The 57671-nt window shown below is 58.3% G+C and carries 49 protein-coding genes and 1 riboswitch (2 of these 50 running past the window's edge); of the genes, 27 read left to right on the top strand and 22 right to left on the bottom strand.

The genetic code is table 11. The features are described from left to right. The 13 genes from HFD92_RS08955 to HFD92_RS08895 form a co-directional block, all read left to right on the top strand. Positions 1 to 795, top strand: the 3' portion of a protein-coding gene (locus HFD92_RS08955) for an MdtA/MuxA family multidrug efflux RND transporter periplasmic adaptor subunit (RefSeq protein WP_058956690.1). 438 nt of this gene lie to the left of the window's left edge; only the last 795 of its 1233 coding nucleotides appear in the window; its start codon lies beyond the left edge, outside the window; the stop codon is at positions 793 to 795. Then, entirely contained in the window at positions 795 to 3917 is a 3123-nt protein-coding gene (locus tag HFD92_RS08950) for an MdtB/MuxB family multidrug efflux RND transporter permease subunit (RefSeq protein ID WP_167428792.1), read from the top strand. Before HFD92_RS08955 ends, HFD92_RS08950 begins: the two co-directional genes overlap by 1 nt. Then, positions 3914 to 6988, top strand: a complete 3075-nt coding sequence (gene mdtC / locus HFD92_RS08945; protein ID WP_046102203.1) for a multidrug efflux RND transporter permease subunit MdtC — start codon at positions 3914 to 3916, stop codon at positions 6986 to 6988. The genes HFD92_RS08950 and mdtC overlap by 4 nt, the downstream gene beginning before the upstream one ends. Before the next feature lie 52 nt (positions 6989 to 7040). Next, positions 7041 to 8447 (top strand): multidrug transporter subunit MdtD, encoded by a 1407-nt coding sequence (mdtD, locus tag HFD92_RS08940; RefSeq protein ID WP_167428791.1) that lies wholly within the window; start codon positions 7041 to 7043, stop codon positions 8445 to 8447. Beyond that, entirely contained in the window at positions 8444 to 9829 is a 1386-nt protein-coding gene (baeS, locus tag HFD92_RS08935; protein ID WP_111209087.1) for a two-component system sensor histidine kinase BaeS, read from the top strand. The genes mdtD and baeS overlap by 4 nt, the downstream gene beginning before the upstream one ends. Positions 9830 to 9835: 6 nt before the next feature. Next, positions 9836 to 10543: a two-component system response regulator BaeR gene (gene baeR, locus HFD92_RS08930; protein ID WP_009089220.1), complete on the top strand. Its 708-nt coding sequence runs from the start codon at positions 9836 to 9838 to the stop codon at positions 10541 to 10543. 123 nt (positions 10544 to 10666) lie between these two features. Then, positions 10667 to 12046, top strand: a complete 1380-nt coding sequence (gene yegQ / locus HFD92_RS08925) for a tRNA 5-hydroxyuridine modification protein YegQ (protein ID WP_167428790.1) — start codon at positions 10667 to 10669, stop codon at positions 12044 to 12046. Positions 12047 to 12268: 222 nt separating this feature from the next. Further along, on the top strand, positions 12269 to 13168 hold the full coding sequence (gene yegS / locus HFD92_RS08920; RefSeq protein WP_046102207.1) for a lipid kinase YegS: 900 nt from the start codon (positions 12269 to 12271) through the stop codon (positions 13166 to 13168). Between the two features lie 201 nt (positions 13169 to 13369). Continuing rightward, positions 13370 to 14584, top strand: coding sequence for a D-mannonate dehydratase ManD (manD, locus tag HFD92_RS08915; protein WP_154927630.1), 1215 nt, complete (start codon positions 13370 to 13372; stop codon positions 14582 to 14584). Between the two features lie 10 nt (positions 14585 to 14594). Further along, the gene (locus HFD92_RS08910; RefSeq protein ID WP_167428789.1) at positions 14595 to 15605 is read left to right on the top strand and encodes a Zn-dependent oxidoreductase; all 1011 of its coding nucleotides are present in this window, start codon (positions 14595 to 14597) and stop codon (positions 15603 to 15605) included. An 80-nt stretch (positions 15606 to 15685) separates the two neighbouring features. Next, positions 15686 to 16969: an MFS transporter gene (locus HFD92_RS08905; RefSeq protein ID WP_058956697.1), complete on the top strand. Its 1284-nt coding sequence runs from the start codon at positions 15686 to 15688 to the stop codon at positions 16967 to 16969. A gap of 65 nt (positions 16970 to 17034) precedes the next feature. Then, positions 17035 to 18501, top strand: coding sequence for a mannitol dehydrogenase family protein (locus HFD92_RS08900; protein WP_167428788.1), 1467 nt, complete (start codon positions 17035 to 17037; stop codon positions 18499 to 18501). 100 nt (positions 18502 to 18601) lie between these two features. Continuing rightward, on the top strand, positions 18602 to 19288 hold the full coding sequence (locus HFD92_RS08895) for a GntR family transcriptional regulator (RefSeq protein ID WP_167428787.1): 687 nt from the start codon (positions 18602 to 18604) through the stop codon (positions 19286 to 19288). A gap of 58 nt (positions 19289 to 19346) precedes the next feature. Here HFD92_RS08895 and thiD read toward each other — a convergent pair whose 3' ends face one another. From thiD to HFD92_RS08875, 4 genes are all read right to left on the bottom strand, one after another. After that, positions 19347 to 20147, bottom strand: coding sequence for a bifunctional hydroxymethylpyrimidine kinase/phosphomethylpyrimidine kinase (thiD, locus tag HFD92_RS08890; protein ID WP_058956698.1), 801 nt, complete (start codon positions 20145 to 20147; stop codon positions 19347 to 19349). Next, positions 20134 to 20931 (bottom strand): hydroxyethylthiazole kinase, encoded by a 798-nt coding sequence (thiM, locus tag HFD92_RS08885; RefSeq protein ID WP_167428786.1) that lies wholly within the window; start codon positions 20929 to 20931, stop codon positions 20134 to 20136. The genes thiD and thiM overlap by 14 nt, the downstream gene beginning before the upstream one ends. Before the next feature lie 34 nt (positions 20932 to 20965). After that, positions 20966 to 21062: riboswitch (TPP riboswitch) on the bottom strand. 225 nt (positions 21063 to 21287) lie between these two features. After that, positions 21288 to 21617, bottom strand: coding sequence for a DUF1493 family protein (locus tag HFD92_RS08880; protein ID WP_167428785.1), 330 nt, complete (start codon positions 21615 to 21617; stop codon positions 21288 to 21290). Beyond that, positions 21611 to 22069, bottom strand: coding sequence for an STM2901 family protein (locus tag HFD92_RS08875; RefSeq protein ID WP_140922984.1), 459 nt, complete (start codon positions 22067 to 22069; stop codon positions 21611 to 21613). Before HFD92_RS08875 ends, HFD92_RS08880 begins: the two co-directional genes overlap by 7 nt. A 580-nt stretch (positions 22070 to 22649) precedes the next feature. On the opposite strand from HFD92_RS08875, the gene HFD92_RS08870 reads away from it, so the two are divergent. Beyond that, complete coding sequence (locus tag HFD92_RS08870) at positions 22650 to 22847, top strand: hypothetical protein (RefSeq protein WP_072052741.1); 198 nt, start codon at positions 22650 to 22652, stop codon at positions 22845 to 22847. 99 nt (positions 22848 to 22946) lie between these two features. Then, positions 22947 to 23906: an AEC family transporter gene (locus HFD92_RS08865; protein ID WP_058956702.1), complete on the top strand. Its 960-nt coding sequence runs from the start codon at positions 22947 to 22949 to the stop codon at positions 23904 to 23906. A 63-nt stretch (positions 23907 to 23969) separates the two neighbouring features. Here the strand turns inward: HFD92_RS08865 and ahpF are convergent, their stop codons facing one another. Then, positions 23970 to 25538: an alkyl hydroperoxide reductase subunit F gene (gene ahpF, locus HFD92_RS08860; protein WP_009089198.1), complete on the bottom strand. Its 1569-nt coding sequence runs from the start codon at positions 25536 to 25538 to the stop codon at positions 23970 to 23972. Between the two features lie 71 nt (positions 25539 to 25609). Then, positions 25610 to 26173, bottom strand: a complete 564-nt coding sequence (gene ahpC, locus HFD92_RS08855) for an alkyl hydroperoxide reductase subunit C (protein WP_010617942.1) — start codon at positions 26171 to 26173, stop codon at positions 25610 to 25612. Positions 26174 to 26407: 234 nt separating this feature from the next. On the opposite strand from ahpC, the gene HFD92_RS08850 reads away from it, so the two are divergent. Next, positions 26408 to 26863, top strand: coding sequence for a GNAT family N-acetyltransferase (locus tag HFD92_RS08850; RefSeq protein ID WP_167428784.1), 456 nt, complete (start codon positions 26408 to 26410; stop codon positions 26861 to 26863). Here HFD92_RS08850 and apbC read toward each other — a convergent pair. Further along, entirely contained in the window at positions 26860 to 27972 is a 1113-nt protein-coding gene (apbC, locus tag HFD92_RS08845) for an iron-sulfur cluster carrier protein ApbC (RefSeq protein ID WP_058956704.1), read from the bottom strand. The two genes, HFD92_RS08850 and apbC, sit on opposite strands and share 4 nt — an antisense overlap. A 175-nt stretch (positions 27973 to 28147) precedes the next feature. On the opposite strand from apbC, the gene metG reads away from it, so the two are divergent. From metG to sanA, 6 genes are all read left to right on the top strand, one after another. Further along, positions 28148 to 30181, top strand: coding sequence for a methionine--tRNA ligase (gene metG / locus HFD92_RS08840; protein WP_167428783.1), 2034 nt, complete (start codon positions 28148 to 28150; stop codon positions 30179 to 30181). 206 nt (positions 30182 to 30387) lie between these two features. After that, on the top strand, positions 30388 to 30780 hold the full coding sequence (locus HFD92_RS08835; protein ID WP_009089187.1) for a CidA/LrgA family protein: 393 nt from the start codon (positions 30388 to 30390) through the stop codon (positions 30778 to 30780). Continuing rightward, positions 30773 to 31465: a CidB/LrgB family autolysis modulator gene (locus HFD92_RS08830; RefSeq protein WP_009089186.1), complete on the top strand. Its 693-nt coding sequence runs from the start codon at positions 30773 to 30775 to the stop codon at positions 31463 to 31465. Before HFD92_RS08835 ends, HFD92_RS08830 begins: the two co-directional genes overlap by 8 nt. Positions 31466 to 31585: 120 nt before the next feature. Then, entirely contained in the window at positions 31586 to 32476 is an 891-nt protein-coding gene (cdd, locus tag HFD92_RS08825) for a cytidine deaminase (protein WP_167428782.1), read from the top strand. A gap of 268 nt (positions 32477 to 32744) precedes the next feature. Beyond that, positions 32745 to 34442, top strand: a complete 1698-nt coding sequence (locus tag HFD92_RS08820) for an NAD-dependent malic enzyme (protein ID WP_009089183.1) — start codon at positions 32745 to 32747, stop codon at positions 34440 to 34442. Positions 34443 to 34577: 135 nt separating this feature from the next. Then, positions 34578 to 35297: an outer membrane permeability protein SanA gene (gene sanA, locus HFD92_RS08815; RefSeq protein ID WP_009089181.1), complete on the top strand. Its 720-nt coding sequence runs from the start codon at positions 34578 to 34580 to the stop codon at positions 35295 to 35297. 508 nt (positions 35298 to 35805) lie between these two features. Here sanA and mglC read toward each other — a convergent pair. The 7 genes from mglC to HFD92_RS08780 form a co-directional block, all read right to left on the bottom strand. Next, a complete protein-coding gene (mglC, locus tag HFD92_RS08810) occupies positions 35806 to 36816 on the bottom strand; it encodes a galactose/methyl galactoside ABC transporter permease MglC (protein ID WP_009089178.1) in 1011 nt (336 codons plus the stop codon). A 19-nt stretch (positions 36817 to 36835) separates the two neighbouring features. Continuing rightward, positions 36836 to 38356 carry a galactose/methyl galactoside ABC transporter ATP-binding protein MglA gene (gene mglA, locus HFD92_RS08805; protein ID WP_046102225.1) on the bottom strand — a complete coding sequence of 507 codons (1521 nt, stop codon included), beginning with the start codon at positions 38354 to 38356 and terminating at the stop codon, positions 36836 to 36838. 68 nt (positions 38357 to 38424) lie between these two features. Next, positions 38425 to 39420, bottom strand: coding sequence for a galactose/glucose ABC transporter substrate-binding protein MglB (gene mglB, locus HFD92_RS08800; RefSeq protein WP_009089175.1), 996 nt, complete (start codon positions 39418 to 39420; stop codon positions 38425 to 38427). A gap of 307 nt (positions 39421 to 39727) precedes the next feature. Next, the gene (gene galS, locus HFD92_RS08795) at positions 39728 to 40768 is read right to left on the bottom strand and encodes an HTH-type transcriptional regulator GalS (RefSeq protein ID WP_009089173.1); all 1041 of its coding nucleotides are present in this window, start codon (positions 40766 to 40768) and stop codon (positions 39728 to 39730) included. Between the two features lie 147 nt (positions 40769 to 40915). Further along, entirely contained in the window at positions 40916 to 42076 is a 1161-nt protein-coding gene (gene yeiB, locus HFD92_RS08790) for a DUF418 domain-containing protein YeiB (RefSeq protein WP_167428781.1), read from the bottom strand. 50 nt (positions 42077 to 42126) lie between these two features. Next, positions 42127 to 42792 carry a GTP cyclohydrolase I FolE gene (folE, locus tag HFD92_RS08785; RefSeq protein ID WP_009089168.1) on the bottom strand — a complete coding sequence of 222 codons (666 nt, stop codon included), beginning with the start codon at positions 42790 to 42792 and terminating at the stop codon, positions 42127 to 42129. A 124-nt stretch (positions 42793 to 42916) separates the two neighbouring features. Beyond that, entirely contained in the window at positions 42917 to 44044 is a 1128-nt protein-coding gene (locus tag HFD92_RS08780; RefSeq protein ID WP_167428780.1) for a YbfB/YjiJ family MFS transporter, read from the bottom strand. A gap of 117 nt (positions 44045 to 44161) precedes the next feature. Here HFD92_RS08780 and HFD92_RS08775 point away from each other — a divergent pair, with 117 nt between their 5' ends. The 3 genes from HFD92_RS08775 to fghA all read left to right on the top strand — a co-directional run bounded on the left by HFD92_RS08775 (position 44162) and on the right by fghA (position 47144). Further along, on the top strand, positions 44162 to 45073 hold the full coding sequence (locus tag HFD92_RS08775; RefSeq protein WP_033736177.1) for a LysR family transcriptional regulator: 912 nt from the start codon (positions 44162 to 44164) through the stop codon (positions 45071 to 45073). Between the two features lie 91 nt (positions 45074 to 45164). Continuing rightward, entirely contained in the window at positions 45165 to 46289 is a 1125-nt protein-coding gene (locus HFD92_RS08770) for an S-(hydroxymethyl)glutathione dehydrogenase/class III alcohol dehydrogenase (RefSeq protein ID WP_009089162.1), read from the top strand. A gap of 12 nt (positions 46290 to 46301) precedes the next feature. Beyond that, a complete protein-coding gene (fghA, locus tag HFD92_RS08765; RefSeq protein WP_046102229.1) occupies positions 46302 to 47144 on the top strand; it encodes an S-formylglutathione hydrolase in 843 nt (280 codons plus the stop codon). A 71-nt stretch (positions 47145 to 47215) separates the two neighbouring features. Here the strand turns inward: fghA and HFD92_RS08760 are convergent, their stop codons facing one another. The 5 genes from HFD92_RS08760 to HFD92_RS08740 form a co-directional block, all read right to left on the bottom strand. Then, a complete protein-coding gene (locus HFD92_RS08760) occupies positions 47216 to 48004 on the bottom strand; it encodes an ABC transporter ATP-binding protein (RefSeq protein WP_046102230.1) in 789 nt (262 codons plus the stop codon). Further along, on the bottom strand, positions 48004 to 49080 hold the full coding sequence (locus HFD92_RS08755; RefSeq protein WP_140029052.1) for an iron ABC transporter permease: 1077 nt from the start codon (positions 49078 to 49080) through the stop codon (positions 48004 to 48006). The genes HFD92_RS08760 and HFD92_RS08755 overlap by 1 nt, the downstream gene beginning before the upstream one ends. Positions 49081 to 49386: 306 nt before the next feature. Next, positions 49387 to 50853, bottom strand: a complete 1467-nt coding sequence (locus HFD92_RS08750) for an amino acid permease (protein ID WP_167428779.1) — start codon at positions 50851 to 50853, stop codon at positions 49387 to 49389. Between the two features lie 116 nt (positions 50854 to 50969). Beyond that, on the bottom strand, positions 50970 to 51836 hold the full coding sequence (gene yieE / locus HFD92_RS08745; protein ID WP_009089154.1) for a DNA-binding transcriptional regulator YeiE: 867 nt from the start codon (positions 51834 to 51836) through the stop codon (positions 50970 to 50972). An 18-nt stretch (positions 51837 to 51854) separates the two neighbouring features. Then, a complete protein-coding gene (locus tag HFD92_RS08740) occupies positions 51855 to 52220 on the bottom strand; it encodes a YkvA family protein (RefSeq protein ID WP_167428778.1) in 366 nt (121 codons plus the stop codon). Between the two features lie 106 nt (positions 52221 to 52326). Here HFD92_RS08740 and HFD92_RS08735 point away from each other — a divergent pair, with 106 nt between their 5' ends. Together HFD92_RS08735 and nfo are read left to right on the top strand one after the other, a co-directional pair. After that, a complete protein-coding gene (locus HFD92_RS08735) occupies positions 52327 to 53379 on the top strand; it encodes a YeiH family protein (protein ID WP_167428777.1) in 1053 nt (350 codons plus the stop codon). A gap of 51 nt (positions 53380 to 53430) precedes the next feature. Further along, on the top strand, positions 53431 to 54276 hold the full coding sequence (gene nfo, locus HFD92_RS08730) for a deoxyribonuclease IV (RefSeq protein WP_140029056.1): 846 nt from the start codon (positions 53431 to 53433) through the stop codon (positions 54274 to 54276). Between the two features lie 112 nt (positions 54277 to 54388). On the opposite strand, the gene fruA is transcribed toward nfo, so the two are convergent. The 3 genes in view from fruA to fruB are tightly spaced (at most 16 nt apart) and all read right to left on the bottom strand, a layout consistent with a single transcriptional unit that may run on beyond the window. Continuing rightward, positions 54389 to 56107, bottom strand: coding sequence for a PTS fructose transporter subunit IIBC (fruA, locus tag HFD92_RS08725; RefSeq protein WP_046102236.1), 1719 nt, complete (start codon positions 56105 to 56107; stop codon positions 54389 to 54391). A 16-nt stretch (positions 56108 to 56123) separates the two neighbouring features. Next, positions 56124 to 57062 carry a 1-phosphofructokinase gene (gene fruK, locus HFD92_RS08720; protein WP_009089145.1) on the bottom strand — a complete coding sequence of 313 codons (939 nt, stop codon included), beginning with the start codon at positions 57060 to 57062 and terminating at the stop codon, positions 56124 to 56126. Beyond that, a protein-coding gene (gene fruB / locus HFD92_RS08715; RefSeq protein ID WP_167428776.1) for a fused PTS fructose transporter subunit IIA/HPr protein crosses the window boundary here: on the bottom strand, positions 57059 to 57671 show its 3' portion. It continues 518 nt past the right edge of the window; 613 of the gene's 1131 nt are visible here — the last part of the coding sequence; its start codon lies off the right edge, out of view — the gene reads right to left on this strand; the stop codon is at positions 57059 to 57061. The genes fruK and fruB overlap by 4 nt, the downstream gene beginning before the upstream one ends.

Genomic DNA, 57671 nt, shown 5'->3' with positions numbered 1-57671 from the left:
GCACGCTATGAAAAGCTGGCGAAAACATCGCTGGTGTCGCAACAGGATCTGGATACCCAGCGCTCACTGGTCAGCGAAACGCTCGGCACGCTGAAAGCCGATGAGGGCAGTGTCGCCAGTGCGCAGCTTAACCTCACCTACAGTCGGATCACCGCACCCATTGCCGGCCGGGTGGGTCTGAAACAGGTGGATGTCGGCAACTACGTGACCAGCGGCGACACCAACGGCATTGTGATCATCACCCAGACGCAGCCGATCGATGTGGTCTTTACCCTGGCAGAAAACAGCATCACGCCGATTCTGAAAGCGCAGAAAAGCGGTGAGCCACTGCTGGTGGAAGCCTGGGATCGCAGTAACCAGAATCTGATTGCCAGCGGTAAGCTGCTGAGCCTGGACAACCAGATTGATGTCACCACCGGCACCATCAAAATCAAAGCGCGTTTTGACAATCAGGATGACACGCTTTTCCCCAACCAGTTCGTCAATGTGCGTCTCAAGGTCAACACCCTGCAGGATGCGATTGTGATCCCGCCTGCCGCGCTGCAGATGGGCAACGAGGGCCACTTTGTCTGGGTGGTCAACAGCGACAACAAGGTCAGTAAGAAAAGCGTGATGGCCGGGCTGCAGGACAGCCAGAAGGTGGTGGTCAGCGCCGGTCTGGAAGCGGGTGAGCGTGTCGTCACCGACGGTCTGGATCGCCTGACTGAAGGTGCGAAAGTCGAGGTCGTGACCGCCCAGAGCAGTGCACCGGGCAGCAGCCGGGCCACCCTGCCGTCAAAAGGAGAGCGTGAGTAATGCAGGTCATGCCTCCCGATCACAGTGGCGGGCCGTCACGGCAGTTTATTCTGCGTCCGGTCGCCACCACGCTGTTGATGATTGCGATTTTACTGGCCGGGGTGCTGGGTTATCGCTTCCTGCCGGTGTCGGCCCTGCCAGAAGTAGACTATCCGACCATCCAGGTGGTCACGCTCTATCCGGGCGCCAGCCCGGATGTGGTCACCTCTTCCATTACCGCCCCGCTGGAGCGCCAGTTTGGCCAGATGTCCGGCCTGAAACAGATGGCGTCGCAAAGCGCGGGGGGCGCCTCGGTTGTGACCCTGCAGTTCCAGCTGTCGCTGCCGCTGGATGTGGCTGAGCAGGAGGTGCAGGCCGCCATTAACTCCGCCACCAACCTGCTGCCCAACGATCTGCCCAATCCACCGGTCTACAGCAAAGTGAACCCGGCCGATCCGCCGATCATGACGCTGGCGGTCACCACCAGCAGCATGCCGCTGACGCAGGTTCAGGACATGGTGGAAACGCGGGTGGCGCAGAAGATTTCTCAGGTCAGCGGCGTCGGCCTCGTCACCCTGTCGGGCGGTCAGCGTCCGGCCGTGCGGGTAAAAATGAATGCCCAGGCGCTGGCGGCGCTGGGTCTGACCAGCGAAAGCGTGCGCACCGCGATCAGCAATGCCAACGTCAACTCCGCCAAAGGGAGCCTGGATGGCCCGACCCGCTCGGTCACCCTGTCAGCCAATGACCAGATGAAATCTGCCGAGGATTACCGCCAGCTGATTATCAGCTACAAAAATGGCGCACCGGTGCGGCTTGGCGACGTAGCGACCATCGAACAGGGCGCGGAAAACAGCTGGCTGGGTGCGTGGGCCAACCGCGATGCGGCGATTGTGCTCAACGTTCAGCGTCAGCCCGGAGCCAATATCATCGCCACCGCCGACAGCATTCGCGCCATGCTGCCTGCGCTGACGGCGACGCTGCCAAAATCGGTGGAGGTGAAACTGCTCACCGACCGCACCACCAATATCCGCGCGTCGGTCAGTGACACACAGCATGAGCTGATGCTGGCGATGGCGCTGGTGGTGATGATTATCTACCTCTTTCTGCGCAATGTGCCGGCCACCCTGATCCCGGCAGTCGCCGTGCCGCTGTCGCTGATCGGCACCTTTGCCGCGATGTATTTCCTCGGTTTTTCGATCAACAACCTCACGCTGATGGCGCTGACCATCGCCACCGGCTTTGTGGTCGACGATGCCATCGTGGTGATTGAGAACATCTCACGCTATATCGAGAAAGGAGAAAAGCCGCTCACCGCTGCGCTGAAAGGGGCTGGCGAGATCGGCTTCACCATCATCTCCCTCACCTTCTCGCTGATTGCGGTGCTTATCCCGCTGCTGTTTATGGGGGATGTGATTGGCCGCCTGTTCCGCGAATTTGCCGTGACGCTGGCGGTGGCGATTCTGATTTCTGCCGTGGTCTCGCTGACGCTGACGCCGATGATGTGCGCCAGAATGCTCAGCGCAGAGTCGCTGCGCAAACAGAACCGTTTCTCCCGGGCCAGTGAAGCGATGTTTGACCGCATCGTGGCCGTTTACGGTCGCGGCCTGAGCCGGGTGCTGAATCACCCCTGGCTGACGCTGTCGGTGGCGCTGGGAACGCTGGTACTGACCCTGGTGCTCTGGATGATCATCCCCAAAGGCTTCTTCCCGCAGCAGGACAACAGCATTATTCAGGGTACGCTGCAGGCTCCCCAGTCCGTTTCCTACGCCAGCATGGCGCAGCGAACCCGCGACGTCGCCTCGGTCATCATGAAAGATCCGGCGGTGCAGAGCCTGACCTCCTTTGTCGGCGTGGATGGCACCAACGCCTCGCTGAACAGCGCGCGGCTGCAGATCAACCTGAAACCGCTGGATGAGCGTGACGACCGCATTCCTGAAATCGAGCAGCGCCTGCAACAGCAGGTCAGTCAGCTGCCGGGCGTCCAGCTGTGGCTGCAGGCGGTGCAGGATCTCACTATCGATACGCAGGCGAGCCGCACCCCCTATCAGTTCACGCTGCAGTCGGGTTCCCTGTCGTCGCTCAGCACCTGGGTGCCCGCCCTGCTGACCCAGCTCAGAACCCTGCCGCAGCTGCGCGATGTCAGCAGCGACTGGCAGGATCAGGGGCTGGAAGCCTACGTCAATGTCGATCGCGACAGCGCCAGCCGCCTCGGCATCAGCATGGCGGATGTCGATAATGCGCTCTATAACGCCTTCGGCCAGCGGCTGATCTCCACCATCTACACCCAGGCCAATCAGTATCGCGTGGTGCTGGAGCAGGACAATCACGCCACGCCGGGTCTGCAGAGCCTGGACGCGATTCGCCTGAACAGCACCGACGGCGGCAGCGTGCCGCTGAGCGCCATCGCCCGCATCGAACAGCGCCATGCGCCCCTCAGCATCAGCCATCTCGACCAGTTTCCTTCGGCGACCTTCTCCTTCAACGTCGCTGACGGCTACTCGCTGGAAGATGCGGTGAAAGCGGTGTCGCAGGCTGAAGCGGAGCTGGGGATGCCGGCGGAGATGATGACCCAGTTCCAGGGCAGCACCCTGGCGTTCGAAGCGGCGCTGAGCAGCACCGTCTGGCTGATTGTGGCGGCGATTGTCGCGATGTATATCGTGCTGGGCGTGCTCTATGAGAGCTTTATCCACCCCATCACCATCCTCTCCACCTTGCCCACGGCCGGTGTCGGCGCGCTGCTGGCACTGATGCTCAGCGGTAACGAGCTGGATATTGTGGCGATCATCGGCATCATCCTGCTGATCGGTATTGTGAAAAAGAATGCCATCATGATGATCGACTTTGCGCTGGCGGCCGAACGTGAACAGGGGATGAAACCCTATGACGCCATCTATCAGGCCTCACTGCTGCGCTTCCGTCCGATTCTGATGACCACGCTGGCGGCCCTGCTGGGTGCGCTGCCGCTGATGCTCAGCACCGGCGTCGGCGCGGAACTGCGTCATCCGCTGGGGATTGCGATGGTCGGCGGCCTGATTCTGAGTCAGGTGCTGACGCTGTTCACCACGCCGGTGATCTACCTGCTGTTTGATCGCCTGGCGCACGCCACCCGCCGCCGCTTCGGCCGCACGGAGGCCGCAGAGTGAAGTTCTTTGCCCTGTTTATTCACCGGCCCGTCGCTACCACCCTGCTGACGCTGGCCATCGCGCTGGCCGGAATTCTGGGGTTCCGGCTGCTGCCGGTTGCCCCGCTGCCGCAGGTCGATTTTCCGGTGATCGTCATCTCCGGCTCGCTGCCGGGGGCCTCACCCGAGATTATGGCGTCGTCGGTCGCCACGCCGCTGGAGCGGTCGCTGGGACGTATCGCGGGCGTCAGTGAAATGACCTCGATGAGCTCGCTGGGCAGTACCCGTATCATTCTGGTGTTCGATTTCGACCGCGACATCAACGGTGCCGCGCGCGACGTGCAGGCTGCGCTGAACGCGGCGCAAAGCCTGCTGCCGACCGGCATGCCCTCACGTCCGACTTACCGCAAAGTGAACCCCTCTGATGCGCCGATTATGATCATGACGCTGACCTCGGATACCTACAATCCGGGCCAGCTCTACGATTATGCCTCGACGCAGCTGGCGCAGAAGCTGTCGCAGATTCAGGGGGTCGGCGACGTTACCGTGGGGGGCAGTTCGCTGCCCGCCGTGCGCGTGGCGCTGAATCCGCAGGCGCTGTTTAATCAGGGTGTCTCGCTGGATGCGGTGCGTACCGCCATTTCCGACGCCAACCAGCGCCGCCCGCAGGGCGCAGTGGATGATTCACAGCAGCGCTGGCAGTTGCGCACCAATGACGCGCTGCAGACCGCCCGCGAGTATCAGCCGCTGATCGTGCATTATAAAAACGGCGCGGCGGTGAAGCTGTCTGATGTGGCGACCGTGGAAGATTCGGTTCAGGACGTACGCAACGCCGGGATGTCACGCGGTAAACCGGCCGTGCTGTTACTGATCCGCAAAACCCCTGACGCGAACGTCATTGAGACGGTTGACCGCATCCGTGCTGAGATGCCGCTGCTGCATGAGGTGATCCCGGCCGCCATCGACCTGCAGATTGCCCAGGATCGCTCCCCTACCATCCGCGCCTCGCTGCATGAAGTGGAGCAGTCGCTGTTAATCGCCGTCGGGCTGGTGATTCTGGTGGTGTTCGTGTTCCTGCGCTCCGGGCGCGCCACGCTGATCCCCGCCATCGCCGTGCCGGTCTCGCTGATTGGCACCTTCGCGGCCATGTACCTGTGCGGCTTCAGCCTCAACAACCTGTCGCTGATGGCGCTGACCATAGCCACCGGCTTTGTGGTGGACGATGCGATCGTGGTGCTGGAGAACATCGCCCGCCATGTGGAAGCGGGTATGAAACCGCTGGCCGCCGCGCTGAAGGGCGTGCGCGAAGTGGGCTTTACCGTGCTGTCGATGAGCCTGTCGCTGATTGCGGTTTTCCTGCCGCTGCTGATGATCGGCGGGCTGATTGGCCGTTTCTTCTCTGAATTTGCCATTACCCTGTCGGTGGCGATCGCCATCTCGCTGGTTATTTCGATCACCCTGACGCCGATGATGTGCGCGTATCTGCTGAAGCCTCACGCGCCACGCAGCCAGCCGCGCCGGCGCGGTGCAGGTCGGCTGCTGATGGCGATTCAGCAGGGCTATGGCCGATCGTTAAGCGTGGTGCTGAATCATGCGCGCTGGGTGCTGCTGCTCTTTTTCGCCACGATTGCCCTGACCGGCTGGCTGTTTGTCTCTATCCCGAAAACCTTTATGCCGGAACAGGATACCGGGCGACTCGCCGGGTTTATCTCCGCGGACCAGAGCATCTCGTTTCAGGCGATGCGCAGTAAGCTGCAGGATTTCATGGAGATCGTCGGAGCCGACCCGGCGGTAGACAGCGTGGTGGGCTTTACCGGTGGCATGCGCACCAACAGCGGCTCCATGTTTATCTCCCTGAAACCGCTCTCTGAGCGGAAAGAGAACGCGCAGGCGGTTATCGCCCGGCTGCGCGACAAGCTGGCGAAAGAGCCGGGTGCCAGCCTCTATCTGAATGCGGTGCAGGATCTGCGCGTCGGCGGCCGGGAGTCGAACGCCGGATACCAGTATTCGCTGCTGTCGGACGATCTCAATGCGCTGCGCACCTGGGAGCCGAAAATCCGTCAGGCGTTCTCTGCCCTGCCGCAGCTGGCGGATGTGAACTCCGATCAGCAGGATAAAGGCAGCGAGATGGCGCTGACCTACGATCGAGAAAGCATGGCCCGTCTGGGCATCGATGTCTCCGAAGCCAATGCGCTGTTAAATAACGCCTTTGGTCAGCGGCAGATCTCCACCATCTACCAGCCGCTTAACCAGTACAAAGTGGTGATGGAGGTGGATCCGCGCTATACCCAGGATATCAGTGCCCTGTCACAGATGTTTGTGATAAACAGCGAAGGCAAAGCGATTCCGCTGTCGTGGTTCGCCCACTGGCAGCCCGCCAATGCCCCACTGTCGGTGAACCATGAAGGGCTGTCGGCTGCCTCGACCATCTCGTTCAATCTGCCGGAAGGGGTTTCGCTGTCACAGGCCTCTGACGCGATTGAGCGCACCATGACCGCGCTGGGCGTGCCTTCCAGCGTACGCGGCAGCTTTGCCGGCACGGCGCAGGTGTTTCAGCAGTCGCAAAGCAGCCAGCTGTGGCTGATGCTGGCGGCGATTGCCGCGGTCTATATCGTGCTGGGGATCCTCTATGAGAGCTATGTGCATCCGCTGACGATCCTTTCCACACTGCCTTCGGCGGGCGTGGGCGCGCTGCTGGCGCTGGAACTGTTTGATACCCCCTTCAGCCTGATTGCCCTGATTGGTATCCTGCTGCTGATCGGTATCGTGAAAAAGAACGCCATCATGATGGTCGATTTTGCGCTGGAAGCTGAGCGCAACGGCCAGCTCAGCGCACGGGATGCCATTTTCCAGGCGTGTCTGCTGCGCTTCCGGCCGATCATGATGACCACACTGGCGGCGCTGTTTGGCGCGCTGCCGCTGGTGTTATCCAGTGGCGACGGGGCGGAACTGCGTCAGCCGCTGGGGATTACCATTGCAGGGGGTCTGGTGATGAGTCAGTTACTGACGCTCTACACCACGCCGGTGATCTACCTGATGATGGATAAGCTGCGGCGCAGAAAGCGGTCGCGGTCAGCCGCACCGCAGACGTAACGCCTGAGACTGCGGCAGGCCACCGGGCAGATCGGCTGAATCGGGGGAAGGGATGAGTACGCAAAGCACGAACGTCCGCTGGCAGCTGTGGATTGCCGCCATCGGCTTTTTTATGCAGACGCTGGACACCACCATCGTGAATACAGCTATTCCGGCGATGGCGCACGATCTGGGCGTCAGTCCGCTGCACATGCATGCGGTGATCGTCTATTACGTCCTCACCGTGGCGGTGATGCTGCCGGTCAGCGGCTGGCTGGCGGATCGCTTTGGCGTGCGCAACATCTTCTTCAGCGCGATCCTGCTGTTCAGCCTGGGATCGCTGCTGTGTGCCCTCTCCGGCACGCTGGATCAGCTGGTGCTGGCGCGGGTGGTTCAGGGGATTGGTGGTGCCATGATGGTGCCGGTGGGGCGACTGACGGTGATGAAAATCGTTCCGCGTGAGCAGTATATGTCCGCCATGACCTTTGTCACCCTGCCCGGCCAGATTGGCCCGCTGCTGGGCCCGGCGCTGGGCGGGGTGCTGGTCGAATACGCCAGCTGGCACTGGATCTTCCTGATTAATATCCCGGTCGGCATCGCCGGCGCGATTGCCACCCTGATGCTGATGCCCAACTACAGCATGCAGACCCGCCGCTTCGATTTTGCCGGTTTTTTTCTGCTGGCCGCCGGTATGGCGACCCTGACGCTGGCGCTGGACGGTCAGCGCAGCAGCGGCGGCTCCGCCCTGCTGCTGGGTGCGATGATCCTTGCGGGCCTGTTCTCGCTGCTGTTCTACCTGATGCACGCGCGCGGCAATGATAACGCGCTGTTCAGCCTGAAGCTGTTTGATAACCGCCTCTACGCTATCGGCCTGCTGGGCAGTTTTACCGGCCGTATCGGCAGCGGCATGCTGCCCTTTATGACGCCCATCTTCCTGCAGCTCGGCATGGGCTACAGCCCGTTCCACGCCGGTCTGATGATGATTCCGATGGTGCTGGGCAACATGGGGATGAAGCGTATTGTGGTGCGCATCGTTAATCGCTATGGCTACCGCAACGTGCTGGTGATGTCGACCGTGGCGCTGGCGCTGGTGGTGCTGCTGTTTCCGCTGGTGGCGATCCTGGGCTGGGTCTGGCTGCTGCCGCTGGTGCTGTTTCTTCAGGGCATGGTCAATGCCATTCGCTTCTCCTCGATGAACACGCTGACGCTGAAAGAGCTGCCGGACACGCTGGCGTCGAGCGGAAACAGCCTGCTGTCAATGATTATGCAGCTGTCGATGAGTATTGGTGTCACCGTCGCCGGGCTGCTGCTGGGCGCCTTTGCTCAGGAGGGCGCAGCCAACAGCGCAGCAGATCATCAGATGTTTATTTACACCTACCTGTGCATGTCACTGATTATTATCCTGCCCGCGCTGATCTTCTGGCGCGTTCCGCCGCAGGTGAGCAGCAACGTCGATTTGCGACGCCGGAGAAAACAATGAGAGTTAACCTGCGCCTGGGTATCGGGGCCAAACTGTTTATGGCGATTTTCGCCACCTGCATGCTGGTACTGATTACCATGCACTGGGGAGTCCGCCTCAGCTTTGAGCATGGCTTCGTCGACTATATCAAGCGCGGCAATCAGCAGCGCCTGAGCCTGCTCGGCGATGCGCTGGCCGATCAGTATGAGCAGCACGGCAACTGGGATTTCCTGCGCCACAACGACCGTCTGGTGTTCACCATGCTGCGTTCGCTGGAGCAGAATCCGGGCAACAGTCAGCTGCCGCCGCATGGCTGGCGCACCCAGTTCTGGATCCTCGACCAGCAGTACAGGGTGCTGGTCGGGCCGCCCACGCCGGTGCCACCCGAGGGCACGCGACGCAATATCACCACCAGCAACGGTAAGGTGGTCGGCTGGGTTATCGGCTCACCGCCGGAGCGGCTGACGCGCAGCACAGACATTAACTTCGATCAGCAGCAGCGCCGCACCAGCTGGATTATCGTTGGCCTCTCGACGCTGCTGGCGGCGCTGGCCACCTGGCTGATGGCGCGCGGGCTGCTGGCCCCGGTCAAACGGCTGGTCGACGGCACCCATCATCTGGCCGCGGGCAACTTTGCCACCCGCGTCGAAGTCAGCAGCCGGGACGAACTGGGCCAGCTGGCCGGTGACTTTAACCTTCTCGCCAGCTCGCTGGAGAAAAACGAAAGCATGCGCCGCGCCTTTATGGCGGATATCTCCCATGAGTTACGCACGCCGCTGGCCATTCTGCGCGGTGAACTGGAAGCGATGCAGGATGGCGTGCGCAAACTGACGCCGGAAGCGATCGCTTCGCTGCAGAGTGAAGTGGTGGTGCTGACCAAGCTGGTGGATGACCTGCATCAGCTGTCGCTGTCGGATGAGGGCGCCCTGGCCTACCGCAAACAGGCGACCGACCTGGTGCAGCTGCTGGAAGTCACGGCGGGCAGCTTTGCCGAACGCTACCGCGCGCATGGCCTGACGTTAAAGCTGAACCTGCCCGATGATGCTCCCTTCTTCGGCGATCCCGATCGCCTGATACAGCTCTTCACCAACCTGCTGGAGAACAGCCTGCGCTACACCGACAGCGGTGGCCGGGTTGAGGTGACGCTGAAGTATCAGGCTCCGCACTGGCGGGTAGAGTTTGATGACAGCGCGCCGGGCGTGGATCGGGAACATCAGGCGCAGATTTTTGAACGTTTCTTCCGCACCGAAGGCTCCCGTAATCGTGCCAGCGGCGGATCGGGACTCGGCCTCGCCATCTGTAAGAACATTGCCGACGCGCACGGTGGCGATATCTCTGCGTCGCACTCTGATTTAGGTGGACTGAAAATCGCGCTACACTTGCGCTATGTTCCCCTTGCGTAGACGCTTATGAGCCTGGAAAACCACGACCCGCTGATTCTGGTGGTCGAAGATGAGCCCAAACTGGCGCAGCTGATGATCGACTATCTGCACGCCTCCAATTACCGCACCCATCACATCGCCGACGGCAACGGCGTGCTGGATTATGTGCGCCAGACCCCACCCGACCTGATGCTGCTGGACCTGATGCTGCCGGGCACCGATGGTTTAACGCTGTGCCGGGAAATCCGCCGTCATTCGGAACTGCCGATTATTATGGTCACCGCCCGCACCGAGGAGATCGATCGGCTGCTGGGGCTGGAGCTGGGTGCCGATGACTATATCTGCAAACCCTTCAGCCCGCGGGAAGTTGTCGCGCGGGTTAAGACCATTCTGCGCCGGGTAAAACGTTCGGCGGAAGAGCCGCAGAGCAGTTCACTGCTCAGAGTCGATGAGAGCCGCTTTTCGGCCAGCTGGCGTGATAAGCCGCTCGATTTAACCCCGGCCGAGTTTCGTCTGCTGAAAACCCTGTCGCTGGAACCGGGCAAGGTCTTTTCGCGCGAGCAACTGCTCAACCATCTCTATGATGATTACCGCGTGGTAACCGATCGCACCATCGACAGCCATATCAAGAATCTGCGGCGCAAGCTGGAGAATCTCGACAGCGAGCAACCCTTTATCCGGGCCGTCTACGGCATGGGCTATCGCTGGGAAGCGGATGCCTGTCATTTGATCTAGTTTGATCCCGATCAATTTACTTCCCTTTTCTCACTGCCTACAATTCCGCACCTTTTGCAGGGCTTCACGGCCCTGCCGCTGCCGCCTCTGGCGGCATACTGACCTGACATCAGTGAGAATCCCATGAAACCTGAACTACTCTCCCCCGCCGGGACGCTGAAAAACATGCGTTACGCCTTCGCCTATGGTGCCGATGCCGTTTATGCCGGTCAGCCGCGCTACAGCCTGCGGGTGCGTAATAATGAATTTACCCACGAAAATCTCGCGCTGGGCATCAACGAAGCGCACGCGCTGGGCAAAAAATTCTACGTGGTGGTCAACATCGCGCCGCACAACGCCAAGCTGAAAACCTTTATTCGTGACTTAACGCCGGTGGTGGCGATGCAGCCTGATGCGCTGATTATGTCCGATCCGGGTCTGATTATGCTGGTGCGTGAGGCCTTCCCGGCGATGCCGATCCACCTCTCGGTGCAGGCCAATGCGGTCAACTGGGCCACGGTGAAGTTCTGGCAGCAGATGGGGCTGAGCCGGGTGATTCTGTCGCGCGAGCTGTCGCTGGAGGAGATCGCCGAAATCCGTCAGCAGGTGCCAGAGATGGAGCTGGAAGTCTTTGTTCATGGTGCGCTCTGTATGGCCTATTCCGGCCGCTGCCTGCTCTCCGGCTATATGAATAAACGCGATCCGAACCAGGGCACCTGCACCAACGCCTGCCGCTGGGAATACAAAGTGGCGGAAGGCCAGCAGGATGAGGTGGGCAACATTGTCGGCATCCACCAGCCGGTGACGGTGCAGGAGGTGACGCCAGCGCTGGGCATCGGTCAGCCGACCGACAAGGTGTTCCTGCTGGAAGAGAAGATGAAACCTGGCGAAGTGATGAGCGCGTTCGAAGATGAGCACGGCACCTATATCATGAACTCGCGGGATCTGCGTGCGGTGGCACATGTGGAGCGGCTCAGCGAGATGGGCGTCCATTCGCTGAAGATTGAGGGGCGCACCAAGTCCTACTACTACTGCGCGCGCACCGCCCAGGTGTATCGCCGCGCGATTGACGATGCCGCCGCGGGAAAACCCTTTGATGCGTCTCTGCTGCTTACCCTTGAGGGTCTGGCACATCGCGGCTATACCGAAGGCTTTCTGCGTCGTCACACTCACGACAGCTATCAGAACTATGAGCAGGGCTTTTCCGTCTCCGATCGTCAGCAGTTTGTGGGCGAGTTTACCGGCGAACGCCGGGGCGAATGGGCCGAAGTGGCGGTAAAAAATAAGTTCATGCTGCACGACAGCGTGGAGATCATGACCCCCGACGGCAACCTGCAGTGCCAGCTCGATGCGCTGCAGGACAGCCGTGGCGAACCCACCGACATAGCACCCGGCGACGGTCATCGCGTCTGGCTGCGGGTGCCTGAGGCGGTGGATCTGCGCTTTGCGCTGCTGCTGCGTAACTTCGATCACGGCGAAGATACCAGGGCCCCTCACAATCGTTTACCAACGGAAACAAATTGATGAAATCAGAACAGGATCACAGACCCCTGCGCCGGGCTGCTTTATAGTCCCGCCTGCTGCTAACGAGTAACAACAAACGGCAGATTTACCAGGAACCACCTCATTTACCCGCCCGGCTCCCCCGTGCGGGTTTTCTTTTTTCATGCTTTCGCCAATAATCTGGTGCTGGAAGCTGTGTTATACCTTCCCCCTCCTACTCTGTAGATCATCAAGGAACGCACAATGGACAATAAACCGCTTACGCTGCTCATCCTGAATGGGAAAGGCGCCGGTAATGACGATCTGCGCGATGCTATCACGACCCTGCGGGAAGAAGGCTTTGAGATTGCGGTGCGCGTCACCTTTGAGAAAGGCGACGGCGATCGCTATGTCAAAGAGGCGATTACGCTGCGGGCTGCTACCGTGGTTGCCGGTGGCGGCGATGGCACCATCAACGAAGTTGCGACGGCGCTGGCGGCTTCGGAAGCGGAACATCGCCCGGTGCTGGGCATTCTGCCGCTGGGCACCGCCAACGACTTTGCCACCAGCGTCGGTATCCCGGAAGAGATGGAGCCGGCACTGCGGCTGGCGATTCAGGGCAAAGCGAGTGCCATCGATCTGGCCCGGGTCAACCAGAGTCACTACTTCATTAACATGGCGACTGGCGGCTTCGGCACCCGGATCACCACAGAAACCCCGGAAAAGCTGAAATCGGCGCTGGGGGGTGTCTCCTACTTTATTCACGGCCTGATGCGCATGGACACGCTGAAACCCGACACCTGTGAGATCAGCGGTCCCGATTTTGCCTGGCAGGGTGATGCGCTGGTGATCGGCATCGGAAACGGGCGTCAGGCAGGCGGCGGACAGCGACTGTGTCCCTCTGCCCTGATTGACGACGGGCGGCTTGATGTCAGCATCGTCACCGCGCAGGAGCTGCTGCCGACCCTGTTCCATTCCCTGACCGGCGATGATGACAATCCCGGCATCGTCACCACGCAGCTGGAATCACTGACGATCCGCTCGCCTCATGAGATGACCTTTAACCTGGATGGTGAACCGCTCTCCGGACGCGAATTTGTGATTGAGGTAATGGCAGGCGCGCTGAGCTGCCGTCTGCCTCCGCAGTGTGCCTTACTCTCCTGATGCTGAGGGGGCAGCGCCCCCTTTTTGTTTTTCCCTCCCCTCCTGATGTTACCTTTATTAACATACACCCCTGTTTTCACACGTTTTTTCTGGCGATAAAAACAGCATGTGACTGGCTTCACAACTCTGTCCTTTTAACTTGTATGGTAGTATTAATGCGCGTACGTTTTCATCATCGAAGGCTGACTCAAGGCAAACAGGATGAAGATTGTAAAAGCAGAAGTATTTGTAACCTGCGCAGGCAGAAACTTTGTCACCGTCAAAATCACCACCGATCAGGGTCTGACCGGCATTGGTGATGCAACCCTCAATGGCCGGGAACTGCCGGTCGCCTCCTACCTGAAAGATCACGTCTGCCCGCAGCTGATCGGCCGCGATGCGCATCAGATCGAAGACATCTGGCAATACTTCTACAAAGGGGCCTACTGGCGTCGTGGCCCGGTCACCATGTCTGCGATCTCGGCGGTCGATATGGCGCTGTGGGATATCAAAGGCAAAGCGGCCAACATGCCGGTTTATCAGCTGCTGGGCGGCGCCTCCCGCACGGGCGTGATGGTCTATTGCCACACCACCGGTCACTCCATCGATGAAGTGATGGATGACTACGCGAAGCACAAAGAGCTGGGCTTTAAGGCGATTCGCGCCCAGTGCGGCGTTCCGGGCATGAAGACCACCTACGGCATGGCGAAAGGGAAAGGTCTGGCCTATGAACCGGCGACCAAAGGTAACTGGCCGGAAGAGCAGCTCTGGTCAACGGAAAAATACCTCGATTTCACCCCGAAACTGTTCGCCGCGATCCGCGATAAGTTCGGTTTTGATGAGCATCTGCTGCATGACATGCATCATCGTCTGACGCCGATTGAAGCGGCGCGCTTTGGCAAAAGCGTGGAAGATTATCGTCTGTTCTGGATGGAAGATCCGACGCCGGCTGAGAATCAGGAATGCTTCCGCCTGATTCGCCAGCACACCGTCACACCGATTGCGGTGGGCGAAGTGTTCAACAGCATCTGGGATTGTAAGCAGCTGATTGAAGAGCAGCTGATCGACTATATCCGCACGACCATTACCCACGCGGGCGGCATTACCGGCATGCGGCGCATCGCTGATTTTGCGTCGCTCTATCAGGTGCGCACCGGCTCACACGGCCCCTCTGACCTCTCCCCGATCTGCATGGCCGCAGCGCTGCACTTCGACCTCTGGGTGCCCAATTTCGGCGTGCAGGAGTATATGGGCTTCTCTGAGCAGATGATGGAGCTGTTTGACGCCAGCTGGAGCTTTGACCAGGGCTATATGCATCCTGGCGACAAGCCGGGCCTCGGCATCGACTTCAACGAAAAACTGGCGGCGAAATATCCCTATGAACCCGCCTATCTGCCGGTCGCCCGTCTTGAAGATGGCACCCTCTGGAACTGGTAAGGAGACCGTTATGAAAAGCGTTGTAATTGAAGAACCGGGCAGGCTGGTCGTCGCTGAACGTCCCCTGCCACAGCCTGCGCCAGGGGAAGTCCGGGTGAAGGTGGCCTATGCCAGCATCTGCGGCTCTGATGTGCATATCTGGCATGGCCATAATCCCTTTGCGAAATATCCACGGGTGATTGGTCACGAATTTTTCGGCGTGATCGATGCGGTCGGTGACGGTGTCGATACTGGCCGACTGGGTGAACGTGTTGCCGTCGACCCGGTCGTAAGCTGCGGCAGCTGCTATCCCTGCTCGGTGGGCCGCCCCAACGTCTGCACCACGCTACAGGTGACGGGCGTGCATCGTGATGGCGGCTTCAGTGACTATGCGCTGACACCAGCAAAAAATGCCTGGCGTCTGCCGGATACCATTCCCGATCAGCTCGCCAGTCTGGTCGAGCCGTTTACCATTGCGGCCAATATCACGGCCTTTCTCAGGCCGCAGCCGGACGACGTGGCACTGATTTATGGTGCTGGCCCGATGGGGCTGACCGCGATTCAGGTGCTGAAAGGCGTCTATAAGGTGAAAAAGGTGATGGTGGTGGATCGGCTGCCGGAACGTCTGGCGCTGGCTGAACAGAGCGGGGCCGACCAGCTGTTCGACAACAGCGAAATCCCGCTGGCAGCGCAGCTGGAGGGCGTGCAGCCCACGCTGATTATTGATGCGGCCTGCCATCCCGCCATTCTGGCGGAAGCCGTCGCGCTCGCCTCACCGGCGGCGCGTATCGGCCTGCTCGGCTTCTCCGGTGAACCCTGCAGCCTGACTCAGCAGAGCCTGACCAGTAAAGAGCTGTCGCTTTTTACCTCACGTCTGAACAGCAACCGCTTTCCGCAGGTGATCGACTGGATAGAAAAAGGGTTAATCCAGCCAGAAAAACTGGTTACACACACTTTCCCCCTGCAGGAGATTGAGCGCGCGATGACCCTGTTCGAAAAAGATCCGCGCACCTGCTGCAAAGTGATCCTGCAGATGGGGTAGTCACTCGCTGAACACCAGGTGTCCTGAGCCAGCGGTCGCGCTGGCTCAATTAAAAAGAGAAAACAGATCACGGAGTTTTTATGTTCAAGAATCTGCGCTGGACCCTCGTTTTATTGTTGTTCCTTGTTTACATGATCAATTACCTCGATCGTGTCGCGCTCTCTCTCACTGTACCGCTGGTTGAAAAAGATCTGGCGATCAATGCAGAGCAGTTCGGCATGATTTTCGGCAGCTTTTTCTTTGGCTACGCCCTGTTCAACTTTGTCGGCGGCCTCGCCACCGACCGCTTTGGCCCTAAGATCGTGCTGGCCGTAGCGGTGGCCGCGTGGTCCATCTTCTGCGGTATGACCGCGCTGGCCACCGGCTTCTGGTCGCTGCTGATCCTGCGCGTGCTGTTCGGCATGGCAGAAGGCCCCATCTGCTCCTCGGCTAACAAAGCGATTAACGGCTGGTTCCCGAAAAAACAGGCCGCAACGGCCATGGGCTTACTGAGTGCCGGGTCGCCGCTGGGCGGTGCCGTCGCCGGTCCGATTATTGGCTATCTGGCCCTGGCTTACGGCTGGCGTCCGGCGTTTGTGATTGTCTGCTGCATCGGGCTGGTCTGGATGACATTCTGGCTCTTCTTCGCGGCGGACAATCCGGCGAAGAGCAAGCGCGTCACTGAAGAAGAGCGGCTACTGATCGAACGCCTCAAGGCGACCAGCCCGAACGATGAGGTTGACCTGTCAGAAACGGCTCATCCGTTTGGTTACTACCTGCGCCAGCCGATTATCCTGGTCACGGCGTTTGCCTTCTTCTGCTACAACTACATCCTGTTCTTCTTCCTGAGCTGGTTCCCGGCCTATCTGGTGCAGGCACACGGCCTGGATATTAAATCGATGAGTATCACCACCATGATCCCGTGGATCGTCGGTTTCGTCGGCCTGGCGCTGGGCGGCTGGATCTCCGATAAAATCTTTAACATCACCGGCAAGCTGTTGTTGTCACGCAAAATTGTGCTGGTGGTCTCACTGCTGGCCGCGGCAATTTGCGTGGCGCTGGCGGGTACGATAAAAGAGGTCGTGCCTGCCGTGATTATGATGTCGGTATCGATTTTCTTTCTCTACATCACCGGCGCGATCTACTGGGCCATCATTCAGGATGTGGTACATAAGAGTCGCATCGGCAGCATCAGCGGCTTCATACATCTGACAGGCAGCCTCTCCGGCATCATCGGGCCGATTGTCACCGGCTTTATTGTTCAGCACACCGGCAAATTCGACAGCGCCTTCGTGCTGGCCGGTTGTGTCGCCGCGCTGGGCGCCTTCCTGGTCTTGTTTGTGATTCGCAGTCCGAAAACCCAGGACAAACCGGTTTCGGTCTGAGTGTTGTTCCGCTAACAGAACGCTGACTGGGGCGCTGAGCGCCCCGCTTTTCAAAAGGACGGATTATGTTACAGATTGATCGCCTGCCTGCTGAGGTTAAACGCCCTACCTATGACCGCAGCAAACTGAAGACCCGCATGGTACACATCGGTTTTGGTGCCTTTCACCGCGCGCATCAGGCGATGTGCAGCGACAGGCTGGCCGAAGAACAGGGCAGCGACTGGGGCTACTGCGAGGTTAACCTCATCAACAGCAACGGATTGATTACGGCGCTGCGTCAGCAGGATCTGCTCTACACCCTTACTGAGCTGGCGGATGACTCTCAGCAGACTCGCGTGATCGGCATCATCACCAGCGCCCTGAAAGGCGACAAAGACGGTATCGAAGCTGTGATCAACGCCATGAGCCAGCCGGATATCGCCATCGTCTCCATGACCGTGACCGAAAAGGGTTACTGCCATCTGCCCGCCAGCGGCAATTTAAACAGCGATCATCCTGATATCGTCCATGACCTGCAGAATCCGCAAGCCCCCCGCACGGTGCCCGGTGTCATTCTGGCGGCGATCCGCCGTCGCCGCGAGCTGGGATTACCGCCCTTCACCGTGATGTCCTGTGACAACATGCCGGAGAATGGGCATGTGACCCGCAATGTAGTGACCCAGCTGGCGGAGCGTCAGGATCCTGCGCTGGCAGAGTACATTCAGCAGCACATCACCTTCCCCTCCACCATGGTGGACCGCATCGTTCCGGCCATGACCGACACCGCACTGGCCGCGCTGCACAAGCGTCTGGGATGTGAAGATCCGGTCGCGATTGAAGCAGAACCCTTCTTTCAGTGGGTGATAGAAGATAACTTCGTTAATGGTCGCCCGGCGTGGGAGAAAGCGGGTGCGGAACTGGTCAGTGATGTACTGCCCTATGAAGAGATGAAACTGCGCATGCTGAATGGCAGTCACTCTTTCCTGGCCTACCTCGGCTTTCTGGCGGGGTATGAGTACATCAGCGACTGTGTGGCCGATCCCCATTTCCGCGCCGCCGCCCGTTCACTGATGATTGATGAACAGGCCCCGACGCTGCGCACCCAGGGCGTGGATCTGAATGCCTATGCCGATTCGCTGATCGCCCGCTATGAAAACCGTGCGATTAAACATCGCACAGGGCAGATCGCCACTGACGGCACACAAAAACTGCCGCAGCGCCTGCTCGACAGTCTGCGCTGGCACCTGCAGCGTGGCAGCCGCTGCGACCTGCTGCTGCTCGGCGTCGCGGGCTGGATGCGCTATGTGGGCGGCGTTGATGAACAGGGCCAGCCGATTGAGATCCGTGATCCGATGCAGAAAAAACTGGCGGAGTGCGTTGCCGCCAGCGAAGAGGGTGAAGCGCGCGTGCGGGCGCTGCTCGCCCTCCGCGAAGTGTTTGGCGATGATTTGCTGCAGAACGACGACGTGGTCGCCCGACTGACGGCCTGGTATCAGCAACTGACCAGCCAGGGCGCGCGTGCCACTGTGCATCAGTGCCTGAATCGCGGCTGAAGGCGGGACAATAAAGCGCTGGCGCAGACGCAGCGTGCTGATTAGACTGACACTTTGCCAACGCGCTGGCGTCTGCCAGCCGTAATAGGGATATTGCTGCATGTCGAGCGCCTATACCATTACCACCAGCGAACCGGTCAATCAGCAGATTTACCGTTATCTGCGCAAAGATATTGTCACCTGCGCGATTCAGCCAGGTTCGCTGCTCTCTGAAAAAGAGGTCTCCGCACGCTTCAGCGTTTCACGTCAGCCGGTGCGCGAAGCGTTTATCAAGCTGGCGGAAGCCGGACTGGTACAGGTATTGCCGCAGCGCGGCACGTTCGTGCGTAAAATCTCCGCTAAGCGGGTCGCGGATGGCCGCTTTATCCGTGAGGCGGTGGAAGTGTCGGTGGTTCGTCGTGCCGCGCTGGAGATTGGTGACTCGGCACTGATGACGCTGGAGCACAATCTGCAACTGCAGCGGATGGCGGCGGAGCGGCATGACAGCCAGGCGTTCCTCACGCTTGACGATGAGTTTCATCGTCTGATCGCGGAAAGCATTGACTGCAAGCTGGCCTGGGAAACGGTCGAGAATATCAAAGCGACGATGGATCGGGTGCGCTTCCTGACGCTGAGTGAAGTCTCACCGCCGGAAAAGGTCATTGAGCAGCATGAAGAGATTTATGCCGCCCTGAAACATCATGATGCCGATGCCGCCGAAGCGGCCATGCGTCATCACCTGCAGGAGATGATCTTCTCCATCACCCCGATTGCTGAGCGCAACAGCGCCTGGTTTGAAGCCCCCTGAATCCCTCCCGCGGGGTGCCCGCCTCGCCTGATTATCCGGGCGAGACGGGCAGTCTCTCTTACCACCATTGATGAAAATGGTGAACCGGCCCGATGCCCTTGCCGACCTCCAGCGAATCCGCCTGCATCAGCGCCTGCTGCAGCCAGTTTTTCGCTTCCTCAATCGTCGTCGCCCATCCGTCATGACGCGGACGCAATGCGGCCAGTGCCGCCGACAGCGTGCAGCCGGTGCCATGCGTATGACGGGTCTTCACGCGCGGTGTGCTGAACCGCTGCTCTGCCGATGGCGTAATCAGCCAGTCAGGACTCTCCGCCGCCGTAAGATGCCCTCCTTTCATCAGTACGGCCTGACAGCCCAGCGCCAGCAACGCCCGCCCCTGTTCGCGCATCTCCGTCTCATCGGTGGCAATGGCGCAACCCAGCAGGGCCGCCGCCTCTGGCAGGTTCGGAGTGATCAGCGAAACCTGCGGCAGCAACCGCTCACGAACGCTGGCGACGGCGTCCGGTGAGAGCAGCGCATCACCACTTTTCGCCACCATCACGGTATCCAGCACCACAAAAGGGATCGCCGCCTGCTTCAGCCGCGCCGCCACCTGCTCCACGATAGCCGTTTCTGACAGCATGCCGATTTTCGCGCTGTCGATACGCACGTCATTCAGCACAGAATCGAGCTGGGCGGCGACAAAGTCCGGTTCGATGCGATAAACAGCCTGCACGCCCTGCGTATTTTGTGCCACCAGCGCAGTGATGACGCTGGTGCCGTAAGCGCCCAGCGCCGAGAACGTTTTCAGATCGGCCTGGATCCCTGCGCCACCGCTGGGATCGGTGCCGGCAATGGTCAGGGCATTAATGCGTTTCATGATCGCCCTCCAGGGTCCAGAGTGCATCCAGAAACGCCGTGGCAAAGCTGCCGGGCCCATTCGCCTGCCCCGCTGCCTTTTCACCGGCTGTCGCCATCACCTGACAGGCCGCGGCAATATTCAGCAGGCCATCGCCGGGCAGTGCGCTGAACCCGGCCACCACCGCCGAGAGCGCACACCCGGTTCCTACGACCCGCGTCAGCATGGGAGAGCCGCCACGAATGGCAAAAGTGCGCTGACCATCGGTTGCGTAGTCCACTTCACCGGTGACGATGACCCGCGTGTTCCACTCTTTCGCCAGTTGCCGCGCCGCGTCGAGCGCCGCATCTGCCGGGTGCAGCGTATCCACGCCGCGTCCGCCACTGGCCTGCTGCGCCAGCGCCAGAATCTCTGACGCATTGCCGCGTATCACCGCCGGTTGCTGACTTAATAATTGCTGGCAGAAGTCGCTGCGCAGCGTCAGGGCACCGACAGCGACCGGATCGAGCGTCCAGGGCGTGCCCGCCTCCCGCGCAGCGTTAACCGCTGCCTGCATCGCCCGCTGACGCTCGCGCGTCAGCGTCCCGACGTTAATCAGCAGGGCATCCGCAAAGCCGCTGAACTGTGCCGCTTCGTCAGCATCGATCACCATCGCGGGTGACGCATTGAGTGCCAGCAGGACGTTGGCGGTAAAGTTCTGAACCACGTCATTCGTCATGCAGTGCACCAGCGGTGACTGACGGCGAAAGGTGTGCAGAAGGGGCGCGAACTGCGCGGCAGAAAAATGTTGAGATGGCTGTATCATCGTAGCTCCCAACCGGCGGACAAGAAGGCGAATGCGGTCAGGCATCAGACTTCCCTACGCTGGCATTATCCAGATCAGGTAATACGGGTATTTCTCAGCCTTCACAAAGAAGGGCACCCCGAGTCATGAAGAGTGAATCTCTATACTTTTTGCAAGATTAGGGGAAGTTACTCGCAGACGCAAGCGCGCCCTTCCGGTTACCACTTCTTCGCACGGTACCCCAGCTTTACCCTACCACCGAAAAGAAAAAAGAGCCGTTAAGCTCCTTTGTGATATACTCCACGCCCACCGGAATTCATTTTTGTGTTCTGCTTATACCTGCGCTGAAGTGAAGAAAAGGGAGGCGGTTTATCTCCCTATTCATACAACCATCTTCCAGCTTTAGCTGACTGGATAAACATATTAATGGTGAAGTCTGGTACATCAACAGGCTCAGGCTTTTTAAACGGGTTCCATGAGAAATTCACCTCGGGGTAGTAGACTTCGAGATGGAAATCCGACATATCAACGTTAAACTCTTTCGAATACTCTTCCACCAACTCTTCAACATCATCCAGATCAAGCTGCACATCAAAATGAATATTCGATTCTGGCGTGTAAGTATCGTATTTCTTTTTTCTGAACAGGTAAGTACCACTACGGATAGTGAACATCTCGATCACACGTTTCTCGATATCGTCTACCATAACTTATCATCACCTCGGGCAATGGTGTTGTATTCAGTGATCGAGTAGTAGATGATCTGCGACATATCAGCTACAAGAATCACCTCACCTAAGAGAGGAATTGTTCGCCCTACCCACGTTCCAATCTTCCTCACCATCCTTCGCTTTACAGTCCATGGAGTATAACCGCCAATCCACGTAGGCATCTCCAAACCAAACGGGAACATTCTGTTTCCAAATACCCGCCGTACACCTTTCGATAGTCTGGAGGTGCCAGGGATTGCCGTTCCTGGTTTAGTCCGTGTAGTCTGGTCATTCATACCAGCATAGAGCGCATAGACAGCAGCGATATCCTTGATACCGAACTGATCAGCAGTATTGAAAACAAACACCATAAAAAAGAGTTCGGTGGCGGTAAGGTTTGAACGCCCCGCATAAAAGTATGTTCCATTCACTTCCTCAACCGTGTCCATGTCTCAATCCTTATGACCCTGCATGTATTGCAATCACAACGGCTGATTTATATACCGCTGAATGAATCGTTACTGCGCCTTTTTTAAGGTGTGCAGAAGTGATTTTACCTCATGAACAAACCCTTTATGTACCGTAAGTGCATTACGTACGGACAATAAAAGAGTCAATCTCATAATAAGCAGGCTGAACACAGATGCCTACGCTGGCATTATCCAGAGCAGGTAATACGGGTATTTCTTAGCCTTCACAAGAAGGGAACCCCGAGTCGAATTACGGTTTGCAGCATAGGCAAGCCGTTCTCTGAAAGCAGGCAACAGCCGCCAGCGAAATGACCGGAACGGAACCTTCCGCATGATCCCGATCAACGTCCCATGGTGCAAAAAAAGGCTTAATGCTGCGGGTCTCAGGGATACCTCTTAAGAGGTACTTCTGCTGTCAGGCCTCATGAGCCCTGGCCATCGCTCGGACTCTGACCATTTCATAATAATTAACCTGCGCGAAACACCGTTGTAAAAAAACACTTTATTTCATGGAGTTATCGACTCCTGAAGCGGAACTTCATACTACTCAGGATGTATGATGCGATTGTCAGCGCTTATTCCTCACCGCCATCGATGGCAGGATGTTCAGATCGAACGTCAGGGTGCCATCGCCCCTAACGGCCGACATTACCTTTCCACCTATATTTCGGCCCGTTGTGCGGGCTGCGGCGAAACCATCCATCGTGTTTATTACCGGGACATCAGTGACCAGCAGGCGCGTCGCTGGTTAGGCTGACAGCCCGCCCGACGGCCTGTTCCAAAGCAGGGATGAGTTAACAGTTAGTTAGCGATTTGTTAGTCTGGTAACTATCCATGGTTTACCCAGACGCCTCTTATGCCACTGCTGTTTGAAAGCCTGAGCCATCAGATTTACCTGTCAGCCCCGCTGTTTATCCTGATCCTGCTCGGATATGGGCTGACACGCTTCGGAAAATGGCCTGCCAGCATCAGCGAAGGCATGAACCGCTTTGTGTTTAACGTTGCGCTGCCCTGCATGCTGTTTCGGGTGATGAGTACCTTCTCGCAAAGCCCGCCGGTGGATGCGCGCCTGCTGCTGGCCTTTTTTGGCAGTTGCCTGCTGGTGTTTATCGTGGGACGCCTGCTGGCGACGCGGCTGTTTAAGCTTGACGGCGTGGCCGCCTCGGTCTTTGCGCTGGGGGGTATCTTCTCCAACAACGTGATGCTGGGGATCCCGGTGGCTACCGTCCTGCTCGGGCCAGAAGCGCTGCCACCGGTGGCGCTGGTGCTGGTGTTTAACAGCCTCATCCTCTGGACCCTGCTGACCGTTTCGGTCGAGTGGGCAAAACAGGGCAGCTTTTCCCTGACCGGTCTCTGGCGCACCCTGATCGGCGTGCTGAAGAATCCGCTGATCGTCGGCATTCTCAGCGGCACGGCCTGGAGCTTCCTTCAGCACCCCTTGCCGCAGATCGCCGCTGAACCGCTGCGGATGCTGGCCTCGCTGGCGGCCCCCCTGTCGCTGGTCACGCTGGGCATGAGCCTGGCACATTATCGGGTGCGGGATGGCTTAAAAGAGAGTTATACGATCTGCCTGCTGAAGCTGGTTCTGCAACCGATGACGGTATGGGCTATCGCGTGGCTGACCGGTTTGCCCCCGCTGGAGAGTAAAGTGGTGGTGCTGCTGGGGTCGATGGCGGTCGGGGTTAACGTCTATCTGATGTCGCAGAAATTCAATGTCATTACCGGCCCGGCGGCGGCCAGTATGCTTTTCTCTACGGTGTTTGCGGCTGTGACGACGCCGGTATGGATGATGCTGATGACGCTGGCGGGCTATTAACAGGCGCATAAAAAAAGCCCCTCAGCACTGGGGCTGAAGGGCTTATTGCCTGGCTGATGAAACTTACTCAGCCGTTTTGGTACGGATCAGATAGTCAAAGGCACTCAGTGACGCTTTCGCACCTTCGCCGCTGGCGATGATGATCTGCTTGTACGGCACGGTGGTGCAGTCGCCTGCTGCGAAGACGCCTTTCAGGCTGGTTTCGCATTTCGCATCAATGATGATTTCGCCCATTTTGTTGCGCTCAACCGCGCCTTCCAGCCATGGGGTGTTCGGCAACAGACCGATCTGGACAAAGATACCGGAGAGCGGCAGCTCATGGGTGGTCTGCGTCGTACGGTCAATGTAGTGCAGGCCCGTCACTTTGCTGCCGTCGCCTTTCACTTCCGTGGTCTGCGCGTTCAGGATCACATCAACGTTCTTCAGGCTGCGCAGTTTATCCTGTAACACGCGGTCAGCACGCATCTCACCAGCAAACTCCAGCAGCGTCACGTGTTCCACGATACCGGCCAGATCAATTGCCGCTTCCACGCCAGAGTTACCGCCGCCGATGACCGCGGTGCGCTTGCCTTTAAACAGCGGGCCATCACAGTGCGGGCAGTAGGTAACACCTTTGGTGCGATACTCTTCTTCACCCGGCACGCCCATGTTACGCCAGCGTGCGCCGGTCGCCAGGATGATGCTGCGTGATTTCAGTACGGCACCGGAGGCGGTTTCGATGGCGTGCAGTCCGCCCTCTTTCGCCGCCGGGATCAGTTTAATGGCGCTCTGGCTGTCGATGACGTCCACATTGTAATCATCAACGTGTGCACGCAGTGAACCTGCCAGTTTTGCACCTTCGGTTTTAGGGACAGAAATATAGTTTTCGATATCGACCGTATCCAGCACCTGCCCGCCGAAACGCTCGCCCATCAGGCCGGTACGGATACCTTTACGCGCGGAGTAGATGGCGGCTGCTGCGCCTGCCGGGCCGCTGCCGATAATCAGAACTTCATACGCGTCACGCTTGTTCAGCTCTTCCGCTGCGCGTTTATCCGCGTTGGTATCCACTTTGCTGACGATTTCCGCCAGGCTCATGCGACCCTGACCAAACTCTTTACCGTTAAGGTAAACCGCTGGCACGCCCATCACGTTGCGTTCCTGAATCTCATTCTGGAACAGGCCACCGTCGATTGCGGTGTGGCTGATGCGCGGGTTAATCACCGCCATCAGGTTCAGCGCCTGCACCACATCAGGACAGTTGTGGCAGGAGAGTGAATAGTAGGTCTCGAAATGGAGATCGCTGTCCAGCTCAGCAACCTGATCAAGCAGGCTCTGTGCTTCTTTAGACGGATGCCCACCGGTCTGTAACAGTGCCAGCACCAGTGAGGTAAATTCGTGACCCAGAGGTGAACCGGCAAAACGCGGGCCGCTGTTCGAACCTGGGTTAGTGATCAGAAACGAGGGCTTACGCACCTGACGATCGTTCTCTTCGCGGAAGCTGACTTTGTCAGACAAACCGGCGATATCAACCAACAGTTCACGGATCTCGGTTGATTTTGCACCCTCATCCAGGGTGGCGATCAACTCAACAGGTTTGGTTAATTTCTCAAGGTAAGCCTTGAGCTGCGTTTTCAAATTTGTGTCGAGCATAGTGATATCCTGGTCAAAAAATCGGGTGCCGTGGCACCCGATTGGAGAATGGTCGAAAGGCCGAAGCGGGATTAGATTTTGCCAACCAGGTCCAGAGATGGAGCCAGCGTTGCATCACCTTCTTTCCATTTCGCCGGGCAGACTTCACCTGGGTGAGAAGCAACGTACTGAGCCGCTTTCACTTTGCGCAGCAGGTCAGAGGCGTCACGACCAATGCCTTCAGCGGTGATTTCGATAGCCTGGATAATGCCTTCCGGGTCAACGATGAAAGTACCACGGTCAGCCAGACCTTCTGCTTCACGCATGATTTCGAAGTTGCGGGTCAGCGCGCCAGTCGGGTCGCCGATCATCGCATACTGGATCTTCGCGATGGTGTCAGAAGAACCGTGCCAGGCTTTGTGGGTAAAGTGGGTGTCGGTAGAAACGGAGTAGATATCTACGCCCAGTTTCTGGAACTCTTCGTAGTGATCAGCCACGTCACCCAGCTCGGTCGGGCAGACAAAGGTGAAGTCAGCAGGATAGAAGAAGAACACACTCCATTTACCTTCAACGTCTTTCTCGGTTACGTCGATGAATTCGCCGTTTTTGAATGCTGCGTTTTTGAACGGCTTGATTTTGGTATTGATAATAGACATCTGTGGCCTCCGTTAAAATATGTGATGCAGGTTACATAATTTTCGGGCCAACATCTAATATGCAGACGTTATCAATCTGATTAACGAAAGCTATCAAACGCTGAGAGCCTGATGCTCTCTGGCCCGCCGGGCAGTGTACAGCGATTTTCATGACATTAAACCCGCTTTGTCTCTCCCCCTCTCTTCCCGAATCGCTGCTAGTTTTGTAAGACCGGATAAAAAGGGAGCAGAGCTGTGGAGATACGTCCGTTTACTGAAGCCGATCGTCCTTTCCTGCGCACGCTGTTTCTGGCGGCGCGTCGGCATAACTGGCGCTGGCTGGAAGGCAGCGAGTGGCAGCTGGAAGATTTTGATGGGGTGATCCTGGGGGAGACGGTGCTGGTCGCCGAGGCTGAGGGGCAGCGCGTCGGATTTGCCGGACTGCTGGAGAACGACAACTTTCTGCACAGTCTCTATGTCGATCCCGACTGGCAGGGGCGCGGCGTGGGCAGTGCCCTGCTGGAGGCAGTCCAGGCGCGCTTCACCTCAACCGGGGCGCTGAAGTGTCTGCAGATGAACAAAGCAGCCCAGGCGTTTTACCTGAAACATGGCTGGAAGATGATTTCGGAAGGTGAAGGGGAGCATGGCGGCTACGTGCTGATGCACTACCCGCTGGCGTCGGCCTATGCCAGCGGGTCGGGTCGGGCTTAGAGTGCGCGGAAGGCGATCTCGCCAGGGATCACCTCACCCTGCCAGTAAAGCTGGGCGGCGACGCGTCCGGCCAGCTGGCGATAGAGCGCCGTAAAATCGCTGTCTGGACGGCGGATCACCGTCGGTTCGCCTTCATCGAGATCTTCGCGCAGGTCGATGTGCAGCGGCAGCTGGGCCAGCAGCTGCGTCTGGTAATCCTCAACCAGCTTCTGCGCCCCGCCGGTGCCGAAAATCGGCTCATGGAAGCCGCACTGACTGCAGATATGCAGGCTCATATTTTCCACCACGCCCAGCACCGGAACATTGACCTTCTCAAACATCACCAGCCCTTTGCGGGCATCAATCAGGGCAATATCCTGCGGCGTGGTGACCACCAGCGCCCCGGTGACCGGCACGTTCTGCGCCAGCGTGAGCTGAATGTCGCCGGTACCCGGAGGCATATCCAGCACCAGATAATCCAGTTCCGGCCAGAGCGTCTCGTTCAGCAGCTGCATCAGCGCTTTACTGGCCATCGGGCCGCGCCACACCATCGCGTTATCATCGGTGACCAGATAACCAATCGAATTCGTTGCCAGCCCGTGCGCCATAATCGGGGCCATATGGGTGCCATCCGGCGAAGTCGGCCGCTGGTCCTGCGTGCCGAGCATGTTCGGCACTGACGGGCCATAGATGTCGGCGTCGAGGATCCCGACGCGCGCGCCTTCGGCGGCCAGCGCCAGCGCCATATTCACGGCAGTGCTCGATTTGCCGACGCCCCCTTTGCCGGAGCTGACCGCGATGATATTTTTCACACCGTTTACGCCCGGCTGATTTTTCACCCGCTTCAGGGTGGCAATATCATGACTGAGCCGCCAGTCGATCGCACGCGCGCCGGTCTGGCGCAGCAGTTCGGCGCTGACCTGCTCTTTCAGGGCGTCGAACCCGCTGGCCCAGGCAAAAGGCATCATCACTTCAATGTGCAGCGTACCGTCAAGCTGCGCCACATGATGCAGCGCCTTCAGCGCGGTCAGGTTCTGGTGCAGGGTCGGATGCTCAAAGCGTTTCAGTACGCCAGCCACAATGGCGCGCAGCCCTTCTGGCGTATGCGGTTCCCGGGATTGTGCTGTCATCCCTCACTCCTTATTTCTGCTCTGCTTACGCTGTTTTCAGCGAGGTAACCTCAATGATATCAGAAGCACATGGATTCGCGGCGACTGGCGGGATGAATCCCTTGTGTTTACGCAGGAGAAGCCTTCAGTTACCATCTAAGCCCGTTTTTTCAATCAACAGAAAGCTACGCAAACTATGACTCAAGTCGCTAAAAAAATTCTGGTAACGTGCGCCCTGCCCTACGCGAACGGATCAATCCATCTCGGCCACATGCTCGAGCATATCCAGGCAGACATTTGGGTGCGTTATCAGCGAATGCGTGGCAATCAGGTTTATTTCATCTGCGCCGACGATGCGCACGGTACCCCTATCATGCTGAAAGCGCAGCAGCTGGGGATTGCACCGGAGCAGATGATTGCAGAAATGAAACAGGAGCATGAAACGGACTTTGCCGGTTTCAATATCAGCTATGACAACTATCACTCAACGCATGGCGACGAAAACCGTGAGCTGGCCGGGCTGATCTACGGTCGCCTGAAAGAGAACGGTTTCATCAAGAACCGCACGATTTCGCAGCTGTATGACCCGGAAAAAGGGATGTTCCTGCCGGATCGCTTTGTAAAAGGCACCTGCCCGAAATGTAAGTCACCTGACCAGTATGGCGACAACTGCGAAGTCTGCAGCGCGACCTACAGCCCGACAGAGCTGATCGATCCGAAATCCGTGGTGTCCGGTGCGACGCCGGTGCTGCGTGATTCCGAACACTTCTTCTTTGATCTGCCCTCCTTCAGCGAGATGCTGCGTGCCTGGACCCGTTCTGGCGCACTGCAGGATCAGGTTGCGAACAAAATGCAGGAGTGGTTTGAGTCGGGCCTGCAGCAGTGGGATATCTCCCGCGACGCGCCTTACTTCGGCTTTGAAATTCCGGGTGCACCGGGCAAATATTTCTACGTCTGGCTGGATGCGCCTATCGGCTATATGGGCTCGTTCAAAAACCTGTGCGATAAGCGCGGCGACATCGACTTCGACGAGTTCTGGCGTAAAGACTCCACTACCGAGCTGTACCACTTCATCGGTAAAGATATCGTCTATTTCCACAGCCTGTTCTGGCCCGCGATGCTGGAAGGCAGCAACTTCCGCAAGCCAAACAACCTGTTTGTGCACGGCTATGTCACCGTCAACGGTGCAAAAATGTCGAAGTCGCGTGGCACCTTTATTAAGGCCAGCACCTGGCTGCAGCATCTGGATGCCGACAGCCTGCGCTATTACTATGCGGCGAAACTCTCTTCACGCATCGACGATATCGACCTGAACATGGAAGATTTTGTTCAGCGCGTGAACGCCGACATCGTCAACAAAGTGGTTAACCTGGCGTCACGTAACGCGGGCTTTATCACCAAACGCTTTGACGGCAAACTGGCGGCTGAGCTGGCCGATCTGGCCCTTTATCAGACCTTCGTGGATGCCTCAGAGAAGATTGGTGAAGCCTGGGCCAGCCGTGAGTTCAGCCGTGCGATTCGTGAGATCATGGCGCTGGCTGACCTGGCTAACCGCTATGTCGATGAGCAGGCACCGTGGGTGGTGGCGAAGCAGGAAGGCCGCGATGCCGACCTGCAGGCTATCTGCTCAATGGGGATCAACCTGTTCCGCATCCTGATGACCTGGCTGAAGCCGGTGCTGCCTTCCCTGAGCGCACGCGCCGAAGATTTCCTGAAGTGTGAGCTGAGCTGGGAGGCTATCGCCCAGCCGCTGCTGGATCACCAGGTCGCGCCGTTTAAAGCGCTCTACAGCCGCATTGAAATGGCGAAGGTTGAGGGACTGATTGCGGCCTCAAAAGAGGATGCCGCTGCCGCAGCTGCACCGGCCGCAAGCGGCCCGCTGGCAGAGTCACCTGTCGGTGAGCCCATCAACATCGACGATTTTGCCAAAGTGGATATGCGCGTGGCGCTGATTGAGCAGGCGGAACTGGTTGAGGGCTCAGACAAGCTGCTGCGTCTGCAACTTGACCTGGGCGGGGAAAAGCGTCAGATCTTCTCCGGCATCCGCGCCGCTTATCCTGATCCGTCAGTGCTGGTCGGTAAAATGACCATCATCGTCGCCAACCTCGCACCACGTAAGATGCGCTTCGGCATCTCTGAAGGCATGGTGCTGTCAGCAGGACCGGGCGGCAAAGATCTCTTCGTGCTCTCCGTGGATAGCGGTGCGGTACCGGGTATGCCGGTTAAGTAACCCGCCGCTGACGAAATCCGTTCCGGACTGAAACCCTTTGCGCCTCTGCAGGTGCGAAGGGTTTTTTTATATCCGCCACGCACGCTCTCTTCCTGCACAGGTGAGCGCGGCCTCCTCTCCTGCCGCTTTCCGGCGCATAAATGTGATCGCTAGCACGCTAAGCGGTTAATGCGTATGATGAAGCTCAGTAAAAACAGGAGCCTGCCATGCTCACCGTGCTGTCTGTCTGCGGGCGCTATCTGCGCGCCTTTATCATCATCTATCTCTGCCTGTATGCCGGAATCGGCATCGCCTCGCTGCTGCCCATTACCCTGCCCGGCAGCATTATCGGCATGTTAATTCTGTTTGCCCTGCTCGCGTCGCAAATCCTGCCGGTAAGCTGGGTGAAACCGGGCTGTCATCTGCTGATTCGCTATATGGCCCTGCTGTTTGTGCCGATCAGCGTTGGGGTGATGAACTACACCGATGTGCTGACCGCGCAGTTTGGCCCTATCGTGATCTCCTGTGTCGTCAGCACCCTTCTGGTGCTCTCGATTGTCGGCGTGAGCGCCCACAAGCTGCACAGCCGGAAGCCGGCCGGGGAGTCGGGCGATGAGTGAAATCTGGTGGTCACTGCCGCTGACGCTGGCGGCCTTTTTCCTGGCGCGCAAACTGGCAATACGGCTGAAGCTCCCCCTGCTCAATCCGCTGCTGGTCGCGATGGCGATAATTATTCCGATACTGCTGCTGTTGCAGCTGCCCTACTCGCGCTATTTCGCCGGCAGCCAGATTCTCAATCAGCTGCTGCAACCGGCGGTGGTGGCCCTGGCACTGCCGCTCTATGAACAGATCCATCAGATCCGCGCCCGCTGGAAATCCATTATCGGCGTCTGCTTTATCGGCAGCCTGACCGCCATGACCTCGGGCACGGCCATTGCGCTCTGGCTGGGGGCGACGCCCGAAATTGCGGCCACTATCGTGCCGAAATCGGTGACCACACCGATTGCCATGGCCGTCTCCGGTTCATTGCACGGTATTCCGGCCATCAGCGCCATCTGTGTGCTGATCGCCGGGGTGCTGGGTGCGGTCTTCGGTCATATGGTGCTGAACCTGCTCGGCGTGAAGTCTAAAGCCGCACGTGGTCTGGCGATTGGCAATGCGTCACATGCACTCGGCACGGCGCGTGCAGCCGAACTCGATTTTCAGGAGGGCGCCTTCAGCTCGCTGGCGCTGGTGATCTGCGGCATCATCACCTCACTGCTGGCCCCCTTTGTTTTTCCGCTGCTGCTGCACTGGTTTGGCTAAAACTTTGCGAGAGATCTCGCAAAGTTGAAACATGCAACACAGGTTACATTGTCAGAGCGACCTGGATCACATATAAACCGGTGACCGGCACGTCGCCCTGCTGAATTTAATGAGGCTCTCATGCAATCCCGTTTCCTCTCCGCTTTTGAGGCATTGCCATCAACGCTGCAAACGGCGCTGGCTCCCCTGCTGGACGATCCTGACTTTGAGGCGCGACTGAGCGCCAGCCAGGTCGCTGCACTGCAGCAACAGACGCAGATGGACGCCGATACGCTGGCGCTGGCGCTGCTGCCCCTGGCTGCGGCCTGCGCTGTCGCCACCGTCTCCCACTTCAACGTCGGCGCGATTGCCCGTGGTGTCAGCGGTGCCTGGTACTTCGGGGCGAACATGGAGTTTGTCGGCGCCCCCCTGCAGCAGACGGTTCACGCCGAGCAGAGCGCGATTACCCACGCCTGGCTGTGTGGCGAGCCGCAGCTGGAGAGCATCACCGTCAACTACACTCCGTGCGGTCACTGCCGCCAGTTTATGAACGAGCTGAACAGCGGCACCGCTATTCGTATCAGCCTGCCGCAGCGCGCGGTGAGTACACTGGCTGACTATCTGCCGGATGCATTTGGCCCGCGCGACCTCGACATCAGCACTTTCCTGATGGATCACGTTGACCACGGCTACGTCGCTACGGGCGACGAACTGGTGCAGGCTGCCGTTGCCGCCGCCAATGCCAGTCACGCCCCCTACAGCCAGTCGCACGCCGGGGTTGCCCTGCTGACCGTGAGCGGTTCGATTGTCACCGGCCGCTATGCGGAAAACGCCGCGTTTAATCCCAGCTTCCCGCCCCTTCAGGCGGCGCTGGTGCGGCTGAACATGCAGGGCGGCGATGTCCGTCAGATAAAAAGAGCGGTATTAGCGGAAGCAGAAAATGCCACGCTGAGCCAGTTTGCCGCCACGCAAGCCACGCTGCAGACATTTGGCTGCAGTGAGCTGCTGCATGTGACGCTGAACAAAGCATAACCGGCTGTCAGAAAGGCCACAGTTTTGTGAGCTTTTATGAACAAACGCTGTACTTCTGCGGGAAATTTCATAGGATCTGGCGCCAGAATTCACGTCATGACAAATTACTCTGAATAATTCAGGTTGCAGGATGGCAGCACGGTCGTGAATTTTCCCGCAGCGGTGACCCTGCCGCTACAGGCCTGCAGTCTGAGCTATAACGGGTAAGAAAACTGGCGCTACCTTTCCGGCGTGACGCCAGACAACACTGCAACCGGAGCATCACCGCATGGAACTCGACTACGAAAGTAAACGCCCGCTTTATATCCCATATGCTGGCCCGATTTTGCTTGAATTTCCCCTGCTGAACAAAGGCAGCGCCTTTACCCTCGAAGAACGTAACGAATTTAACCTCAATGGTCTGCTGCCTGAAGCGGTGGAATCGATTGAAGAGCAGGCAAAGCGCGCCTGGCGTCAGTTCCAGGACTTTAAAAACAATAACGATAAGCACGTCTACCTGCGAAACATCCAGGACACGAACGAAACGCTGTTCTACCGCCTGCTGGATAACCATCTCGAAGAGATGATGCCCATCATCTATACCCCGACCGTCGGCGCAGCCTGCGAACACTTCTCTGAAATCTACCGTCGTGCGCGTGGCGTTTTCATCTCCTACCCGAACCGCGATCGCATCGAAGATATGCTGCAGAACGCCACCAAACAGAATGTGAAGGTGATTGTGGTGACCGATGGCGAGCGTATCCTGGGTCTGGGCGACCAGGGCATCGGTGGAATGGGGATTCCGATTGGTAAGCTTTCACTCTATACCGCCTGCGGCGGCATCAGCCCGGCTTACACCCTGCCGGTCGTGCTGGATGTCGGCACCAATAACCAGCAGCTGCTGAACGACCCGCTCTATATGGGCTGGCGTCATCCGCGTATCACCGGCGAAGAGTATGACGCCTTCGTCAATGAGTTCATTCAGGCCGTTAAGCGCCGCTGGCCGAAGGTGCTGTTGCAGTTCGAAGATTTCGCCCAGAAGAACGCGATGCCGCTGCTGAACCGCTATCGCGAAGAGGTCTGCTGCTTTAACGATGATATTCAGGGCACTGCTGCCGTCACCGTCGGCACGCTGATCGCCGCCAGCCGCGCAGCCGGCAGCCGTCTGTGCGAGCAGAAAGTGGTCTTCCTGGGAGCCGGTTCCGCGGGTTGTGGTATCGCTGAACAGATCATTGCGCAGATGAAATCTGAAGGTCTGAGCGACGACGAAGCCCGTAGCCGGGTGATGATGGTGGATCGTTTTGGTCTGCTCACTGACAAACTGCCTAACCTGCTCGATTTCCAGAGCAAGCTGGTGCAGAAGAGCGAAAACCTGCAGAACTGGGATGTCGCCAGCGACTCAATCTCGCTGCTGGACGTAGTGCGCAATGCCCAGCCCGATATCCTGATTGGTGTTTCCGGTCAGCCGGGTCTGTTCACCGAAGAGATCATCCGTGAGATGCACAAGCACTGTAAGCGCCCTATCGTGATGCCACTGTCGAACCCGACATCACGCGTGGAAGCGACGCCAGCCGATATCATCGCCTGGACTGACGGTGCAGCACTGGTCGCCACCGGCAGCCCGTTCTCCCCAGTAAGCTGGAACGGCAAAACCTATCCGATCGCGCAGTGCAACAACTCCTACATCTTCCCGGGAATTGGTCTGGGTGTGATTGCCTCAGGCGCCAGCCGCGTCACCGACAGCATGCTGATGACCGCCAGCCGCGCACTGGCTGACTGCTCTCCGCTGGTCAACGAAGGCGAAGGCCCGGTACTGCCCGAGATCAAAGATATTCAGGGCGTGTCGAAGATTATTGCGATGGAAGTGGGCAAAGCCGCTCAGCTGGCGGGCGTTGCCGTGGTGACCTCAGAAGATGTGTTGTCACAGGCTATTGCCAACAACTTCTGGCTGCCGCAGTACCGTCACTATCGCCGTACCTCGATTTAATCTTCAGCCTGCCGGACCTGATAGGGTCCGGCAGTGTTCAAAAAGCACACAGCCAGCCGGCAGTAACTTGCTTCGCTGCGACGCCTCAAGTAGCCTTGTGCCATCTCAACATTCTGACACCGAGTCTCCAGGCGCATGCTGAAACGCGTTTTCATTGGTCTGCTTTTCATCATCTTAGTGATGGTGGCAACTGCGCTCGGCCTCGATCGCTGGATCAGCTGGAAAACGGCGCCTTTCATCTACGAAAATGTCTCTTCTCTGCCGCATCGTCAGGTAGGCGTGGTACTGGGAACGGCAAAATATTACCGCACCGGCGTGATCAATCAGTATTACCTCTATCGGATGCAGGGTGCGCTGAACGCCTACAACAGCGGTAAAGTCAATTATCTGCTGCTGAGCGGGGATAATGCGCTGCAGAGTTATAACGAGCCGATGACAATGCGCCGTGATTTAATCAAAGCGGGCGTCGATCCGGCCGATATCGTGCTCGACTACGCCGGATTCCGCACGCTGGATTCGATCGTACGTACCCGTAAGGTCTTTGATACCAACGACTTCATTATCATCACGCAGCGTTTTCATTGTGAGCGCGCGCTCTTCATCGCCCTGCAACTGGGCATCCAGGCGCAGTGTTATGCCGTGCCCTCGCCGAAGAACATGCTTAGCGTGCGCTTCCGTGAAGTGGGGGCCCGGCTGGGTGCGCTGGCAGACCTCTTCCTGCTCAAGCGTGAACCCCGTTTCCTTGGCCCGCTGGTGCCCATTCCCGCCGTGCGAACCGTTCCGGATGATGCGCAGAGTTATCCTGCTGTGACGCCGGAACAGCTGCTGGAGCTGGAACAGAAGCTACGGAAATAAATCTTCGATTAAGAGGGGGCTGGTGCAGCGCCAGACAGGCATGCGCTAGCTCAGGGAGCATACGCCTTCCGCAAAGATGCAAAGGGAATTCTGACAGCAACGAATAAGCCCAACGCGCAGGGAATTGGGTCAGAAGAGGAAAGCGTCCCGCGCCAGGGACGGCGCGGGCCGAGCGTGTCATGGATGACGGCTTTTGCGTCTTTCCGATCTGACCCTGTTCCCTGCGCAGGCTCCGTCTCAAAGCAATGACCTCAGCCTTTAAGCAGGCCGAGCGTGTCATGGATGACGGCCTTTGCGTCTTTCCGATCTGACCCTGTTCCCTGCGCAGACTCCGTCTCAAAGCAATGACCTACAGTCCTCTTCCATAAACAAAGCAGGCCGGGTGTGTCACGGACAACAGCTTTTGCGTCTTTCCGATCTGACCCTGTTCCCTTCGCAGGTTCGATCTCACAGCAACGACCCCATAAAAAAAGCGACCCGAAGGTCGCTTTTTCCGCACCAGAGAACGTTACTTCTTACGCGAATACTTCAGTGAATCCAGCGCCACGGCGAAGATGATGATGCCGCCTTTAATAATGTACTGCCAGTAAGGGTTAACGCCGATATAGGTCAGACCGTAGTTGATAACAGTGAAGATCAACACACCGGTTACCACACCCGCCACGCTACCCACACCCCCGGCGAACGAGACGCCGCCGACCACACAGGCTGCAATCGCATCCAGCTCATACATAAAGCCGAGGTTGTTAGTCGCCGAACCGATACGACCCGCTTCCAGCATCCCGCCAAAGGCGTAGAACACACCAGACAGCGCATAAATCAGGATCAGGTTCAGCGGCACGTTCACACCTGACACTTTCGCCGCTTCCGGGTTACCCCCGATAGCGAAAATGTTTTTGCCGAAACGGGTTTTGTTCCACAGCACCCAGACGAACACAATCGCAATCACCGCATAGAACGTGATGAACGACAGTTTAAAATCACCAAACCGCAAAAAGCCCTGAGCGAATTTCGAGAAGCCTGCATCAAAACCGGCAATCGGTGACGCACCCACATAGTCGTAATAGAGTGAGTTAATACCGTAAACGATAATCATGGTGCCCAGCGTGGTGATAAAAGGCGTCACCTTCAGATAGGCAATGATCACACCGTTCACCAGACCAATCACTCCCCCGATCACACACACGGTCAGGATAACCAGCGGAATTGGCACCGTATCCAGCGTCGGGAAAACTTTGTTCGCGTTGTCCATCGACTGCAGCAGCGTCGCTGCCACAACCGCCGCCAGACCAACCTGACGTCCGGCTGACAGGTCAGTCCCCTGGGTCACAATCAGGCCCGCTACACCCAGTGCAATAATAATGCGCACTGAAGACTGGGTCAGGATATTACTCAGGTTCATTAAACTTAAAAATGTCGGGTCCTGGAAAATAATAATAGCCAGCAATACCAGCAGCACGACATAAATGCCGCCCTCTTTTAACCAGGTTAGCGCATTCTTTTTTGTAGTCGCTTTCATGTTAACAGCCCTTGCTTCATTAAAGGTGTAATGACGCTAAACGCAATATTTCGTTCTGCGTGGTCGTTTTGGTATCAACTATGCCTGCTACCAGACCATTACTCATTACCAGAATACGATCGGTAATGCCTAACAGCTCCGGCATTTCGGATGAGATAATAATGATGCCCTTCTCTCTTTTCGCCAGCTCAGCAATCAGCTGGTAAATTTCGAATTTTGCACCAACATCAATACCGCGTGTTGGTTCATCAAGCATCAGGATTTCAGGCTGGGTCAATAACCAGCGGCCAATAATCACCTTTTGCTGATTACCGCCCGAAAGCGAACCAATCTGCGTATGGTGGCCCGGCGTTTTTACGCGCATGGAATCGATCACCCACTGGGTGTCACTTTTCATGCGTTTATTATCCAGCAGCCCCATACTGCTTTTATATTTTTTAATATTCGAGATAAGGGAGTTAAATCCGATATCCAGATAAGCATAAATACCGGTTGAGCGACGCTCTTCCGTCACCAGTGCGAAACCGTGATTAATCGCTTCATTCGCACTGTGGTTATTAATCGGTTTACCATGCAGTTTGATGGTGCCGCCCGATTTTTCGCGAATGCCAAACAGCGTTTCGACGATATCGGTACGTTTGGCGCCCACCAGCCCGGCGATGCCGAGGATCTCCCCTTTACGCAGATCAAATGAGATGTCACGAATCGAAGGCTGACGCAGAGAGGTCAGATTCCGCACCTCAAGAATGGTTTCCCCCGGCACGTTAGTACGGTCAGGGAAACGCTGGTTCAGTGAACGGCCGACCATCATCGCGATGATCTTATCCATATCCAGCCCTTCCAGCGGCTGAGTCGCAATCCACTGTCCGTCACGCAGAATCGTAATCTCATCACACAGCTGGAAAATCTCTTCCATCTTATGAGAGATATAGACGATGCCGCAGCCACGATCTTTCAGCTTACGAATAATCGTGAACAGGTGATTAACCTCTTTCTCCGTTAATGAGGAGGTCGGCTCATCCATAATCACAATTTTTGCGTCATAAGAGAACGCTTTGGCAATTTCAATCATCTGCATCTGCGACACAGACAAATTCGCCACTTTGTCGCGCGGATCGATATCGATATCCAGCTCGTCAAAAATGGCTTTGGTATCCTGATACATCTTATCCTGATCGACAAAGAAGCCTTTGCGCGGATAACGCCCCAGCCACATGTTGTCCATCACGGTGCGCTGCAGGACCAGGTTTAATTCCTGATGCACCATCGACACGCCATTTTCCAGCGCCTCTTTGGAGCTTTTATAGTCGATCTCTTTACCCTGAAACAGGATACTGCCGGAATCTTTTTTATAAATACCAAACAGGCATTTTAATAAGGTGGATTTACCGGCACCGTTCTCGCCCATTAACGCATGAACAGAGTGAGGCCGCACTTTTAAATTCACATTATCTAACGCTTTAACGCCGGGAAATGATTTTGAGACATCCTTCATCTCCAGCAGATATTCTCGCTGCGCGGTCGTATTATCACTGGCCATATTTTACCTGGCTAAAAAACGGTGGTGACATAAAAAAGGCGCGACAGGGGTCGCGCCCGGAATCGAACTTATTTCTGGAACTGAGCCAGATTCTCTTTATCAACCGGAACGTAAGGTACGCGGACGATCTTATCCACCATCTTGAAGTTCGTACCTTCGGTCGCGGCTTTGCCGTTAGCCAGGTTGTTGGCGATATCCAGCGTGGCTTTCGCCTGGTTTTCCGCATCGTTCAGCACGGTACCGGCCAGGGCACCCGATTTCACCAGCGCCATCGCTTCCGGCAGGGCATCGACGCCGAAGACCGGGATAGAGGTCATGTTGTGCGCTTTCAGCGCTTCAACGGCACCCATCGCCATCGCATCGTTGTTGGCAATCACGACTTCGATTTTCTTCGCGTTCGGGCCTGACAGCCACGCATCCATCTTATCTTTAGCCTGTGCGGTATCCCACATCGCCGTATCCATCGCTAACTGCTGGGTTTTCAGACCATCTTTGTTCAGCGTATCGATCACATATTTGGTACGGGCTTCCGCATCAGGATGGCCTGGCTCACCTTTCAGCAGCACAAACTGGATGGTGCCATCTTTGTTCAGATCCCAGGCCGGGGTCGCTTTCCAGTGTTTCTCAATCAGCTGCCCCTGAATGATGCCGGACTCTTTAGAGTCGGTCCCGACATAGTAGGCTTTGTCATAACCGGCCAGCACTTTCGCGTTAGGCTCTTTGTTGAAGAAGACCACCGGCACGTCATTCGCGCGCGCTTTGTCGACCACCACGGCCGCAGCAGCCGGGTCAACCAGGTTAATGGCCAGCGCTTTCACGCCTTTTGCCATCAGTACGTCAACCTGGTCGTTCTGTTTGGACTGGTCGTTCTGCGAGTCATTCATCAGCAGCTGAATGCCGCCAAGGGTTTTCGCTTCTTTCTCAATGTCTTTGCGCACCATTGACATGAAGTTGTCATCATATTTGTAAATGGTCACGCCGATACGGGTGTCAGCTGCGTGAGCGGTTGCACCAAACATCATGCTGGCAACCAGTGCGGTAAGCGTGAAAACCTTCTTATTCATGGTATCTCCGGTTTTATTATGCAGGGTCTTTTTAGCGCTGCCGCGCGACGTGGCGCGAAAGCAATCGGTAAAACAGATCGGCGGGGCAGTCTGCGCAATTTGCCGCTTACCGCTGACGCCGTCTAAAACCTGACTTCCCTGTGCCTGAACACGTCCGTGAAGAGGGGATGAACCCGTTAACCGGCTACTGAGACCACAACTGATGCCGTTACACTGGCGTTACATAATGTTTCAGTCCGGTAAGACGCTGCCATCATAGTGAGAGCAATGTTAATTAACTGTGAATGTAATCACAGATTGAAAGCGGTTACATGGCTGAATCGCCTGAATTAGTGACGGACTCCACATTTTGCCGCTGCGCGACTGAATGACGCCGCACCAGCGTCGGCATAAAGATGTGCGTGGCGGTGTCATCCAGCAGGCCTGCCGCCCCCTGCAGTGCCAGCTCTGTCGCAATTTTTGCCATAGAAACAATAGGATAACGCACAGTGGTAAGCTGGGGGTCGGTGTAACGCGAGATGGGGATGTCATCAAAGCCAATGACAGAAAAATGCTGTGGCACCTGAATGCCGTTATCTTTCAGCGCCGTGAGCGCGCCCGCTGCCATGCCGTCGTTGTAAGCAAATACCGCGCTGAGATTGAGATTGCGCCCCAGCAGCTCCACCATCGCCGCTTCGCCGCCCTGCATGTCGGGCTCTGCGCTGGCAATCCAGCTCTCATGCGGCCGGATGCCCTGCTCTGCCATCGCCTGCATCCACCCTTCGCGGCGCTGGGCGACATCTTCGATAGGATGACTGGAACAGAGATAGCCGATGCGGCTATGCCCCTGTTGTATCAGGGTCCGGGAGGCCATCAGCGCACCGGCGACGTTATCCAGACTGACGCTGCGCTGCTCAAATCCCGGTATGACGCGATTGATGACAACCATGCCCGGCACATGCTGCATAAAGTCAGCCAGCTCCGCGTCTGAAAGCGTTTTCGCGTGCACCACCAGGGCGCTGCAACGCTGGCGGATCAGCACTTCAATGGCATGACGCTCTTTCTCTTCCTGATGCCAGGAGTTGCTGATGAGGACATGCTTATGGACGCGCTGCGCCACGGTATCCACCGCTTTAACCAGTGCGCCAAAAAAGGGATCGGAAACATCCATCACCACCACCCCGATGGTGTCGCTGACCTGAGTCGCCAGCGCCTGCGCGTTGGCGTTAGGACGATACCCCAGCGCCTCAACCGCCTGTAACACAGCGTCGCGGGTATCAGAGGTGACGGCGCTGCTCTGATTGAGGACGCGCGATACGGTCGCCACTGAGACGCCAGCCTGACGGGCAACATCACGAATTGTTATCATGCAGCAGTTCCAGAAAGGAAAAAGAGGGCATCACGCCGGGTTGAACACCGGCGCTATTTTGTCAGGGGCGGGCGATGTGCAGCGTGAATTGCGTCACATCAATGAAAACGGTTACATACAATTCTGTAACCTTTGTGATGGCGGTCATTATCTGGCGTGGTCGGACAGGCGGGGTTTTCCGGCTGAGAGCTGGGTAAGCCGCCGCCACAGCCACTCCAGCGGGCCCTGTGCGAAGAAATGTAACCAGATGAGTGAAAAGAGGATATTGATAAGCCAGACCGCAGGCACCATCAGCACCAGCTCCAGCCGGGTAAAGTGCATATAGAAGCCAAAGCGGTAGAACAGCGTGGTACAGATCAGCGACTGCATCAGGTAGTTGGTCAGCGCCATGCGCCCGACACACTGAATGGCATAACTGAACCGCCAGCGTGAAATCTGCGGCCACCAGGCCAGACAGAGCGCCGCATAGCCCAGGCTGATCAGCGGGCTGGCGAGGTCGCGCGGGGTCTGCAGATAAAAGCCGCTCCAGCGGAACTCCCAGTGTAACAGCCACTGCGCAGCGACACCGGCCCCCGCTATCGAGAATCCCGCCGTCAGCAGCACGACGGCGGCCTGACGGTAGTGCCGCAGGGGAAACTGGCCCGTCAGCCAGCCACTGCGCAGCAGCGCTCCACCGATCATCATCAGGCCCGCCAGCTGCCAGCCATACTGCGCCGCCAGCGCCATCAGTCCCGATGAGAGGTGATCAAGCCGGTTCTGAATCGCTTCCCAGCCGCCGGCCAGTTTCCAGTAGCGCTCATATTGCAGATCGGCCGCGCCGGGCAGCCAGGAGCGGGTCGGCTCAGGATCGGAGATCGAGCCGAATACCAGCAGCACACCGCAGCCCACCAGGTAAAGCAGAATACCGGTATTCATCAGGCTGCGGGTGGAAGGGACATCGCGCACGACCCGCCACACCACCAGCCCGATGATGCCGTAATCCAGCAGGATGTCCCCCTCCCAGAGAAACACCCCGTGCAGAAAACCGATCAGCACCAGCAGTGACAGCCGGGCAGTCAGCCAGCGACTGCCGCGCGGCAGTTGCATCTGCAGACCGGCACCAAACAGCAGCGCAAACAGCGTAAGGAATTTGAGCTGGGCAAAGGTATCGGAGAGGGCCCATGTCCAGGCGTCAGCGAGGGTGACACTCCCCTGCCAGGCCGGATTCAGGTAGGCCGCAGAGGGCAGACCAAAGCCGACGATATTGAGCAGCAGAATGCCGAGAATGGCACAGCCTCGAATAAAATCCAGCGCGTGATAGCGTTGCATGCGGCACCCTGCCCCATTGAGGCGGGCAGCATTATGCGCCCGCCGTTAACTCAACTATGACGTACCGCGCGCAAAAATTCCTGGCGGGTATTCTGACTGGACTTGAACAGGCCGCCCAGTGAGGTGGTGGTGGTCGCGCTGGTGGCATCCTTCACGCCGCGCGCTTTCACGCAGTAATGCACCGCATCAATGGAAACGGCCACGTTGTTGGTGCCAAGCAGGGTCTGCAGGGCAACCAGTACCTGCTGTGTCAGACGCTCCTGCACCTGCGGGCGCTGTGCAAAGAACTGCACGATGCGGTTAATTTTCGACAGGCCAATTACCTTATCTTTGGGAATATAGGCGACGGTCGCTTTACCATCGATAATCACAAAGTGGTGTTCACAGGTGCTGGTCAGGGTGATGTCACGCACGGTCACCATCTCATCCACCTTCATCTTGTTTTCAATGACGGTGATTTTCGGGAAGTTGGCGTAATCGAGACCGGAAAAGACCTCATCCACATACATCTTCGCGATGCGATGCGGGGTTTCCATCAGGCTGTCATCTTCAAGATCCAGATTCAGCAGCTGCATGATTTCGGTCATGTGCCCGGCAATCAGGCTCTTGCGCGTGTTGTCATCAATGTCGCGTGTCGGGGCGCGTAATGGCGTTTCCAGGCCACGCGCCAGCAGCGCTTCATGAACCAGGGCAGCTTCCTGACTTAGGGTGCTCATCGTACTCTTCTCCGGCTGGGTGTTGCGCCCGTCGGCTGTTGCGGCGGGCCCTGTAATCAGGCGCGTATTGTGAAACTTTCTTTGCGGGGAATCCAGCAATCAATCAGATTGGTGAAGAAAGCGTTTATCGGCTCCGCCGCCAGACCAGCAGGCCCGCCCAGATGAGGCTCGCGCCAGCCACCCACAGGGCGGGTTCCAGCCGGTGTAAAAAGGCGGTGGAGAGAAACGAGAGCAGCGGGCCCACCAGTTGTCCCACGGCATAGCCGGTGGTCAGCAGGCCAGCCATATAGCGCAGATGACTGGGGGCCAGCTCACGCGCGCAGAGCAGCGACAGCTGCACCACGCTGAGAAAGCCGCCGCCGACCAGTAATGCGCCCACCAGCAGGCCGCTGAAGCCCGGCAGCAGCGCCGCCGCAAAGACTCCTAACGCCTGCGCCCAGAGCACCAGCGCCAGACGGACGTGGCTGCGCCCCCGGTTGCGCGTGAGGATGCCCAGCAGGATCCCTACCATCGCTGCGCCACCAAAAATCGGCCAGACAAACTGGGCGAATGCGCCATCCGGAAAACGCGCGGCAGCCATCTGCGACAGGAAAGTCGCAGGCAGGATATAGCCAAAGCCCGCCAGACTGTAGCTCAGCACCAGCCGTTTAAGGTTGCGGTCCAGCACCAGCGGCTCCGGGGCCTGATCGGGGCGATGCAGCTCGCCACGCCGGGGCAGATTACGGGCAATCAGCGCCACCAGCAGCAGCGCCAGTGCGCCATAGGCGGCCCAGGCCAGCCCCGCAGAGACCTGCAGCGTGTGCAGCGCCACCCCCAGCAGGCCGCTGACAAAGATGCCGCAGCCTGGCCCGGCAAACACGGCCGCCGACAGCCCCGCCCGGCCATGACGATGCAGCTGTTCATTGCTCCAGGCGGCCACCAGCACCATCGCCCAGCCGCTGGCCCAGCCGATCAGGAAACGAATGGCCCCGTGCAGCCACGGCCCGCTGGCCCAGGCCGAGAGCAGCGTCAGGATCACCGCGCCCCATATGCCCGCCGTCAGGCGCAGCTCTACCCGCTTATGCGCCCGCATGGCATCGAACGAGCCACAGAGATAGCCAAGATAATTGAGTGCGGCCACCAGGCTGGCGCTGGTGAGGGTCAGCTGGTGCGCCTGAATCATCAGTGGCACCTGTGGCGTAAAGGCAAACCGGCCAATACCCATCGCGACAAACAAAGTTAAAAACGCGCTGAGCGCGACGCGTAACGCCATGGCTGAACTCCTGTGGTTTCGGGCTGGGATCTATTCTGACTTGCTAACAGCTTGCAGGATGTTTACACTCACGAAAAGTGAATAATCATGACCAACTTGTTTACAGGAAGAGAAGATATGGATTTAGTACAACTACGTATGTTCTGTTCCGTCGCCGAAACGGGTTCCCTGGCACGCGCCGCCGAACAGCTGCATCGCGTCCCCTCTAATCTCACCACGCGGCTGCGTCAGCTGGAAGAAGAATTGGGTGTGGATCTCTTTATTCGTGAGAAGCAGCGCATTCGCCTGTCACCGATGGGCCATAACTTCCTCAATTATGCGCAGCGCATTCTGGCCCTGAGTGAAGAAGCGCTGAGCATGACCCGCACCGGTGAACCGGCGGGTAACTTTGCGCTCGGCTCAATGGAGAGCACCGCCGCCACCCGCCTGCCCGGTTTACTGGCCGCCTATCACCAGCGCTTTCCCGGTGTTGCCCTCTCGCTGATTACCGGCACCTCGGGCGAAATTATCGATCGGGTGCGTGAAGGCACCCTGGCGGCTGCGCTGGTGGATGGCCCGGTGGCGCATGATGACCTGAACGGCTGCATCGCGTTTCGTGAGGAGATGGTGCTGATTACCGGTCTGGATCATGCCCCTATCACCACCGCCCGCGACGTGCAGGACGATACCCTGTTTGCTTTCCGCAACAGCTGCTCCTACCGCGTTAAGCTGGAGAGCTGGTATCGCGACAGCCAGACCGCGCCGGACAATGTGATGGAGATTCAGTCCTATCACGCCATGCTGGCCTGCGTGGCGGGCGGTGCGGGCGTCGCCATGATCCCGGCCTCGGTGCTGAAACAGATGCCGGACCGTTCACGGGTGCAGGCGCACACCCTCCCCCCTGCTTATCGCAATACGGCCACCTGGCTTATGTGGCGACGGGACGCCTTTACTCCCAATGTGGAGGCGCTGAAGTACCTGATTATCGAAAAATTTGACGATCGGCCGCTCAATGATGAGCTGATCTACCCCTTACAGGCGGCGGAATAAGCGTTCCGCGCTATGTTTAAGAGCCTGGCTCTGATTAATCACGACCACCTGGCGCCACCGTGCGTCACAATCTGACTGGAAGAGGGATTGCATGAAAATGATCAAAACCCGTGCCGCCGTTGCCTGGGCTGCTGGCGAACCGCTGAAAATTGAAGAAGTGGATTTGATGCCACCGCAGAAAGGCGAAGTCCTGGTGCGTATCGTCGCGACCGGCGTCTGCCATACCGATGCCTACACCCTCTCCGGCACCGATCCGGAAGGCGTCTTCCCGGCGATCCTGGGCCATGAAGGCGGCGGCATCGTGGAAGCCGTAGGTGAAGGCGTGACCAGCGTGGAAGTGGGTGACCATGTCATCCCGCTTTACACTCCGGAGTGCGGCAAGTGTAAGTACTGTCTGTCGGGTAAAACCAACCTCTGTCAGGCGATCCGTGCGACCCAGGGCAAAGGTCTGATGCCGGATGGCACCACCCGCTTCTTTAAAGATGGCAAACCGATTTTCCACTATATGGGCACCTCGACCTTCTCGGAGTACACCGTCGTTCCGGAGATCTCACTGGCTAAAATCAGTAAAGAAGCGCCGCTGGAAGAAGTGTGCCTGCTGGGTTGTGGCGTCACCACCGGTATGGGCGCGGTCATGAACACCGCCAAAGTGAAAGAAGGCGACACCGTGGCGATTTTCGGCCTCGGCGGCATTGGCCTGTCGGCCGTTATCGGTGCCAAAATGGCGAAAGCCGGCCGCATCATCGCCATCGACATCAATACCAGTAAATTCGACCTGGCGCGCAAGCTGGGTGCCACTGACCTGATCAACCCGAAAGATTACGATAAGCCGATTCAGGAGGTGATTGTTGAGCTGACCGATGGCGGCGTGGATTTCTCCTTTGAATGTATCGGCAACGTCAACGTCATGCGTTCCGCGCTGGAGTGCTGCCACAAAGGCTGGGGCGAGTCCGTGATTATCGGTGTAGCCGGTGCCGGTGAAGAGATCTCTACCCGTCCGTTCCAGCTGGTGACCGGGCGCGTCTGGCGCGGCTCCGCCTTCGGTGGCGTGAAAGGCCGCTCACAGCTGCCGGGTATCGTGCAGGATTACCTCGACGGTAAATTTGCCCTGAACGACTTCATCACCCACACCATGCCGCTGGAAGAGATCAACGACGCCTTTGATTTAATGCACGAAGGAAAATCGATCCGCTCGGTTGTGCATTTCAACAGGTAATCAGGAGGCGTTATGGCATCCACTCTGGAGCTACTGGAAGAACACCGTATTTTTGGCGGCTGGCAGCAGCGCTGGCGTCATGCGTCGGCCGTGCTGAACTGCCCGATGACCTTCAGCATCTATCTGCCTGAACCGCAGGGCGATGCGCCGCCACCGGTGGTCTGGTTTCTGGCCGGACTGACCTGCAACGACGAGAACTTCACGACCAAAGCGGGCGCGCAGCGGGTGGCGGCGGAACTGGGGCTGGTGCTGATTATGCCGGACACCAGCCCGCGCGGCGATGAGGTAGCCAACGATGAGGGTTACGATCTGGGTCAGGGAGCGGGATTCTATCTCAATGCCACCCAGCAGCCCTGGGCGGCGCATTTCCGCATGTTCGACTACCTGAGCAGCGAGTTACCTGCGCTGATTGCGGATAACTTTAAGGTCAGCGACCGTCAGTCAATCATGGGTCACTCCATGGGCGGACACGGTGCGCTGATGCTGGCGCTGCGTCTGGGCAACCGCTTTGCTTCGGCGTCGGCTTTCGCACCGATTGTAAACCCGATGCAGGTGCCGTGGGGTCAGAAAGCGTTTCAGGCCTATCTGGGCGATGACCCGGCGGCCTGGCGGGAATATGACAGCTGTCAGCTGATGGCGGAGGTGGCGCATCGTCTGCCAATCCTGATCGACCAGGGCGACAGCGATCAGTTCCTGGCCGACCAGCTGCAACCGGAGCGGCTGGAAAGCGTGGCCAGTGAGGTGGGATTCCCGCTGACGCTGCGCATTCAGCCGGGCTATGACCATAGCTACTTCTTTATCGCCAGCTTTGTGGAAGATCATCTGCGCTTCCACGCGCAGCATCTTCTGGCGTAAAAAATCAGGGCCGCAACTGCGGCCCTGAACTTTTTTGCACGATGCCGGCCCGGTAACGACCCGCTGTTGTGTCAGACCAGCGCCGGACCGGTCAGGCCGTCAATCATCACCTGCGGAATGCCGCGCGAGCAGTGCTCGATTCGTCCATCGACGCCATAGACTTTCGCCAGGGTCGCGGGCGTAATCACCTTATCCGGCTGCCCCTGCGCCACCAGTGCCCCCTGTTTCAGCATCAGCGCATGCTGCGCATGACGCAGCGCAATATTGATATCATGCACCACCACCACCGTGACGATGTTGCGCAGGGCGGTTTCGCGCCGCACCAGATCCATCACATGAAACTGGTAGTTGAGATCCAGCGCGCTCAGCGGTTCATCCAGCAGCAGCAGCTCAGGGCGACGGATCAGCGACTGTGCCAGCCCGACTAACTGCTTCTGTCCGCCGGAGAGCTGGTCGAGATAGCGCATCGCCAGATGGGCAATACCCAGCTGCTCCAGCAGGTGCATGATTTCGGCTTCGCTACTGGCGCTGTGCAGGCCGCCGGAGGCACGCTGTGCCACAATGATCGACTCCAGCACATGCAGATGCACGCCTGCAGGCAGGGACTGCGGCAGATAGACCACGTTCTTCGCCCGGCGGGCAAACGGCTGAGTCATAAGATCCTCGCCGTTGAGCCACATTTCGCCCTGCCCTTTGTTCAGTCCGGCCAGGGCCCGCAGCAGTGTCGATTTGCCGCAGCCGTTGGGCCCCAGCAGCACGGTGATCTCCCCACGCGGCAGCGGCGCCACGTTGAGATTCTCAATCACCTTATGTTTTGGGTAACCGGCACTGAAGCCGCGTAACGTCAGACCCTGTTCCATCACACTGTCCCCCGGTGACGCAGAATAATACTCAGGAAGAACGGCACGCCAATCAGTGAGGTGACGATGCCGACCGGGATGATCACGCCCGGAAGCAGGTTTTTCGACGCGACCGAGGCCAGCGACAGCACCAGGGCTCCGACCAGCGCGCTGGCTGGCAGATAGAAGCGGTGATCTTCACCAAACATCATGCGGGCAATATGGGGAGCGACCAGGCCGATAAAGCCAATCGGGCCGACAAAGGCCACGGCCAGCGCCGAGAGAATACTGATGCGCAGCAGCGTCGCCAGACGCAGACGACGCACGTCAATGCCAAAGCTGACCGCCCGATCCTCACCCAGCCGCAGCGCCGTCAGCTTCCAGCTGCTCATCATGGAGAACGGCACCAGGATCGCCAGCGCCACGGTCAGGACGCCCAGCTTCTCCCAGGAGGCGCGCGCCAGGCTGCCCATGGTCCAGAAAACCAGCCCCTGCAGGGTATCTTCGCTGGCGATGAACTGCATCATGGAGACCAGCGCGTTGAAGGTAAAGACCAGTGCAATGCCGAAGAGCACCACGCCCGCCGAGGAGACCTGGGTCCAGCGGGTGATGCCGTCCAGCATCAGGGCGGCAAACAGCGCAAAAACGAAGGCGTTGGCGGAGATCAACCACTGGTCAGGAATGCCGGGGATGCCGACGCCGAGGATGATAGCCAGCGCGGCACCAAATGCCGCCGCCGAGGAGACACCGAGGGTAAAGGGGCTGGCCAGCGGGTTATTCAGAATGGTCTGCATTTCTGCGCCCGCGAGGCCGAGCGACAGGCCCACCACAATCGCCATCAGGGCATAAGGCAGACGGATGTCCCAGACGATGACGCGGGTTCCGGCGTCGACGCTGTCGGGACTGAGCAGCGTATTCCACAGCGTCTCCAGCGAGAGTCCGGCCGGACCCAGCGTGAAGTCGAGGACCAGCGAGGCGATGATGGCCAGCAGCAGCACGCCGATCCAGATGACGCGGCGACGCAGCACCAGGTGGTAGCTATGCATGCTGTGCTGACGCGTCTCTTCTCCCGCCAGCAGCGAAGTTTCGGTAGTCATGTTTTAACCCTGTGTGGCTATCCTGTCAGAAAACGCAGCCACAATAGTGCAGGTGATAATAATTATCAATTCGTGATGGGAAGCGAGGCGTGAAAAAAGGGTAAAAAACGGTGTTGCAGGCGGGAGAATGGCTCAGGGAGCCTGTGCCTTTCGCAAAGACGCAAAATCCGCCATCCCTGGCGGGCTCAGCGCGGACCATCCCTGGCCCGCTATGCTTTGCTACAGGCACAGGCTCCCATCGCTTCACGATTCCTGCGGCCTGCCAGAACTGCGGCAGGCACCGTGCGCAGGAGTCAGCGCACAGAACTAATCTTTATGAACCGGGAACTCCATCTCGCTGTACTTCACGAAACGGCTGCCGCGCGTCAGCTTGTAGCCGAACCAGATGATCAGGAACAGCGGAAGGCCGATGTAGGTGGCCGCTACGCTGTACCAGTCGATCGTGTCGTTGAGAAACGCCTGATAGTTCTGACCCAGCGTGATGATCAGGCAGAGCACAAAGGCGAAAATCGGACCCAGCGGGAAAAAGCCGGAGCGGTAAGGCAGCGCGTTCAGGTCACGTCCCTGAGCGACATAGCCGCGACGGAAGCGGTAGTGACTGATCGCGATACCGAGCCAGGCGATAAAACCGGTCATGCCTGAGGTGTTCAGCAACCAGAGGTAAACCTCCTGATTGCCAAATTTCGAGGTCAGGAAGCAGAGTCCCGCCACCACCGTCGTCGCCCAGAGTGCATTACGCGGCACGCCGCCTTTAGAGAGTCTGGCGAAAATCCGCGGCGCTTTGCCTTCACAGGCCAGGTTGTAAAGCATACGGGTTGAGGCGTACATACCGGAGTTACCCGCTGACAGCACGGCCGTCAGGATCACCGCATTCATCACCGCCGCCGCTGACAGCAGACCGGCATTCTGGAACACCAGGGTGAACGGACTGACGCTGATATCGTTGATGTCATTGTGCAGCAGCTTGGGATCGGTGTACGGCAGGATCAGGCTGATAATCAGAATCGCGAAGACGTAAAACAGCAGGATACGCCAGAAGATCTGCCGCACCGCACGCGGGATATTTTTGGCCGGATCTTCAGATTCGCCCGCCGCGATACCGATCAGCTCGGTGCCCTGGAAGGAGAATCCCACAATCATCGCCACGCCAATCATCGCCGCAAAACCGCCCGCAAATGGCGCTTCGCCCACCTGCCAGTTATGCCAGCCCGCGTGTTCTGCACCGCGCATAATGCCGGTGATCATCAGCACGCCAACCACGATAAAAATCACCACGGTGGCCACTTTGATCAGCGAGAACCAGTATTCCGCTTCACCAAAGCCTTTGACGGAGATGTAGTTGAGCAGGAACATCAGGCCCAGGAACAGCGCGCTCCAGATCCAGCCTGGCGTGTCGGGGAACCAATAATTCATCACCAGCTGTGACGCCACCAGATCAACCGCGATGGTTACCGCCCAGTTGTACCAGTAGTTCCAGCCGAGTGCGAAACCAAAGCCCTCTTCGACATATCTTGCGCCGTAGGTGGCAAACGACCCGGACACGGGCATAAATGCCGCCAGTTCACCCAGGCTGGTCATCAGGAAATAGACCATCAGACCGATGAGCATATAGGAGAGAAGTGCTCCGCCGGGTCCGGCCTGAGCAATAGTGGCACCTGATGCGACAAACAGGCCGGTTCCGATGGAGCCGCCGATGGCGATCATGGTGAGATGACGTGCTTTTAGTGCACGCTGTAACGCAGGTTGTTGTGTTGTTTTTGAGTCATTATGCATGTGTAAACGCTACGAAGGGTAAAAATGAGGCGAGATTGTAGCAGCCAGCTCGCCTCTGTATAGCGGAGCCACGCTGTTATTAGTTAAGTTCATGATCGCGCCCGAATTATTAGCGGTCACTCACGGCAGTAGGATAAAAAGCGCGTCAGCGCTTTGGAAATATGCTTCTGCCGGTGATGGATGCGATAGAGCGTCCGGGTCAGGCGCGGCAGCGGAATCGCCAGTTCGATCAGCGTTCCCGCCTCCAGCAGATCGGCGATCACCCGGCGCGACAGGCAGCTGATCCCCATGCCGTGGCGCACCGCATGTTTAATCGCTTCAGAGTTGCCAAGCTCCATCCCCAGCTGAAAGCTCGGCAGGTGAGACAGCAGCAGATAATCGACGATTTCACGGGTGCCGGAGCCGCGTTCACGCAGGATCCAGGGGGCGTCCGCCAGCGTTTTCAGGGTGACCGGCTGCTGCAGAACAGGCGCATCCGGCGCGGCAAACACTACCAGCTCATCCTCCAGCCAGGGTTCACTGACCAGTTCAGTCATATGGCACGGCCCCTCAATCAGGCCGACATCGACGCGGAAGTCGGAGACCGCCTGAATCGCATCCTGACTGTTGCCCACGCTCAGCTCCAGCGGCAGGCCGGGAAAATCGCGTCGCCAGGCCGCCATCATGCCCGGCAGCAGATAGTTACCGATGGTGCTGCTGGCGAAGATGCGGATGGCCCCGTTGTCCTCTTTGAACAGCTGCTCAATCTCCCCCGCCTGCTCCAGCAGACCTACAGCGCGGGGATAAAGCAGGCGGCCATGTTCGTTCAGCACCAGTCGTTTACCGACCCGATCAAAGAGCTGAACCCCAAGCTGACTCTCCAGATCGGCCAGCGCCGCGCTGACCGCCGACTGCGACAGCGCCAGCAGCTGCGACGCCTGGGTCGTCGAGCCACTCTTGAGCACTTCGGTAAAGACTTCGATTTGCCGCAGCGTAATGTGCATCGTCGATCCTTAAGTCTGTTAATGTCTGACGAGATAGATGATCAGCGCCAGCCAGATCAGCCCCACCACCACCAGCCAGCCTGCGATTTTTTTGCCGCGGGAACGCCGGGATGCGGCCCTTTCGCTGCTGCTGATGCGCACCTCACGCGGCAGCAGGCGCAGCAGCAGCATAACACCGGTCGGGATAATGACCGCGTCATCCAGCAGTCCCACAAACGGGATCACATCCGGGATGAAATCGATCGGGCTGACGCCATAGGAGACCAGGCCCAGCATGCCCAGCTTGTTCCACCAGGGCGTGCGCGGGTCGCGAAAGGCGAACCAGAGTACCAGCACATCCCTCTTGATCAGCGTTGCCCAGCGGCGCAGACGCAAAACGCTCATAATGTCGGCCTTATCGTTTATTCCGGTTGATTATAAATATATTATCAATTTCACTTTTAAGCCAGTGCGCGCCATGATCGACACTCACTGAAGAGGAGTGACCCTTATGGCCGAACTGAGCATCGTTAAAACGCACAATCCCGTTGTGCGCCTGTTTCCCGGTCTGCTGCTGACCGCCGCGCTCGCCGCTGCGGCGAACTGGCTGGCGCAACAGCCGTTAATCGCGGGGCTGGGACTGGGTTCACTGACGCTGGCGATCATGCTGGGCATCGTGGTCGGTAATAGCGTCTGTTCCCCTCTCTCGTCACACTGCGACAGCGGCGTCGCGCTGGCGAAGCAGAAGCTGCTGCGGCTCGGGATTATCCTGTTTGGCTTTCGTATTACTTTACAGCAGATTGCCGATGTCGGCGTCAGCGGCATCCTGATCGATGCGCTGACCCTGAGCAGCACCTTCTTTATCACCTGTCTGCTGGGTATCCGGTTACTGAAGCTGGATCGCGAAACCGTCTGGCTGATCGGGGCAGGCAGCAGCATCTGCGGTGCGGCAGCGGTGCTGGCGACCGAGCCGGTGGTCAAAGCCGCGCCGTCGAAAGTCGCGGTGGCCATCGCGACCGTGGTGCTGTTCGGCACGCTGGCGATCTTCATCTATCCCCTGCTCTGGCCGCTGGCGCATCATCTGTTTCCGGCTCTGAGTGCTGCACAGTTTGGCGTTTTCACCGGCTCCACGATTCATGAAGTGGCGCAGGTGGTAGCAGCCGGACACAGTATCAGCCCGGAAGCCGAAAACAGCGCGGTTATTGCCAAGATGCTGCGGGTGATGATGCTGGCCCCATTCCTGCTCTGCCTGGGGACGATGCTGCGCGGTGGGCGTCAGGGCGGCGCCCGTCAGCCGGTGACCTTTCCCTGGTTTGCCTTACTGTTTATTGCGGTCGCGCTGTTTAACTCGCTGCAGCTGCTGCCTGCTGCGCTGGTGGCCTCACTGAATCAGCTGGCTGGCCTGCTGCTGGCGATGGCGATGGCCGCGCTGGGCTTAACCACCCGTTTCAGCGCGCTGCGTGAAGCGGGCGTTAAACCCCTGCTGCTGGGTGCGCTGGTCTTTGGCTGGTTAATCGCAGGCGGTGGCACGATCAATCTGCTGGTGCAACATTTCATGGGCTAACCGCATCGGGTATCATGCCGTTTCATCCGTGCATAGCCCCAGGAGAAAGGCATGAAATATATTGGCGCACACGTCAGTGCGGCAGGGGGAGTGGATCAGGCCGTGATCCGCGCCCATGAATTAGAAGCCACCGCCTTCGCCCTCTTTACTAAAAATCAGCGTCAGTGGAAGGCCGCCCCGCTGACCACTGAGGTCATTGATGCTTTTCGCGCCGCCTGCGAGACTTATCACTTCACATCACAGCAGATCCTGCCGCACGACAGTTTTCTGATTAACCTGGGCCATCCGGTTGAGGAGGCGCTGGAGAAATCCCGCGCGGCCTTCATTGATGAACTGCGGCGTGCTGACCAGCTGGGGCTGACGCTGCTGAACTTCCACCCCGGCAGCCATCTGCATCAGATCGATGAGGAGAGCTGCCTGAAGCGCATCGCCGAGTCGATCAATGTCGCGCTCGACCAGACGCAGAACGTTACCGCCGTCATCGAAAATACGGCCGGTCAGGGCAGTAATCTGGGCTTCCGCTTCGAGCATCTCGCCACCATTATTGAGCATGTCGAAGACAAATCGCGTGTCGGGGTCTGCATTGATACCTGCCATGCGTTTGCCGGCGGGTATGATCTGCGAACCGAGGCAGACTGCGAAGCGACCTTTGCCAGCTTTGAGCGCATCGTCGGTTTTCACTATCTGCGTGGCATGCACCTGAACGACGCCAAGAGCGCCTTCGACAGCCGCGTTGACCGCCATCACAGTCTGGGAGAAGGAAACATCGGCAGGACGGTGTTCAGCTGGCTGATGAAAGATCCCCGCTTCGATGGCATCCCGCTGATTCTGGAAACCATCAATCCCGATATCTGGAAAGATGAGATTGCGTGGCTGAAAGCCGAACAGCAGGCTTAAAAAAAGGAGCCTGAAGGCTTTTCCAGACGGTGATGACATGATGCCGAGGGAAGCAGCCTTATCAAAGCAAACAGGGAGCCATCTGGCTCCCTGTTTATTTCACTTCCGCGTATCAGGCTTTCGCCAGCTGCTCTTCCGGACGTTTCAGTACCGCGTAGCTCAGACCCGCAATCGCGGTGCCGATGACGATCGCCATCAGATAACCGAGTACCGGGGTAATCGCACCCGGGATCAGCAGAACGAACAGCCCACCGTGCGGCGCCATCAGTTTTGCGCCAATCGCCATGGAGATGGCACCGGTCACCGCGCCACCCACGATGCAGCAAGGCAGAACACGCATCGGGTCGCGGGCTGCGAATGGAATCGCACCTTCAGAGATAAAGCAGAGACCCAGAACCAGCGCCGCTTTGCCCCCTTCCTGCTGACCTTTGTTGAACTTACGACGCGCAACCAGCGTAGCCACACCCATCGCCAGCGGTGGCACCATGCCGGCGGCCATGATGGCGGCCATCGGGGCATACGTCTGCGAGCTCAGTAAGCCAACGCCAAACGCGTAAGCCACCTTATTCACCGGACCACCCATGTCAGTACACATCATGCCGCCCAGAATCGCGCCCAGCAGAACCGCGTTCGCGGTGCCCATATTCGCCAGCCAGTGGGTCAGACCGTTCATGATGCCCGCAACCGGTTTGCCTACCACGTAGATCATCAGCAGGCCGGTAATCAGACTGGCAAACAGCGGAATAATCAGTATCGGTTTCAGCGCTTCCATACTCTGCGGCAGTTTAACTTTGCCGCTGATCAGCTTCGCCGCATAACCGGCAATGAAGCCCGCGATAATGCCACCTAAGAAGCCGGCGTTGATGCTGGTGGCGATCATACCGCCAATCAGACCCGGGGTCAGACCCGGACGGTCAGCGATGGAGAAGGCGATAAAGCCCGCCAGTACCGGCACCATCAGGGCAAAGGCGCTGCCACCACCGATTTGCATCAGGGCAGCCGCCAGCGTGCCCGGCTCTTTAAATGCGGTGATACCAAAGGCAAATGAGAGTGCGATGCTCAGACCGCCTGCGACCACCATCGGCAGCATATAGGAGACGCCGGTCAGCAGATGACGATACGCCCCTGCGCCGCCCTGCTTTTTCTCCTCTTCTGCGCTGGCGTTGCTCTGTCCGCTGGCAGCCGCTTTATAAGGCTTCGCTTCGGCTACCGCTTTATCCAGTTCCTGGGCGGTTTTCTTCAGCGCCAGTCCGGTTGAGGTGCGGTACATCGGCTTACCGGCAAATTTCGCCAGGTCGACTTCGATATCGGCGGCCACGATCACCAGATCGGCTGCTGCCACTTCTTCCGGGGTAATGGCGTTACCGGCCCCGACTGAACCGCGGGTTTCAACTTTCACCCACCAGCCGCGACGGGTTGCTTCGGCCTGAATCGCCTCAGCCGCCATAAAGGTGTGCGCCACGCCGGTCGGACAGGCGGTAACGGCAACCACACGTTTCTGCGCGCCAGCCTGAGCCGGAGCCGCAGCAGATGCGCCCGCCGGTGTCGCCACCGCAGCCTGCGACTGCCATGTCCTGGCTTCTGCTTTCGCGCGGTTCAGAAAGGTTTCCGGCTCACGGACGGCCAGCTGGACATCGCCCTGCCAGAGCGCTTTGCCGTTCAGCGCCGCGTCGTCCGGCACGTTTTTACCCAGCACAATCACCAGTTCAGCATCGGCAGGGTTTTCAGTCAGGGTCAGGCCCGCAGCAGCTGCCGCAGCAGCCAGGCGCTGTTGCGCCATGTAAGCGGAAGCCAGTCCCAGTGTAGGGTCTTTTATCAGCAGCGTTTTCATTATCGCTCTCCTGCTGTCAGTTAACGGGTTGTAAGTCGACACGCGCCATCATGGCGGCCAACTGAGTTCGATCGGATACACCAACATTACTCTGGCTGACGGCCATCGCCGCCACGGCAGTGGCAAGACGCAGCGTATGCTCGCTGGACTCGCGCATCAGCAGACCATAAATCAGGCCGCCCACCATCGAGTCGCCGGCACCCACGGTGCTGACCACATCGCAGACCGGGGGTTTGGCAATCCATTCGCCGGAGGCGTTGACCCACAGCGCCCCTTCTGCGCCCAGTGAAATCACCACATGAGCGATGCCCTGCTCACGCAGTTCATGCGCGGCACCAATCACATCCTGCAGCGTCGGCAGTTTGCGACCGGCCCAGATCTCCAGCTCACGGCGGTTAGGCTTCACCAGCCACGGGGCGGCCTTCAGTCCTGCCACCAGCGCCTCACGGCTGCTGTCAAAGATGATGCACGGGCAGTGGGTGCGCAGTTCGGTCATCCAGCGGGTAAAGGCGTCGTGATCGACCCCTTCCGGCAGACTGCCGCTGACGCAGACCATATCGAACTGGCCCAGCCAGGTCAGGGAGTCGGTGGTGAAGCGATCCCAGTCCTGACCCGTCACCTGAAAACCGGAGAAATTCAGATCGGTCACATCGCCGGTCTGTTCGGTGAGTTTCACGTTGATGCGGGTGCGGCCTGGCACCACCTGAAAACGGTTAGCAATACCCAGCTCGCTGAACAGCTGCTGGAAGCCATCCTGATTCTCTTTGCCCAGGAAGCCGCCGACGGTCACGTCAATGCCCAGATCTTTCAGGACTTTGGCAACGTTAATGCCCTTGCCCGCCGCATGCAGTCCGGTGGTTTTCACCAGATTGACTTCGCCGCGTTCAATTTCAGGGGTATAGCCCACCAGGTCATACGCCGGGTTCAGCGTAATGGTGGCGACACGTCTGCTCATGCTGCCCCCTCGCCCAGACCACTGCTGATCGCCTCTTCAATGGCGTTCAGCGCCTGCTGAGCATCATCGCCGCTGGCGGTAAAGCGCAGGCGATGCCCTTTCTTCACGCCCAGCGCGACCACTTTCATCAGGCTGCGACCATTGGCAGGCTTACCGCTGCCGTCGAGGTTGGTCACGGTGATCTCGCTGTTGAACTGCTTGATAACGCTGACCAGCGCCGTGCCCGGACGGGCATGCAGGCCATGTTCGTTGCGGATGGTGAATTCAGCGGTCAGCACGTCAGCCTGCTCATCGACTTCGCTGGTCAGCAGCGCATAAACGCCTGCGGCATCCGCTTTCAGCAGACGATCGGCTTTCCCCTGCTGCAGTAAGGCGCTCAGATAACCCAGCACCTCCAGCGGACGTTCATCGGTGGCCGACACGCTGATCAGCATCGCAGCCGATTCGCCCTGATGGTCGAAGGGATGGGCAGCACGGCTGATCGCCACGCCACTGCGCAGGTTGCCCAGGCTGCTGTCGCTGAGCCAGATGCCCTGCCCCAGGTTCAGCGGGGAGACTGAAACCACATCCGCCACATAGCTGGCATCCACAACGCCAGCGGATTGCAGA

The sequence above is a fragment of the Pantoea sp. EKM101V genome (assembly GCF_011800325.1).
GTDB classification, from domain to species: domain Bacteria; phylum Pseudomonadota; class Gammaproteobacteria; order Enterobacterales; family Enterobacteriaceae; genus Pantoea; species Pantoea anthophila.
This window is presented reverse-complemented; position numbering and strand designations above follow the sequence as displayed.

Coding starts and splice junctions, on each gene's coding strand:
- HFD92_RS08820 (WP_009089183.1), top strand. CDS start 32,745: ATGGAACTCGACTACGAAAGTAAACGCCCGCTTTATATCCCATATGCT.
- ahpF (WP_009089198.1), bottom strand. CDS start 25,538: ATGCTCGACACAAATTTGAAAACGCAGCTCAAGGCTTACCTTGAGAAA.
- HFD92_RS08750 (WP_167428779.1), bottom strand. CDS start 50,853: ATGCATAATGACTCAAAAACAACACAACAACCTGCGTTACAGCGTGCA.
- yieE (WP_009089154.1), bottom strand. CDS start 51,836: ATGCACATTACGCTGCGGCAAATCGAAGTCTTTACCGAAGTGCTCAAG.
- fghA (WP_046102229.1), top strand. CDS start 46,302: ATGGCATCCACTCTGGAGCTACTGGAAGAACACCGTATTTTTGGCGGC.
- HFD92_RS08740 (WP_167428778.1), bottom strand. CDS start 52,220: ATGAGCGTTTTGCGTCTGCGCCGCTGGGCAACGCTGATCAAGAGGGAT.
- HFD92_RS08755 (WP_140029052.1), bottom strand. CDS start 49,080: ATGACTACCGAAACTTCGCTGCTGGCGGGAGAAGAGACGCGTCAGCAC.
- mglA (WP_046102225.1), bottom strand. CDS start 38,356: ATGGCCAGTGATAATACGACCGCGCAGCGAGAATATCTGCTGGAGATG.
- metG (WP_167428783.1), top strand. CDS start 28,148: ATGACTCAAGTCGCTAAAAAAATTCTGGTAACGTGCGCCCTGCCCTAC.
- cdd (WP_167428782.1), top strand. CDS start 31,586: ATGCAATCCCGTTTCCTCTCCGCTTTTGAGGCATTGCCATCAACGCTG.
- HFD92_RS08900 (WP_167428788.1), top strand. CDS start 17,035: ATGTTACAGATTGATCGCCTGCCTGCTGAGGTTAAACGCCCTACCTAT.
- HFD92_RS08880 (WP_167428785.1), bottom strand. CDS start 21,617: ATGGTAGACGATATCGAGAAACGTGTGATCGAGATGTTCACTATCCGT.
- HFD92_RS08870 (WP_072052741.1), top strand. CDS start 22,650: ATGCGATTGTCAGCGCTTATTCCTCACCGCCATCGATGGCAGGATGTT.
- HFD92_RS08760 (WP_046102230.1), bottom strand. CDS start 48,004: ATGGAACAGGGTCTGACGTTACGCGGCTTCAGTGCCGGTTACCCAAAA.
- HFD92_RS08835 (WP_009089187.1), top strand. CDS start 30,388: ATGCTCACCGTGCTGTCTGTCTGCGGGCGCTATCTGCGCGCCTTTATC.
- galS (WP_009089173.1), bottom strand. CDS start 40,768: ATGATAACAATTCGTGATGTTGCCCGTCAGGCTGGCGTCTCAGTGGCG.
- thiM (WP_167428786.1), bottom strand. CDS start 20,931: ATGATACAGCCATCTCAACATTTTTCTGCCGCGCAGTTCGCGCCCCTT.
- baeR (WP_009089220.1), top strand. CDS start 9,836: ATGAGCCTGGAAAACCACGACCCGCTGATTCTGGTGGTCGAAGATGAG.
- fruA (WP_046102236.1), bottom strand. CDS start 56,107: ATGAAAACGCTGCTGATAAAAGACCCTACACTGGGACTGGCTTCCGCT.
- fruK (WP_009089145.1), bottom strand. CDS start 57,062: ATGAGCAGACGTGTCGCCACCATTACGCTGAACCCGGCGTATGACCTG.
- baeS (WP_111209087.1), top strand. CDS start 8,444: ATGAGAGTTAACCTGCGCCTGGGTATCGGGGCCAAACTGTTTATGGCG.
- HFD92_RS08895 (WP_167428787.1), top strand. CDS start 18,602: ATGTCGAGCGCCTATACCATTACCACCAGCGAACCGGTCAATCAGCAG.
- ahpC (WP_010617942.1), bottom strand. CDS start 26,173: ATGTCTATTATCAATACCAAAATCAAGCCGTTCAAAAACGCAGCATTC.
- thiD (WP_058956698.1), bottom strand. CDS start 20,147: ATGAAACGCATTAATGCCCTGACCATTGCCGGCACCGATCCCAGCGGT.
- HFD92_RS08830 (WP_009089186.1), top strand. CDS start 30,773: ATGAGTGAAATCTGGTGGTCACTGCCGCTGACGCTGGCGGCCTTTTTC.
- HFD92_RS08905 (WP_058956697.1), top strand. CDS start 15,686: ATGTTCAAGAATCTGCGCTGGACCCTCGTTTTATTGTTGTTCCTTGTT.
- yegQ (WP_167428790.1), top strand. CDS start 10,667: ATGAAACCTGAACTACTCTCCCCCGCCGGGACGCTGAAAAACATGCGT.
- folE (WP_009089168.1), bottom strand. CDS start 42,792: ATGAGCACCCTAAGTCAGGAAGCTGCCCTGGTTCATGAAGCGCTGCTG.
- mdtD (WP_167428791.1), top strand. CDS start 7,041: ATGAGTACGCAAAGCACGAACGTCCGCTGGCAGCTGTGGATTGCCGCC.
- HFD92_RS08780 (WP_167428780.1), bottom strand. CDS start 44,044: ATGGCGTTACGCGTCGCGCTCAGCGCGTTTTTAACTTTGTTTGTCGCG.
- apbC (WP_058956704.1), bottom strand. CDS start 27,972: ATGACAGCACAATCCCGGGAACCGCATACGCCAGAAGGGCTGCGCGCC.
- sanA (WP_009089181.1), top strand. CDS start 34,578: ATGCTGAAACGCGTTTTCATTGGTCTGCTTTTCATCATCTTAGTGATG.
- HFD92_RS08950 (WP_167428792.1), top strand. CDS start 795: ATGCAGGTCATGCCTCCCGATCACAGTGGCGGGCCGTCACGGCAGTTT.
- mglB (WP_009089175.1), bottom strand. CDS start 39,420: ATGAATAAGAAGGTTTTCACGCTTACCGCACTGGTTGCCAGCATGATG.
- HFD92_RS08770 (WP_009089162.1), top strand. CDS start 45,165: ATGAAAATGATCAAAACCCGTGCCGCCGTTGCCTGGGCTGCTGGCGAA.
- HFD92_RS08910 (WP_167428789.1), top strand. CDS start 14,595: ATGAAAAGCGTTGTAATTGAAGAACCGGGCAGGCTGGTCGTCGCTGAA.
- HFD92_RS08865 (WP_058956702.1), top strand. CDS start 22,947: ATGCCACTGCTGTTTGAAAGCCTGAGCCATCAGATTTACCTGTCAGCC.
- manD (WP_154927630.1), top strand. CDS start 13,370: ATGAAGATTGTAAAAGCAGAAGTATTTGTAACCTGCGCAGGCAGAAAC.
- HFD92_RS08875 (WP_140922984.1), bottom strand. CDS start 22,069: ATGGACACGGTTGAGGAAGTGAATGGAACATACTTTTATGCGGGGCGT.
- HFD92_RS08775 (WP_033736177.1), top strand. CDS start 44,162: ATGGATTTAGTACAACTACGTATGTTCTGTTCCGTCGCCGAAACGGGT.
- nfo (WP_140029056.1), top strand. CDS start 53,431: ATGAAATATATTGGCGCACACGTCAGTGCGGCAGGGGGAGTGGATCAG.
- HFD92_RS08735 (WP_167428777.1), top strand. CDS start 52,327: ATGGCCGAACTGAGCATCGTTAAAACGCACAATCCCGTTGTGCGCCTG.
- yeiB (WP_167428781.1), bottom strand. CDS start 42,076: ATGCAACGCTATCACGCGCTGGATTTTATTCGAGGCTGTGCCATTCTC.
- mglC (WP_009089178.1), bottom strand. CDS start 36,816: ATGAAAGCGACTACAAAAAAGAATGCGCTAACCTGGTTAAAAGAGGGC.
- yegS (WP_046102207.1), top strand. CDS start 12,269: ATGGACAATAAACCGCTTACGCTGCTCATCCTGAATGGGAAAGGCGCC.